Origin of the sequence: Pseudomonas sp. NPDC090208 (assembly GCF_044746785.1) — a bacterium.
Taxonomy (GTDB): domain Bacteria; phylum Pseudomonadota; class Gammaproteobacteria; order Pseudomonadales; family Pseudomonadaceae; genus Aquipseudomonas.
In genome coordinates this window covers 1-57,671 of sequence record NZ_JBIVCU010000020.1, presented here as the reverse complement: position 1 = coordinate 57,671, position 57,671 = coordinate 1, and the positions used below count along the sequence as shown (strand labels likewise).

Sequence of the window (57,671 nt, the reverse complement as noted above, 5' to 3'; positions counted from 1 at the left end):
TCCAGTGCGCTCAGGGTCGGGAAGGTCACGCAGACGTCGGTGACGACGCCGGCGATGATCAGTTGCTTGCGGCCGGTGGCCTTGATCGCCTTGACGAAGTCTTCGTTATCCCAGGCGTTGATCTGGCCAGGGCGAGCGATGTACGGCGCATCGGGGAACATCTCTTTCAGTTCCGGCACCAGCGGACCGTTCGGGCCCTGTTCGAAGCTGGTGGTCAGGATGGTGGGCAGACCGAAGAACTTGCCGCAATCGGCCAGGGCCAGCACGTTGTTCTTGAACTCGTTGGGCGAGAAATCCTGTACCAGCGAGATCAGGCCAGTCTGGTGGTCAACCAGCAGCAGTACGGCGTCGTTCTTGTCCAGGCGCTTGTAAGTAGTCATCGGTGCATTCCTTTTAACTGAGAGAGTAAGTGTTTGAAATCGGCGCCGGCCTTGGCGTTGTGCTCATTGGCTGCGGCATGAGGTGTACTTTAGGGAAGCATCGATTGGCCAACAATCCGGCAAAAAACGAACTCACTGATTCTGTTTTAGGGACAATGTCTGCAAGTGCGCAGGTGAGATCAAAGTGCCGTTAAACTCCGCCGTGCCGTTTCGTATTACCTGTATGACCCGAAAAGGATTCACGCCATGGACAGCACTGCCATCCCCACCTTCACCACCCGCCGTCTCACCCTCACGCCTTTGCAGCTCGAAGACGCATCGGCGATCCAGCAACTGTTTCCGCACTGGGACGTGGTGCGCTACCTCGACAGCCGCGTGCCGTGGCCGTATCCGGACGATGGCGCACTGGCCTATGTGCGCGACCACGCCCTGCCAGCCGTGGCCGAGGGCCGCGAATGGCACTGGATGATTCGTCTGAATGACGATGGTCGCGCCATCGGCAGCATCAGCCTCTACGACGAACCCGGCAACAACCGTGGTTTCTGGCTGGCGCCACAGTGGCAGGGCAACGGCTACATGCGCGAAGCCTGCGAGTTCATCAACGTTTACTGGTTCGAAACCCTGCAACGCCCGGTGATGCAAGTGCCCAAGGCCATCGACAACCTCGCATCACGGCGGGTTTCAGAGCGCGAAGGCATGCGCTTGATCGGCGTGCGGACGGGGCATTTCGTCAGCGGGGAACTGGACAAGGAAATCTGGGAATTGACGCGGGGGGAGTGGTTGGCGCGGCAGTATACGCACGTGGAATGATGGACCTGTGGGAGCGAATTCATTCGCGATTGTCATTTCGACCGACCCAGATCAGTGGCCTGAAATGCCGCATCGCGAATGAATTCGCTCCCACAAAAAGCGTCAGGGAGTCGTCCCGTTGACCCGATTCAAAGCGCAGGCCGTTCCATTTGCACCCACGCCTGCACCGAAGGACGTTGCCATTGGCGCTGGGTATAAGCCACCAGATCGGCAGGTACGTCATCGCCGTTCAGGATCAGGCGATTGAGCATCACCGCAAGGTCGACGTCGGCAATCGACCATTCGCCAAACAGGTATTCCCTGCCGTCGGCCAGCAGATGGTGTGCGGCGTCGATCAGCTTGCGGACAGCCTGTTGACCGGCGGCGGACAGAGGTCCTGCATGGCGGCCATAAAACACCACATGGGTGGAGCGCTCGTCACGGATCGGCAGCAGGTCACTGCGCAGCCAGGCCTGGACCTGCCGGGCTTTGGCGTGCAGGTGCAGATCCCGTGGGTAGACCGGGTTTTCCGGGAAGTTGTCTTCCAGATACTCGGTGATCGCTGACGATTCGGACAAAGCGAAGTCGTCGTCCTCGGCGAAGGTCGGCACCCGCTGGGTCAGGGAAAGGCTGGCGTAGTCGTCGCTCAGGTTTTCCGAGCGGTCCAGGTCCAGGGTCATCAGGTCGAACTCGATGCCTTTCTCGCGCAGCACCACAAAGACGGACATGGCGTAAGGGCTGCAGAATTGCGCATCGACGTACAGGCGTGGGCGGCGGGGTTTCACGGGATGATCTCCATATGCAAGGTCACTGCACGCTACGGGATTGACCGGCATAAATAAAAGTCGGGTTTGTCATGGGCATATTCCGCTGTGGAATACGGCGGGTGATTCAAACGGCAAGACCTGTCGCAGCGATCACGCTATCCACCGCGTGCTATATCCTGCGGCTATCACCGTATTTCCAGCTTTGATTAGACGGTTATCGGTAAGGCCCCGATAGTTGACCCACGACCGACGTTCTCGTTCGAGGCCGTCAACAATAAAAACAACAACACCGAGGTACGCACCCATGGCTCGCAGCAGCGCCGATGTGCCCCTGTCCGCGACAGGCGAAACCTTTGCCCCTTCCCCGACCCGCGCCGCTATCGCGGTCAAGGCCAGCAGTGTGCGCTGGCGCATCTTTGCAATCATTTTCGTGCTGACCATGGTCAACCTGATCGACCGGGTTTCGCTGTCCATCGCCATGCCCACCATCGCCAAGGAATTCACGCTGTCGCCGGCGATGCAGGGGCTGATTCTCAGCAGTTTCTTCTGGGCCTACGCGCTGTTGCAGATCCCCGGTGGCTGGATGATCGACCGCTTCGGACCGCGCCGCGTGATCACCTGGTCGACCGGTTTGTGGGGCACGTTTCAGGTGCTGGCCGGGTTTGCGACCGGTGGTGCTTCGCTGCTGTTTGCCCGGATGTTCCTCGGTGCCGCGGAGGCGCCGCTGTTTCCATCTGGCGGCAAGTTGATCTCGCTGTGGCTGGCGCCGAGCGAGCGCAGTCGCGGTGCGGTGATGATGGACAGCGGCAGCCCGCTGGGCGTGGCGCTGGGCGGCCTGATCATCGCGTACCTGATCGTCTCGCTGGACTCGTGGCGCATGGCGTTTGTCATCGCCGGTGTGGCAACGCTGCTGCTGGGCTGGGTGTCGTGGCGTTATCTGCGTGACGATCCGTCGGTGCATCCGCAAGTCAACGAGGCGGAGCTTGAGAAAATCAACGCTGGCCGTGAAACCCCGGCCGCCGAGGCAGCCCGCGGCAAGGTCAAAGGGCTGGGCATCGCCCTGCGCTCGCTGGTCGGCCTGATGATCGGTCGTTCGACCTGGGCCATGGTGTATTTCGGTCTGCTGACCTGGGGGCCGAGCTACCTGGCCCAGGCCCGTGGCTTCGACATCAAGGGCATCGGCTTTGCCACGTTCGTGATCTTCATCTGCGGTTCGCTCGGTTCGTTGACCGGTGGCTTTCTCTGTGATGGCCTGATCCGCAAAGGCGTGCGCCGTGGCGTGGCGGTCAAGGGTCTGTTGACGTTCTCCGGCGTGATCGCCCTCGGCGCTTTGCTGCTGTTGCCGCAACTGAGTGACCCGATTGCCGCTGTCGCGCTGCTGGCGATGACCGCGTTTTTCTTGATGTGGGGCAGCCTGTACTGGAGCTTCCCGGCGCTGCTGGCGGCACCGGCCCGTGTCGGCCTGGTCGGCGGGGTGATGAACCTGGCGGGCAGCATCGGCGGCATCTTCGTGCCGATTCTGGTCGGGGTGATCCTGCAATTCTTCGGCGGCTTCGGTGCGGTGCTGGGCTTCTTCGCCCTGTGCGCGGCGCTGTTCGTGCTGGCAACCTTGCTGATCGGTCTGGATGGCCAGCGTGAGGTGAGTCATGGCTGAACTGTATTCAGGCCCGATCATCGACGCCCACCACCATTTCTGGGACCCGCAGACCAATTACCACCCATGGCTGGCAGAAGGCGTGAACATTCCGTTTCGCTACGGTGACTACTCGGCGATCAAGCGGCGCTACTTGCCACCGGAGTACTTCGCCGATGCCGGCGAGCACAATGTGGTGCAGACCGTGTACGTGGAAACCGAGTGGGACCCGAGTGACCCGATTGGCGAAACCCGTTTCATCGAACAGATCGCCGCCCGTTACGGCGTGCCCAATGCCGTGGTCGCCCAGGCCTGGCTCGACCACCCGGACGCCATCGCCGTGCTTGCCGAACAGGCGCTGTTCGCCAGCGTGCGCAGTGTGCGGCACAAGCCGGGTGGCCCGGAGTCGCCTGAGCAAGTGGGCGACAAACGCACCTTGATGAGCGATGAACACTGGCGGCGCAGTTACGCCACCCTGCACGACCTGGGCCTGCGTTTCGACCTGCAGACGCCGTGGTGGAACCTGCCGGAAGCCGAGCGGCTGGCGCGGGATTTCCCCGACACCACGCTGATTCTCAACCATGCCGGCTTGCCGTCGGACCGCAGCGAACAAGGCCTGGCCGGCTGGCACCGGGCGATGGCGAAACTGGCCGAACAGCCCAACGTGATGGTGAAAATTTCCGGCCTCGGCCAGCGTGGCAAGCCTTGGCGCGCCGAGGACAACGCCTGGATCGTCAGCGAGATCATCGCCATGTTCGGCTGCGAGCGGGCGATGTTCGCCAGCAATTTTCCGGTCGACAGCCTGTGCGGCTCGTTCGACGACATTTACAGCGGTTTCAAACACATCGTTCGTGATCTGCCGCGTGCCGATCAGGAGCGTCTTTTCTACAGCAACGCGCAGCGCATCTACCGTTGCGAGCCGTGCGCCGTGGCCCGTCCACGGCGGGAACAGATGAGGAGTCAGGCATGAACAAAACCCGAATCGCGATGGTACTCGGTGACCCGGCGGGCATCGGCCCGGAACTGATCGCCCGTTTGCTCAGCGACGAGAAAGTGCGCAGTCAGGCCGAGGTGCTGCTGATCGCCGACGAGGCGGAAATGCGCCGGGGCATGGACATCGCCGGGCTGGCGTTTCCGTATCGGCCGATCAATTCGCTGGAACAGCTGGACTTCAGCGACGACACGCCGCTGTTCTACAACTTTCGCGGCGACGCCGTGGGCGAATTCCCGCGCAGCGAAGCCAGCGCCATCGGCGGTCGCTACAGCCTCGACACCCTGAAAATCGCTCTGCAACTAACTGCGGCGAAAACCACCAACGCCGTGTTGTTCGGGCCGCTGAACAAGACCTCGCTGCACATGGCCGGCATGGCCCACAACGACGAGCTGCACTGGTTCGCCGAGCTGCTTGGCTTCGACGGGCCGTTCTGCGAATTCAACGTGCTGGACAACCTGTGGACCTCTCGCGTGACTTCCCACGTGGCGCTGTCGGCGGTGCCGGGCATGCTCAGTCAGGAGCGAGTGATCGAGGCGATCCGCCTGATCGACACGGCGCTCAAGCGCAACGGCCTGAAATCGCCGCGCATCGGTGTGTGTGGGCTGAATCCGCACAACGGTGACAACGGCTCGTTCGGCCGCGAGGAACTGGACATCATCGGCCCGGCGGTGAAAGCCGCGCAGGCTCAGGGCATCAACGCCGACGGGCCGTACCCGGGTGACACGATTTTCCTGAAAGTGCAGGGCGATGCCAGCGCCTTCGACGCGGTGGTGACCATGTACCACGACCAGGGCCAGATCGCGATCAAGCTGATGGGCTTTTCCCGTGGCGTGACGGTGCAGGGCGGCCTGCCAATCCCGATCACCACCCCGGCCCACGGCACCGCGTTCGACATCGCCGGCCAGGGCAAGGCCAACGTCGGCGCCATCCGCCAGGCGTTCGAGATCGCCTGCCGCATGGGCCAGAGCAACGTCTGAGGGGGCACTCGCTGTACGGATTCAACTGAGGCTTTTTGTGGGAGCGAATTCATTCGCGATGCGGTAGTACATCCGGCACCTCTCTGTCGGCTGGGGCATTTTTCGTCGGAATGCCGCCCAGAATGAATTCGCTCCCACAGGGCACCCTCCAGCAGCACCTCCCACGCAGCACCCCTTGACCGCAAACCGCATTCACGCCCGGTTTGCGGTTTTTTTGGCCTCAATCGCCGTGACTCCATTGCAGACCGATCACGATTCCGGGGCCACCGCACAATCCTGTGGGAGGGAGCTCTGCTCGCGATGGCGGTGGTGCAGTCGACATCACATTGTCTGGACTGACGCTTTCGCGAGCAGAGCTCCCTCCCACAAGGGCAAATGCAAATTCAAGGGCCAGTCACTCCTATAACCACACGCGCAAGTCCTGCTTTCCACCGATCACCTGTAGCTATCACTGGATACGCATAAGTGATTAGCCGAGCCCTGTTCCCGCTGGCTAAATTCCTCCCAACGACGCGCTGCTCCAAGCCTCTGGTCTCGGGCCTGGCGGGTCGAAAAACAATTACAAAAAAGGCCGGCCCCGCGCCTGCGGGATCACTGGCATCGAGGAACACACAGATGACAGCTTCTGTTTCTGCTCAGGCCCTTGACCGGGCTATCGCCAAAAGCCGGCTACGCCTGCTGCCCTTCCTGATCCTGATGTACATCCTGGCCTTCATCGACCGCTCCAACGTCGGCTTTGCCAAGGCCGCGCTGGCCGCAGACACCGGCCTGGGCGATGCCGCGTTCGCCTTCGGTGCGAGCATCTTCTTCATCGGCTATGCCTTCTTCGAAGTGCCGAGCAACTACATGCTGCACAAGCTCGGCGCCAAGGTCTGGCTGTGCCGGATCATGGTCACCTGGGGGCTGGTCTCGGCGGCGATGATGTTCGCCCACAACGCCCAGACCTTTTACGTCCTGCGCTTCCTGCTGGGCGTGGCTGAAGCCGGTTTCTTCCCCGGCATCATCCTCTACCTCACCTACTGGTTCCCGTCGAAAAGCCGTGGTCAGGCGCTGGGCCTGTTCTACTTCGGCCTGCCGCTGGCGCTGGTGCTCGGTAGCCCGCTGTCGGGCTGGCTGCTGGATTTTCATGGCGTATTCGGCCTGACCAACTGGCAATGGCTGTTCGTGGTCGAAGGCCTGATGGCCTCGGCGGTAGGCATCGCCGCCTATTTCTATCTGGTCAACCGCCCGGCTCAGGCCCGCTGGTTGAGCGATGAAGAAAAGCAGGCGCTGGGTACGGCGCTGGCTGAAGAAGACGCCCGGAAAACCGCCAGCCCCCACGGCTTCCTCAGCGCGCTGCGCAACGGTCGTGTGCTGCGTTTCTGCGTGGCGTATTTCACGATTCAGATGAGTGTCTACGGCGTGGTGTTCTACCTGCCGACCCGGATCGCCGGGCTGCTCGACGGTCATGTCGGCCTCAACGTCGGCCTGATCACGGCGATCCCGTGGATCTGCGCGCTGATCGTCACTCGCCTGATCACCCGTTACGCCGACCGCACCGGCCAGCATCGCCGCCTCGCGGTGTGCATGTTGACCATGGCTGCGCTGGGCATCGCTGCCTCGGCACTGGGCACGAGCATGGTGCCGGTGGTGATCGCGTTCTGCTTCGCCGCAGCGGGTTTCGTCTCGGTGCAGCCGCTGTTCTGGACCATCCCCACCAACTACCTGAGCGGTGCTGCGGCTGCTGGCGGGATTGCCCTGATCAACTCCCTCGGCAACCTCGGCGGCTTCGTTGCGCCGAACCTGAAAACCATCATGGAAGCCGGTTTCGGCGACCCGCGTGCAGGCATGTTCGCCCTCGCGGCGGTCGGCATTCTCGGCGCCATCCTGATCGCCCGCTTGAAGCTGCATGACACCCCGACTTCTTCCACTGGGCTGACCTCCGTGCAGGCCGGCTGAACTCCCATCCCGAAGTAGATAGCAAGGAACCGTACTCATGAAAATCAAGGCAATCCGTACCCGCGTCTTCGAATGGAAAGGCAAGGTCGTTCCGCCACAGGCGCATTTCTGCACCAACGCCAGCGACATCCTCTTCGAGCGCGGCGATGCCATGGGCTCCTTCCGTTTCCACGGCTGGCTGGTGGTGGAAGTCGAGACCGACAACGGCATCGTCGGCATCGGCAACTGCGCCCTGGCGCCACGTGTCGCCAAGGAAATCATCGACACCTATCTGGCGCCGATCGCCATCGGTGAAGACCCGTTCGACAACGAATACATCTGGCAGAAAATGTACCGCCAGAGCCACGCCTGGGGCCGCAAGGGCATCGGCATGGCGGCGATCTCGGCCATCGACATCGCTATCTGGGACATCATGGGCAAGGCGGTGAACAAGCCGGTGTTCAAGCTGCTCGGCGGGCGCACCAAAGAGAAGATCTGGACCTACGCCTCGAAACTGTACGCCAACGACAACCTCGACCTGTTCCTCGAAGAAGCCCAGGGCTATCTGAGCCAGGGCTTCACCGCCATGAAGATGCGCTTCGGCTACGGCCCGAAAGACGGCCCGGCGGGCATGCGCCGCAACATCGAGCAGGTGCGCGCGCTGCGTGAGCTGGCCGGCCCTGACGTCGACATCATGCTGGAGTGCTACATGGGCTGGACCCTGGAATACGCCCGCCGCATGCTGCCGAAACTGGCCGAGTTCGAGCCGCGCTGGCTGGAGGAACCGGTGATCGCCGACGACCTGGAAGGCTACATCGAGCTGAAGAAGATGGGCATCATGCCGATCTCCGGCGGCGAGCACGAATTCACCTCCTACGGCTTCAAGGACATGCTCGAACGCCGCGCCGTCGACGTGATCCAGTACGACACCAACCGCGTTGGCGGCATCACCGCGGCGCGCAAGATCAACGCCATGGCCGAAGCCTGGTCGGTGCCGGTCATCCCCCACGCCGGGCAGATGCACAACTACCACCTGACCATGTCCACCACCGCCTCGCCGATGGCCGAGTTCTTCCCGGTGTTCGACGTCGAAGTCGGCAACGAGCTGTTCTACTACGTGTTCAAGGGCGAGCCGCAGCCGGTCAACGGCTACATCCAGCTGGACGACAACAAACCGGGCCTGGGCCTGGAAATCTCCGATGAATACCTGAGCGAGTTCAACATCATCGAGTGATGAAGGCAGGAGGGCGGTGCTGCCGGAACACGGTGGCGCACTCGACACTCATCCGTGGGAGGGAGCCCCGCTCCCACAGGTTCACCCACAGGTCAGTCCTATGTGTTTTGAAAGACCGGACTCTGGAGACAAACAATGCGCCTGATCCAATTCGAAAACAGCCACGGACAACGCCAGGTCGGCGTCGTCGATGGCGCGCAGGTCAGCGTCATCCGCAACACCACCAGCACCCGCGAACTGGCCCTCGCCGCCATCCGCAACCAGCGCAGCCTGCAGGCCGAAGCTGAGAGTCGGGGCAGCGACGCCGGCCCGGATTACGCAGCATTGCTGCAAAACGGCCAGGTCCTGCCACCCCTGGACCACGAAGACCCGGCCCACTGTCTGATCAGCGGCACCGGCCTGACCCACCTGGGCAGCGCCTCGGCGCGGGACAAGATGCACCAGCATGACGGCGCGGTCGAAGCCGGCATGACCGACACCATGAAGATCTTCAAATGGGGCATCGAAGGCGGCAAGCCAGCGGCAGGGCAGGTCGGTGCGCAGCCGGAATGGTTCTACAAGGGCGACGGCAGCATCGTCGTCCGGCCAGGCGCGGATTTCCCGGTGCCGCCGTTTGCCGAAGATGCCGGTGAAGAACCCGAGCTGACCGGTCTGTACGTGATCGGCGACGACGGCCAGCCGTATCGCTTGGGTTATGCCCTGGGCAACGAGTTTTCCGACCACGTCATGGAGCGGCGCAATTACCTGTACCTGGCCCATTCCAAGCTGCGTTTCTGCGCCTATGGCCCCGAGTTGCGCGTGGGCGAGCTACCGCGCCACCTGTCCGGCATGAGCCGCATCGTTCGCGATGGTGAAGTGATCTGGGAGAAGGAATTCCTCAGCGGCGAAGACAACATGTGCCACAGCCTCGCCAACCTTGAATATCACCACTTCAAGTACGCGCAGTTTTTGCGGCCGGGAGATGTACACATTCACTACTTCGGCACCGCGACCCTGTCGTTCGCCGACGGTGTGAAGACCCGCCCCGGCGACCGTTTCCGGATCAGCCTGGATGTGTTTGGAGCGCCGCTGGAGAACGGCATTGGCGAGGGAGAGCGGCCAGTCGGGATCGGGCAGGTGAAATCGTTGTAGCCGTGCTGCTACAGGTCAATGCACAGGACCTTGTAGGAGTGAGCTTGCTCGCGATGGCGGTGTGTCAGTCGCCACATCAGGCACAGAAATACCGCTATCGCGAGCAAGCTCACTCCTACAATCCGTGGTGTTCGAGAGGGCGGGGTTACACTTTCTCCGGCGAAGCCTCGGCAAAATGGTTCACCTGACGCAGGGCCTTGAAACCCACCATCCAGGTGCCCACCACGCCCAGCGTACACAGCCCACCGATCACCGCCGCCGGCACTGCACCAAACAGCGCGGCGCTGCTGCCAGCTCGGAATTCGCCCAGCTCGTTGGAGGAGCCGATGAACAGCATGTTCACCGCGTTGACCCGCCCGCGCATTTCGTCCGGGGTGGAGAACTGCACCAGCGTCGAACGGATATAGACACTGACCATGTCCGCCGCACCGGCAATCATCAGCGCCAGCAACGACAGCCAGAACAGCGTCGACAGGGCGAACACCAGATTCGCCAGACCAAAGATCGCCACGGCAATGAACATCACCAGACCGACATGCCGATCGAACGGGCGCGCCGCCAGATACAGGCCGGTACTGACCTCACCCAGGCTCATCGCACTGCGCAGCGCGCCCAGGCCTTGCGGACCCAGGTGCAGCACTTCGTGGGCGTAGATCGGCAGCAGCGCCACCACGCCGCCCAGCAGCACGGCGAACAGGTCCAGCGAGATGGTGCCGAGGATGATCGGCCGCGAGCGAATGAACGCGATACCCGCGGTGAAGCGCTTCCAGGCGGTAGATTCGAGAATCTGTTTTTTCCCGGCGTACAGCACCGGCACGCGGGTCAGCAGCAACACGCCGGCGATGAAGCTGGCCATGCACACCGTGTAGGTCAGGCCACCGCCGCCCAGTGCATACAGGCCGCCGCCGACCAGCGGGCCGGCGATGGTGGCGATGCGCATGATCATGCTGTTGGTGGCAATCGCCGAGGCCAGTTTTTCCCGTGGCACCACTTGCGGCAGCAGGCTTTGCAGCGCCGGGCCAGTGAAGGCGCGGGCGCAGCCGAACAGGGCCAGGGCGGCGTAGATCAGGCGGGTGTCCTGATGGTGGGTGATGGAAAACAGCATCAGCGCCAGGCTGCAGCTGCCTTGGACCAGCCAACTGATGGTCAGGATCAACTTGCGGTCGTAGCGGTCGATCAGATCGCCGGCTGGCATCAGCAGCAACAGCATCGGGATGAACTGGGCCAGGCCCACGTACGCCAGCGAGATCGGGTCGCGGGTCATGTCGTAGACCTGCCAGGCCACAACCACGGCCTGAATCTGCATGGCGAACACTGCGGCGAGGCGGGCAGTCAGAAAGGCGAAGAAACCGGGTTGCCGAATGATGCTTTCAGAGGCGGATTCGGACGATGACGCGGGCGATTCGGAACTCAAGGCAGGACATCCATCGAAGCGAAAGACGGCCGACTGTTATACACCGCCACGCAGGTATATGCCTGTTACTGTCAGAAATTTAATGATGGATGGTGCGAAAAAAGGGGAAGAGCGAGCCCGTAGCAGTACGGCTTGCCGGCGACAGCGATTCCAAAAACGCCACCGTTTGTAGGAGTGAGCTTGCTCGCGATGGCGTCATGTCAGTCGCCTCATCAGGCACAGACGGATTGTCATCGCGAGCAAGCTCACTCCTACAGGGATGTGGTGCTAGCTAGCGGCGAACCAGCAACACCCCGGATTCCATATGGTGCGTATACGGAAACTGATCGAACAGCGCGCAGCGCTCGACCCGATGGGTGTCGTGCAACTGGGCGATGTTGGCGGCCAGGGTTTCCGGGTTGCAGGAGATGTACAGAATGCGCTCGAAACGCCGGGTCAGCTCGCAGGTGTCCGGGTCCATGCCGGCGCGAGGCGGGTCGACGAAGACGCTGCCGAAGTCGTAGCTCTTCAGGTCGACGCCGGCCAGACGACGGAACGGACGCACGTCATTCAGCGCTTCGGTCAGCTCTTCAGCGGACAGGCGCACCAGCGTGACGTTATCCACAGCGTTGTCGGCCAGATTGCTCAGTGCGGCATTGACCGAGGTCTTGCTGATCTCGGTCGCCAGCACCTTGCGCACGCGGGTCGCCAGCGGCAGGGTGAAGTTGCCGTTGCCACAATACAGCTCCAGCAGATCGTCTTCACGTTCGCCCAGTGCTTCGAACGCCCAGCTCAGCATCTTTTGGTTCACCGTGCCGTTGGGCTGGGTGAACGCGCCTTCCGGCTGGCGATAGCTGAAGGTGCGGCCAGCGACTTCCAGCTCTTCGGTCACGTAATCGCGACCGACCACCAGACGCTGACCCTTGGAGCGACCGATCACGCTGACCTTGAGGTCCGCCGCCAGTTGCTCGGCTTCCTGTTGCCAGGCATCGTCCAGCGGGCGGTGATAGCACAGAGTGATCATGCCGTCGCCGGCCAGGGTGGTCAGAAAGTCCACCTGGAACAGCTTGTGGTTGAGCACCTGACTGGCCTGCCAGCGATCCCGCAGCAGCGGCATCAGCGTATTGATCTGCTGGCTGGCGATGGGGAAGTCGTTGATCAGGATCGGCGTGTACTTGTCGCCTGGCGCAAACATCGCGTAGTGACGCTGGCCGTCTTCGCGCCACAGGCGGAATTCGGCGCGCAGGCGATAGTGCTCGCGCGGCGAGTCGAACACCTGCGGTTCCGGGGCGTCGAACGGCGCCAGCAGTTCACGCAGGCGCGCGGTCTTGTCGGCGAGCTGCTGATCGTAGCTCGCAGGGTCGAACGTAGAACTCATGGGTAGAAGCCCAGCTTGATCACGAACAGGATCGACAACACCACCAGTGCCGAATTCAGCTCACGGCCACGGCCGGACAGCAGCTTGATCACGGTCCAGGAAATGAAGCCGAAGGCGATGCCGTTGGCGATGGAATAGGTGAACGGCATCGCCAGCGCGGTGATCACCACCGGAGCGGCTTCAGTGATGTCGTCCCAGTTGATTTCGGCCAGACCCGAGGTCATCAATACAGCCACGAACAGCAGGGCAGGGGCGGTGGCGAATGCCGGGACGCTGCCGGCCAGCGGTGCGAAGAACAGCGCCAGCAGGAACAGCACGGCGACCACGATGGCGGTCAGGCCGGTGCGGCCGCCGGCGCTGACACCCGCTGCCGATTCGATGTAACTGGTGGTGGTCGAGGTGCCCAGCAGCGAACCGGCCATGGCGGCGGTGCTGTCGGCGACCAGCGCACGGCCCATTTTCGGCATGTGGCCGTCCTTGCCCATCAGGCCAGCGCGCTTGGCGACGCCGATCAGGGTGCCGGAGTTGTCGAACAGGTCAACGAACAGGAAGGAGAAGATCACGCTGACCAGACCGATGTTCAGTGCGCCCGGAATGTCCAGTTGCAGGAAGGTCGGCGCCAGCGAAGGCGGCATCGACACCACGCCACCAAATGGCGAGAAGCCGAGCACGATGGAGACGATGGTCACCGCGAGGATGCCGATCAGCACCGCGCCGCGCACTTTCAGGGCCTCCAGGGCCACGATCAGGGCGAAACCGAGGGTCGCGAGAATCGGTGCCGGTTGTGCCAGATCGCCCAGGCCGACCATGGTCGCCGGGTTGCTGACCACGATGCCGGCGTTGTGCAGGGCGATCAGCGCCAGGAACAGGCCGATACCGGCGGCAATCGCCGAACGCAGCGGCAGCGGGATGCTATTGATGATCCATTCGCGGATGCGGAAGATCGACAGCAGGAAGAACATCACCGCCGAGATGAACACCGCACCCAGCGCGACTTGCCAGGTGTGGCCCATGTGCAGGACCACGGTGTAGGTGAAGAAGGCGTTCAGGCCCATGCCCGGAGCGAGGGCGATCGGGTAGTTGGCGATCAGGCCCATGACCGTCGAGCCGATGGCCGCAGCCAGGCAGGTGGCGACGAAAATGGCGCCCTTGTCCATGCCGGTCTCGCCGAGGATGCTCGGGTTGACGAACAGGATGTAGGCCATGGCCAGGAACGTCGTGACGCCGGCCAGGATTTCGGTGCGCACATTGGTGTTATGTGCCTTGAGTTGAAACAGCCGCTCCAGCATGTGTGGCTTCCTTGGGCGCCCGGCGCCGTGAGTTGAAATCGACTAATAGAGAAAAGCACAGCCTGTCGAAACAGCCTGCAAAAAGGCGTGCACAAATTCTGCCAGTCGAAAAAAGCCGCGCATCATACCAGCAGCGCCGGAGAATGGGGGCGGGTGCTGGTCGGTGGCTGAAATTTGTCTGGATTGCCCCTGCCGCCACCGCCAATCCCTTGTAGGAGCTGGCTTGCCCTGCGACCGGCGACGCAGTCGTCGTAAACCCTGACGACTATGCAGTTCTGACACACCACGTTTGCCGGATTTACGACTGCTGCGCAGCCGGTCGCAGGGCAAGCCAGCTCCTACAGGGAGGTTGTGCAGGGCATGATGTCAACAGGCTACTTTTACCAATGTCGCTCCAGTGCAAACACAGGTCGCGCTGGTGCGTTTTGTTCGCGAGGCTGCTGCGTAATTTGCATCAACGCGGCAGCAATGCATTGTCGTGGGTCTTCAAAGCCTTAAGAAACTGCCGAAAAGAGCTGACTAAAATAACGAGCCGACCCGAGGAGCACGTATGAACAGATTTATCCGTCATATCAGTTGCGGTGTGTTGATGCTGAGCAGTACCGCCTTGATGGCGGCCGAACCCGCCAAATGCCAGAGCGTGCGGATGGGTGTTGTGAACTGGACCGACGTGATCGCCACCAGCGCGGTCGCCGAAGTACTGCTGCAGAACATGGGTTACGACGTCAAACAGACCAGCGCCGCGCAGCAGATCGTCTTCGGCGGCCTGCGTGATGACCGCCTGGACGTGTTCCTCGGCTACTGGAAGCCGGCGATGGACAAGAACATCGCACCGTTTGTCGCGGCCAACCAGGTCAAGGTCTTCGATGCCCCGAGCATGAGCGACGCCCAGGCGACCCTGGCGGTGCCTGACTACGTGGCGGCCGGCGGCCTGAAAACCTTCGGCGACATCGCCAAATTCAAGGACAAGCTGGGCGGCAAGATCTACGGCATCGAGCCGGGCACCGGCGCCAACGCCAATATCAAGGGCATGATCGACAAGAATCAGTTCGGTCTGGGCGGTTTCCAGTTGGTGGAGTCGGGTGAGGCCGGCATGCTTGCCGCCGTACAGCGGGCGATCAAGCGCAAGGAATGGGTGGTCTTCGTCGGCTGGACCCCGCATCCGATGAACATCAACATGAAGATCGATTACCTGACCGGCAGCGAAGACGTGTTCGGCCCGGGCGAAGGCGCCGCGACCGTGTCCGTGGTCACCGCGCCGGATTACGCGACCCGTTGCCCGAACGTCAACAAGCTGATGAGCAACCTGAAGTTCACCGCGGCCCAGGAAAGCCAGATGATGGTGCCGATCATGGACCGCAAGGCGCCGAACGACGTCGCCAAACAGTGGCTCAAGGATCACCCGGAAGACATGAAGCGCTGGCTCGATGGCGTGACCACGTTTGACGGCAAGGATGCCGCGAGCGCCGTGCAGGTGGCGGTGAACAAGTAAAGCCTGACACCGTGGAATCTGTGGGAGGGAGCCCTGCTCGCGAACGCTTTCTGTCAGACACTGCATGAGTGCCTGGACTGACGCCTTCGCAAGCAGGGCTCCCTCCCACTGGACCGTGTTCCACAAAGGGTTGTTTGTCAGTCGCAGGAGCAGCGGCTGGATCACGCATGATGGAGCTCTGGTTTGTCCTACCCCCTGTCCCCCGAAATGGCGGCGTTCGTTGCCAACACCCTGAGTTTCTCTGTCGATTCGCTGGAGATCGACGCCCAGCGCCAATCCTACTCGCGCATGTGCGAAGCCTTTACCCCGGCGCGGCCTGCCGGGCTCGGCGCCAAGGATTTCACCCTCGCCGATGTGCCGGTGCGGCTCTACCGTCCGCATAACCTTTCCGTCGAAGAACCGGCACCGTGCGTGCTGTACCTGCATGGCGGCGGCTGGGTGGTGGGCGATCTGCATTCCCATGATTTCATCACGGCGGCCATGGCCAGCGACCTCAATGCGATGGTCATCGCCGTCGACTACCGGCTGGCACCGGAACACCCGTTCCCGGCCGGTTTCAACGATTGCCTGGCCGTGTGGCGGGCCTTGCAGGCGCAGGCCCTGCGCCTGGATATCGACCCGCGCCGGGTGGTGATCGCCGGTGACAGTGCCGGTGGCAATCTGGCTGCGGCAGTGTGTTTGGCCTTGCGCGATGGCCGCGAGCGCCAGCCGTTGGGTCAGGTGCTGCTGTATCCCGGCCTCGGCGGCGCCGACGATTTGCCATCGCGCAGCGAATGCGCCGACGCACCGTTGCTGAGCACCGCCGACCTCGGCTTTTATCGGCAGTTGTACCTGCCCGAAGGCGAGCGTTCTCCTTACGCCATGCCCCTCAACGCCAAGGATTTTCGCCATCTGGCCCCGGCGTTCATCGCGGTGGCCGAGTTCGATCCGCTGCGTGACGACGGGGTGTGTTACGAACGGGCCTTGCGCGAAGCCGGTGTACCGACCGAGTTCGATCCGGGCCTGGGGCTGGTCCATGGCTGCCTGCGCGGCAAAGGCCAGGTCCCGGAAGTGGATGCGCTGTATCAGCGGATGCTGAACGCGATTCAGGCATTTTTGCGAGTTCCTCTATAGGCGCCGGCACTCCTGCACCCCCCTGTAGGAGCTGGCTTGTCCTGCGACCGGCTGCGCAGCAGTCGTAAATCCGCTAAATGCGGTGTGACAGGCAAAACGCGAGCACCGGTTTTACGACTGCTTCGCAGCCGGTCGCAGGACAAGCCAGCTCCTACAGGCCTATCGCGTTCATCTGCTCCGTTCCCGCCGCAACTGCTCTGCATCAATGGGTGAGACAACTCGCCACGCGACAAACAACCACGCGGAGCATGTGCCGAAATGGGACTACTCTTTCAACGTCGGTTGACCTGCATCAACGCCATTCACGGCCTTGCCTGACCAGGCGACTTGACACAACGCCCGCGTCGCGAACCTGAGCGCGAAACCAAAAAGAACAATTGCACCCAGTCGTACTCAATACTCCGTGGAGGGGCAGACGCTGAAGGCCCCGGGTCTGAAGCCGCCGGTATCACCTGATAGAGGAAGACCTATGTTCGGTTTAGAGGCACTTGATCTCGCCCGAATCCAGTTTGCGTTCACCGTTTCATTCCACATCCTGTTCCCGGCCATCACCATCGGCCTGGCGAGCTTTCTTGCCGTGCTCGAAGGCCTGTGGCTGAAAACCCACGACAACACCTACCGTGACCTGTACCACTTCTGGTCGAAGATCTTTGCCGTGAACTTCGGCATGGGGGTGGTTTCCGGGTTGGTCATGGCCTACGAGTTCGGCACCAACTGGAGCCGTTTCTCCGACTTTGCCGGTGCGATCACCGGGCCTTTGCTGACGTACGAGGTGCTGACGGCATTCTTCCTCGAAGCAGGCTTCCTCGGCGTCATGCTGTTTGGCTGGAACCGTGTGGGCCGTGGCCTGCACTACTTCGCCACGGTCATGGTTGCGGTCGGCACCCTGATCTCGACGTTCTGGATTCTGGCCTCCAACAGCTGGATGCAGACGCCGCAAGGCTACGAAATCGTCGACGGGCGAGTGATTCCGGTGGACTGGCTGGCGGTGATCTTCAACCCGTCGTTCCCCTACCGCTTGATGCACATGGCGATTGCCGCGTTCATCGCCACGGCCTTCTTCGTCGGCGCGTCGGCGGCCTGGCATTTGCTGCGCGGTCGCGACAATCCGGCGATCCGCCGCATGCTGTCGATGGCCATGTGGATGGCGCTGATCGTCGCCCCGATCCAGGCCGTGGTGGGTGATGCCCACGGGTTGAACACTCTGGAGCATCAGCCGGCGAAAATCGCCGCCATCGAAGGGCACTGGGAAAACGTCGGCAACGAACCGACCCCGTTGATCCTGTTCGGCTGGCCGGACATGAAGGAAGAGAAGACCAAGTTTGCGATCGAGGTGCCTTACCTGGGCAGCCTGATCCTGACCCACAGCCTGGAAAAGCAGATCCCGGCGCTGAAGTCGTTCCCGCCTGAGGACCGTCCCAACTCCTCCATCGTGTTCTGGTCGTTCCGCGTCATGGCCGGCCTGGGCATGCTGATGATCGCCGTCGGCCTGTGGAGTGCCTGGCTGCGCTGGCGCGGCGGGCTGTACAGCAACCGCGCGTTCCTCTATCTGGTGATGTGCATGGGGCCGTCGGGCTTGATCGCCTTGCTGGCCGGCTGGTTCACCACTGAAATCGGCCGTCAGCCGTGGGTGGTCTACGGCCTGCTGCGCACTGCCGATGCGTCGTCCAACCACAGTGTCAGTCAGATGACCCTGACGCTGGTGCTGTTCGTGGTGGTGTACTTCTCGCTGTTCGGTGCCGGTTTCGGCTACATGATGCGCCTGGTGCGCAAAGGGCCGAAGACCCACGAAGGCGAGGACACGCCACATGGCGGCCCGGGGCAGAAACGCACACCGGCCCGTCCGCTCTCCGCTGCCGATGACGAGGCCAGCGAAGATAAAACCGAAACCAGCCTGCGTGGGGGTAACTGAGCATGGGCGTCGATCTTTCACTGATCTGGGCCGTGATCATTATCTTCGGCTTGATGATGTACGTGGTCATGGACGGTTTTGACCTCGGCATCGGCATTCTCTTTCCTTTCATCAAGGGCAAGACCGACCGCGATGTGATGATGAACACCGTGGCACCGGTCTGGGACGGCAACGAAACCTGGCTGGTGCTGGGGGGCGCCGCGCTGTTCGGGGCGTTCCCACTGGCTTACTCGGTGATTCTCGAAGCGTTGTACCTGCCGCTGATTTTCATGCTGATCGGCCTGATCTTCCGTGGCGTGGCTTTCGAGTTCCGCTTCAAGGCCACCGATGCCAAGCGGCACCTGTGGGACAAGGCGTTCATCGGCGGCTCGATCGTGGCGACGTTCTTTCAGGGCGTGGCGCTGGGGGCTTTCATCGACGGCATCCCGGTGGTCAACCGGGCCTACGCCGGTGGCGGGCTGGACTGGCTGACACCGTTCTCGCTGTTCTGCGGTGTGGCCTTGATCGCCGCCTATGCGCTGCTCGGCTGCACCTGGCTGATCATGAAAACCGAAGGTGGCCTGCAGAAGGCGATGCACGATCTGGCGCGGCCACTGGCACTCGCTACCCTGGCGGTGATGGCCGGGGTCAGCCTGTGGACGCCGCTGGCCCATCATGAAATCGCCGACCGCTGGTTCAGCATCCCCAACCTGTTCTGGTTCATGCCAGTGCCGGGGCTGGTGCTGGTGACCCTGTACTTCTTCTTCAAGGCCATCGAGCGCAACGCCAACTACACGCCGTTCCTGCTGACGCTGGTGCTGGTGTTCCTCGGCTACAGCGGGCTGGGCATCAGCCTGTGGCCGAACATCATCCCGCCGTCGATCTCGATCTGGGATGCGGCGTCGCCACCGCAGAGCCAGGGCTTCATTCTGGTGGGCACGCTGTTCATCATTCCGTTCATTCTCGGGTACACCTTCTGGAGCTACTACGTGTTCCGCGGCAAAGTCACCCACGAAGACGGTTATCACTAGTCGGCATCGGCCCCGAGTTCATATCGGGGCCGGCTTTCAGGAGGCGAGGATTCGATGATGTCCGGTAAAGACTCTTATCACGATGAAGACAGTGCGCAGAAAAAGCCGCTGTGGCAGCGCATCGGCTGGCTGGTGATCATCTGGGCCGGCAGCGTGTTTGCCCTGTTTATCGTCGCGAGCCTGCTGCGCATGTTCATGACGGCGGCGGGGATGAAGACCCACTGAGTGATGATTTTCAGGTGTGGTTCCTAACCCTGTAGGAGTGAGCTTGCTCGCGATTGCAATCTATCTGTACCGAAATTTTTTGCTGGTACACCGCAATCGCGAGCAAGCTCACTCCTACAGTTATTCAGGGTGCGGTGCCGTCAGGCTGATCTACTTGCGGGCTTTGAGAATCACGAACTTCGGCGTTGCCGCCACCTGCTCGACGCCACGGAACAGGCGCGCCAGTTTGGTGTGATAACCCAGGTGGCGGTTGCCGACGATGTACAGCGCGCCGCCGGTCACCAGTGCCGCACGGGCCTGCTGGAACATGCGCCAGGCCAGGAAGTCGCCAACCACCTGCTGCTGGTGGAAGGGCGGGTTGCACAGCACCACGTCCAGCGAATCCTCTTCCTGACCATCGAGGCCATCTGCCGCACGCAGAGTCACCGGGCGGTCACCCAGCGCCAGTTGCCAGTTTTCCCGAGCCGACTGCACCGCCATGTACGACTCGTCGACCAGGGTGTAGTGCGCGTCGGGGTTGTTCAGAGCGCTGGCAATGGCCAGTACACCGTTGCCGCAACCCAGATCGGCCACCCGCGCCGAGCCCAGATTCTTCGGCAGGTGCGGAAGAAATGCCCGGGTGCCGATGTCCAGCCCGTCGCGGCAGAATACGTTGGCGTGGTTGATCAACTCGATCTTCGGCTGGTCGAGGGTATAACGGGTCGGGAAAGGAGAGGGTTGGTAGTCTTTCGCTTCCGGTGTGCAGAACAGCAGCCGGGCTTTCTTGACCGCCAGCGACGCCTGCACCGGGCCGATGTAGTCTTCCATCAACTCGCCTGCCGAACGTGGCAGGTGCTTGATCATGCCTGCTGCCACCACCCGAGCGCCGGGCGCCAGTTGGTCCTGCAAACGAATCAGTTGCTCTTCCAGCAGTGCGAGGGTCTTGGGCACGCGGATCAGCACCCAGTCGAAGGGGCCTTGCAGCGGCTCGCTGGCGGGAATCACCGGTACGGCGTCGTAGGCCTGGCCGTTGCGTGTGAGGTTTTTCTGCAACGCCTGCACTGAAAGGAAAGAGTCAGTACTGCTGAACACTGCTGCGTGGGGCGCCAGGCTTGCCGCCAGCGCACCGAAGCTGTCGTTGAGCACCAGCACCCGGGTCTGCAGGGTCAGGCCGTGCTCGGCAACGTGGTTGAGCAGGTACTCGTCGGCGGCATCGAATGCCTGCAGGGTTTCGTCCGACTGCTCTGGCTGGCGAATCAGATCGAGCTGGGCGAAAGGCGTGGTGAGCAGGGGCATGAGCAGGCAACTTCCAATCGTAGACGGCGGGTATCGCACAAGTGGCCGAACGAACGGACACACGAAAGCGGCGATTTTACGTGTTTTTCCAGCAGATGCGTTTCGGAATTTTGCCGACGCCTGTCCTGCGTTCAATAACGTCAGAACACGCCTTGTCGCGCCGCCTGGACCACGGCGGAAATCTTGTTGGTCACACCGATCTTGCGGATGGCGCTGCCGATGTGGAAGTTCACGGTGCGCAGTTTCAGGTCGAGAATCATCGCCACTTCGGCGGCGGTCTTGCCCTCGGCGGACCATTTCAGCACTTCCACTTCCCGTACGGTCAGTCCTTTATAGGCGAGCGCATCCGCGCTCAGAGTGGGCAAACTGCCCAGGGTCGGAGTGTCCATTACCAGCCTCCATGGCTGTCGGGTTTTTACTGCGGTTTTGATTGAAGTCTAGGGAAAAATGCCTCGCTCAAACTGCACGAGCGCGGCGATGCTGACGAGCGGAAACAGGCGCAAAGCGCCTACTGTTTTGAAAGTCCGATGCTTATCAGACGCTTAGAAAAGGCCATAGACAGTGGCCTGTTTTGCCGCGACGGAGCCAATAGCAAAATGCTCTAAACGTGCTGAGAGGCCGAATCGGGCCTTGTTCCGGGATAACACTACAAATCCCCGGTGTTTATAACTGTCGGTTTGCGGGACACTGACGACCCCTCGATTCGTGCGACAGGAGCCAGGAGCGCCCCATGACCGCCAGTGCTGAAAAATTCACCCGCCAGACATTGCTGGAGGTTACGCCGCTGACCCCGAGCCTGTTCACCCTGCGTACCACCCGTGATGCGGGCTTTCGCTTCCGCGCCGGGCAGTTCGTCCGGCTGGGCGTGACCAAGGCCGATGGCAGCACGGTGTGGCGGGCGTACTCGGTGGTGTCGTCGCCTTACGACGAGTTTCTGGAGTTCTTCTCCATTGTCGTGCCAGGGGGGGAGTTCACCAGCGAGCTGAGCGGCCTGCGGGTCGGCGACACGCTGATGGTGGAAAAGCAGGCCACGGGGTATCTGACCCTGGACCGTTTCAACGATGGTCGCGATCTGTGGATGTTATCCACCGGCACGGGCGTGGCGCCGTTCCTGTCGATCCTGCAGGACTTTGAAGTCTGGGAAAAATTCGAGCGCATCATTCTGGTGTACAGCGTGCGCGAGGCCGCAGAACTGGCGTACCAGCAACTGATCGCTGAACTGACGCAGCGCGACTATCTGGCGGAATACGCGCACAAGTTCCAGTTCATCGCCACGGTCACCCGCGAGCAGCATCCGGGGGCACTGAGCGGGCGCATCACCACGTTGATCGAAAACGGCGAGCTGGAAAAAGCGGCCGGTGTCGAGCTGACGCCCGAGCATTCACGGGTGATGATCTGCGGCAACCCGCAGATGATCGAAGACACCCGGGCCCTGTTCAAGACCCGCGACATGCGCTTGGCCCTGACCCGCAAGCCGGGGCAGATAGCGGTGGAGAATTACTGGTAAAGCAGATACGCGGCGTCGTTGCGTTTGATTCTGGCCGAAGGTCGTGGGAGAGAGCCCTGCTCGCGAAAGCGTTGGGTCAGCCAAATCGATTTCGACTGACACGCAGCCTTCGCGAGCAGGGCTCCCTCCCACAGAGTCATCTGCCCGGATTGCTGGCAGAGGGATTCAAACCAGCCGATCAGGATTCACCGGCATCGGCGCGGCGGGTTTGTTGTTCTGCTCCTTGAGCAGGTCACGGATTTCGGTCAGCAGGGTTTCCTGCGGGGTCGGCACCGGTGGAACGGTTGGTGCCACGGCCTCTTCGCGTTTCAGCCTGTTGATCGCCTTGACGCCCATGAAGATGGCGAAGGCCACGATCAGGAAGTCGATGACGGTCTGAATGAACTTGCCATACGCCAGCACCACAGCCGGCGCCGTACCCTCTGCGGCTCTCAGGGTGACCGCCAGATCACTGAAGTCCACGCCGCCGATCAGCAGCCCCAGGGGCGGCATGATTACATCGCCGACGAACGACGAAACGATCTTGCCGAATGCCGCGCCAATGATGATACCGACGGCCATGTCGACCACATTTCCTTTGACGGCAAAGGCTTTGAACTCGCTTAGTACGCTCATGGTGTATTCCTTTGTTACAGATGAGGGTGTCCGATGCAGTGTAAGTCAGCTACACGCATCGCGCGCAATCCCTGAAATCGACCGGCCACGCGCCGGTTAGTTTTATCCGATCGGGCAAAAACGTTGCACAGGACGCCCGAGCGCACGGGCGTTTGAGCCTTGCGGTATGATTGCCGCTTTTTCCAGCGGGGGGATGTCATGGCCAAGGCCAAACGCATGTATGGCTGCACCGAGTGCGGCGCGACCTTTCCCAAGTGGGCCGGGCAGTGCGGCGAATGCGGCGCCTGGAACACCCTGACCGAAACCATGATCGAAAGCGGCGGCGCAGCGGCGCCCACCGGCCGTGGCGGCTGGGCCGGGCAGCAGGCGCAGATCAAGACGCTGGCCGAAGTCAGCATCGAAGAGATCCCGCGCTTTTCCACCCATTCCAACGAACTGGACCGCGTGCTCGGCGGTGGCCTGGTGGATGGCTCGGTGGTGCTGATCGGCGGCGATCCCGGCATCGGCAAATCGACGATTCTGCTGCAGACCTTGTGCGCCATCGCCAGCAGCATGTCGGCGCTGTACGTGACCGGCGAGGAATCGCAACAGCAGGTGGCCATGCGCGCCCGGCGTCTGGGCCTGCCCCAGGACAAGCTGCGGGTGATGACCGAAACCTGCATCGAAACCATCATTGCCACGGCGCGGGTCGAACAGCCCAAGGTCATGGTGATCGACTCGATCCAGACCATCTTCACCGAGAACCTGCAATCGGCACCGGGCGGCGTGTCGCAGGTCCGCGAGAGCGCGGCGCTGCTGGTGCGCTACGCCAAACAGAGCGGCACGGCGATCTTCCTGGTCGGCCACGTGACCAAGGAGGGCGCATTGGCCGGTCCGCGCGTACTCGAACACATGGTCGACACCGTGCTGTATTTCGAAGGCGAGTCCGACGGTCGTCTGCGCCTGCTGCGGGCGGTGAAAAACCGTTTCGGTGCGGTCAACGAACTGGGCGTGTTCGGCATGACCGACAAAGGCCTGAAAGAGGTCTCCAACCCGTCAGCGATCTTTCTGACCCGTGCGCAGGAAGAAGTCGCTGGCAGTGTGGTCATGGCGACGTGGGAAGGCACCCGGCCCATGCTGGTGGAAGTGCAGGCACTGGTCGACGATAGCCACTTGTCCAACCCGCGCCGGGTGACGCTGGGTCTGGACCAGAACCGCCTGGCGATGCTGCTGGCGGTGTTGCACCGCCATGGTGGCATTCCGACCCACGATCAGGACGTGTTCCTCAACGTGGTGGGTGGGGTCAAGGTGCTGGAAACCGCGTCCGACCTGGCGTTGATGGCGGCGGTCATGTCCAGCCTGCGCAACCGTGCGCTGCCGGGTGATCTGCTGGTGTTCGGGGAAGTGGGGCTGTCTGGCGAAGTGCGGCCGGTGCCGAGCGGTCAAGAGCGCCTGAAAGAAGCGGCCAAGCACGGCTTCAAACGCGCCATCGTGCCCAAAGGCAACGCACCGAAAGAGCCGCCGCCGGGCCTGACGGTGATCGCCGTGACCCGACTGGATCAGGCGCTGGATGCGTTGTTCGAGTGACCGCTGTCGAACACGAATGAATGACCTGTGGGAGCGAATTCATTCGCGATGCGGCGGTACATCCGGCAGAAATGCATCGGATGTACTGGCCTCTCGCGAATGAATTCGCTCCCACAGTGGTTTGAGTGCCGTCACTCACACCTCGATCAACGCCCCCAATTCCCGCTCCAGCTCCCTGGGATCGGCCAGGTTCAGCTCCATCACCCGGCGCAAATGGGTCACCGACTCCAGGCCGATGTGCTCGCAGACAAAGCCCAGATGATTGTGGTCATCGTGGGTCAGGCGCACTTCCATTCTGACTTCGATATCGACATTCAGATGAATGTCGACGGTGAAGGGCTGGTCAGGATCGCCCAGCCAGGGCTGCGGTTTTTCGATCAGCAGACCTTTGAGTGACAGGTCTATCAGATGAACGGGCCAGCTTTTCGGGCCCTGGGTCAGCTCGGTCTTGGCGTCGAAAGATATACGTTTGAAACGCCGACGCTCTTCATGGGAATCGGTCATGGGCAGCTTCTCCTTGGCTGCGTTGACTATAGGTCAATTCCCGCGCTAGACCATCGTTGGGGTGGCCTTTCGCTGTGCCGGCGCTAAACTCTGTGGGCTGTTTCAAACAAGTCCACTCTGCTGGAAACAAAAAAATGAAAAGCAATAATAGTCTGCTGCGCCACGTGCCCTGGCTGGTTGTGGCGATTCTCGGGGCCTTTTCCCTTGGCGTGGTTGCATTGCGTCGTGGTGAAGCCATCAACGCCCTCTGGATTGTCGTCGCCGCCGTCGCCATTTATCTGGTTGCCTACCGTTATTACAGCCTGTTCATTGCCAGTTCGGTCATGCAACTCGACCCGAACCGCGCCACCCCTGCGGTGCTGAACAACGACGGTCTGGATTACGTCCCCACCAACAAACACATTCTTTTCGGCCACCACTTCGCTGCCATCGCTGGCGCAGGCCCGCTGGTCGGCCCGGTATTGGCTGCGCAAATGGGCTATCTGCCCGGCACGCTATGGCTGATCGCCGGCGTGGTGCTGGCCGGTGCGGTGCAGGACTTCATGATCCTGTTCCTCTCCACCCGCCGAAACGGCCGTTCGCTGGGCGACATGGTTCGCGAAGAAATGGGCCGCATCCCCGGCACCATCGCGCTGTTCGGTTGCTTCCTGATCATGATCATCATCCTCGCGGTGCTGGCGCTGATCGTGGTCAAGGCCTTGGCCGAAAGCCCGTGGGGCATGTTCACCGTGATGGCGACGATCCCGATCGCGATGTTCATGGGCGTGTACATGCGCTTTATCCGCCCGGGTCGCATCGGTGAGATTTCCGTGATCGGTGTGGTCCTGTTGCTGCTGTCGATCTGGGTCGGCGGTCAGGTGGCGGCCAGCCCTGCATGGGCGCCGATGTTCACGTTCACCGGCGTGCAGATCACCTGGATGCTGGTCGGTTACGGTTTTGTCGCTGCCATGCTGCCGGTGTGGCTGGTGCTGGCACCGCGCGATTACCTGTCGACCTTCCTGAAGATCGGCACCATCGTCGCGCTGGCGATCGGCATCCTGATTCTTGCGCCCGAGCTGAAAATGCCGGCCCTGACCCAGTTCACCGATGGCTCCGGCCCGGTGTGGAAGGGCACCCTGTTCCCGTTCCTGTTCATCACCATCGCCTGTGGTGCGGTGTCCGGCTTCCATGCGCTGATTTCTTCGGGCACCACACCGAAGCTGCTGGATAACGAGGTCAACGCCCGTTACATCGGTTACGGCGGCATGCTGATGGAATCGTTCGTTGCCATCATGGCGATGGTCGCGGCTTCGGTCATCGAACCGGGTATCTATTTCGCCATGAACAGCCCGGCCGCCATCGTCGGCGGTGACGTCAACGCCGTGGCGCAAATGGTCAGCAGTTGGGGCTTCATGATCACGCCTGATCAGTTGACCGCCGTCGCCAAGGAAATTGGCGAGAACACCGTACTGGCCCGTGCCGGTGGCGCGCCGACCCTGGCGGTCGGTATTGCGCAGATCCTGCATCAGGCATTCCCTGGTCAGGACACCATGGCGTTCTGGTACCACTTCGCGATCTTGTTTGAAGCGCTGTTCATCCTGACTGCGGTTGACGCCGGTACCCGTGCCGGTCGTTTCATGCTGCAGGACCTGCTGGGCAGCTTTGTGCCATCTCTGAAACGCACTGAATCCTGGACCGCCAACGCCATCGGCACCGGTGGTTGCGTGGCGCTGTGGGGTTACCTGCTGTACCAAGGCGTGATCGACCCGTTGGGCGGCATCAACACCCTGTGGCCGCTGTTCGGCATCTCCAACCAGATGCTGGCCGGTATCGCGCTGATGCTGGCGACGGTCGTGCTGATCAAAATGAAACGCCAGCAGTACGCCTGGGTCACCATCCTGCCGGCGGCGTGGCTGCTGATCTGCACCGTGTCTGCCGGTTTCATCAAGCTGTTCGACCCGAGCCCGGCGGTTGGCTTCCTCGCGCTGGCGAAGAAATACAGCGCCGCAGCTGATGCCGGTCAGATCCTGGCCCCGGCCAAGACCGTCGATCAGATGCAGCACGTGATCTTCAACGCGTATACCAACGCGGCGTTGACCGCGCTGTTCCTGTTCGTGGTGCTGAGTATTCTGTTCTACGCGATCAAGGTCGGTCGCGCGGCCTGGACTAAGAAAGAACGCAGCGACAAGGAAGCGCCATTCCAGGCATTCCCGAAAACCAACTGAGTGTGCTGTGAGGCGAGGAGCCGTGTATGTTCAATGACCTGAGTCGACTGGGTAAATACCTCGGTCAGGCCGCGCGCCTGATGGTGGGCATGCCCGACTACGACAACTATGTCGAGCATATGCAGAGCAAACACCCGGACAAGCCGGTGATGTCCTACGAGGCGTTCTTCCGCGAACGCCAGGACGCACGTTACGGCGGCAAGGGTGGGCCGAAGTGTTGTTGATTCGATAGGCTTGCCATAATCCGGCAGGTCCCTTGTAGGAGTGAGCTTGCTCGCGATGTGTTGGATCAGTCACCAAAGGGGTGTCTGGTCTGGCGGATCGCGAGCAAGCTCACTCCTACAGTTCTTTTTGCGCATGGGAGATTTCTGTTTGCTCAATCCAATTCCCGTCACTGTGCTGAGCGGTTTCCTCGGCGCGGGCAAGACCACGTTGCTGCGTCACCTGCTCAAGGAAGAGCACGGCCTGAAAATCGCCGTGATCGAAAACGAATTCAGTGATGCCGGGGTCGACACCCAGTTGCTCGGCGACGAGCCGGTGCAGGTGATGACCCTGTCCAACGGTTGCGTGTGTTGTACCATCCACACCGACCTGACCCGCGCGCTGCTGCTCTTGCTGGAGCGCGTGGACAACGGCGAGATCGCCTTCGACCGGCTGGTGATCGAATGCACCGGTCTGGCCGACCCGGCACCGGTGGCACAGACCTTTTTCATCGATGAAGAGCTGCGCGACCGTTACATCCTCGACGGCATCATCACCCTGGTCGATGTCGCCCACGCTGATACCCACTTGCAACAGACCATCGCCCAGGCCCAGATCGGCTTCGCCGACCGCCTGCTGGTGAGCAAGACCGATCTGGTGGACGAAGCGACCTTCAACGCCTTGAGCGAGCGTCTGACCCGCATCAACCGCCGCGCGCCTGTGCGCGTGGTCGAGCACGGCAAGATCGACCTGGCCGAATTGCTCGATGTGCGCGGCTTCAACCTCAATGCCGAAGCGGGCGGCCTGAGCCTGCGCCCGGTCGCACCGGCTGGCCGTGGCATCGACCGGATCAGCAGTCTGGTGCTGCGCAGCGACAAGGCGCTGGATATCGACAAACTCAGCGAGTTCATGAATGAACTGCTGGAAGACCACGGCAAGCAACTGTTGCGCTACAAGGGCGTGCTGAACATCGCTGGCGAGGACCGCAAGCTGGTGTTTCAGGGCGTGCTGAAGCTGTACGGCTTCGATTTCGACGTGGAATGGGCTGAAGGCGAGCAGCGCGAGAGCGTGATCGTGTTCATCGCCGATGATCTGCCGGAGGAGAAGATTCGGGAAGGGTTTGCCAGGGTAGCGGCGGAGTAGGGCAGCCTGAACTGTAGGAGTGAGCTTGCTCGCGATGTGATCTATCAGTCACCGCAGTGGTGCCTGAACGAGTGCATCGCGAGCAAGCTCACTCCTACAGGACGGGACATCCTGTACAAAAAAGCCCGGCTCAAGAGCCGGGCTTTTTCACATCAGCACACTGCTATCAGGCGCCGTAAACCGGCAGCTTGGCGCAGATGGCCTTGACCTTCTCGCGAACGGCGTCGATCACCGCTTCGTTGTTCAGGTCGGCCAGGATGTCGCAGATCCAGCCAGCCAGTTCCTTGCACTCGGTTTCCTTGAAGCCACGAGTGGTCACGGCCGGAGTACCGAAGCGCAGGCCGGAAGTGACGAACGGCGAACGTGGGTCGTTCGGCACGGAGTTCTTGTTCACGGTGATGAAGGCGCGACCCAGAGCGGCGTCAGCGTCTTTACCGGAGATGTCCTGCTTGATCAGCGACAGCAGGAACAGGTGGTTCTCGGTGCCGCCGGAGACCACGTCGAAACCACGCTCGATGAACACGGCGGCCATGGCCTTGGCATTCTTCACTACTTGCTGTTGGTATTCCTTGAACTCAGGCTGCAGCGCTTCCTTGAAGCAGATCGCCTTGGCGGCAATGATGTGCTCCAGCGGGCCGCCCTGGCCGCCCGGGAATACGGCGGAGTTCAGCTTCTTCTCGATGTCGGCGTTGGCACGGGCCAGGATCAGGCCGCCACGTGGACCGCGCAGGGTCTTGTGGGTAGTGGTGGTGACGACGTCGGCGAACGGGATCGGGTTCGGGTAGACACCGGCAGCAACCAGACCGGCAACGTGGGCCATGTCGACGAACAGGTAGGCACCGACCTTGTCAGCGATGGCGCGGAAGCGTGGGAAGTCCAGCACCTGCGAGTAGGCCGAGAAACCGGCAACGATCATTTTTGGCTTGTGCTCGACCGCCAGACGCTCGACTTCGTCGTAGTCGATCAGGCCGTTGCCGTCGATGCCGTACTGAACGGCGTTGTACAGCTTGCCGGACGAGGAAACGCTGGCGCCGTGGGTCAGGTGACCGCCGTGGGCCAGGCTCATGCCCAGAATGGTGTCACCGGCGTTCAGCAGGGCCAGGTAGACGGCGCTGTTGGCCTGAGAACCGGCGTGCGGCTGGACGTTGGCGTAGTCGGCGCCGAACAGTTGCTTGGCGCGGTCGATGGCCAGTTGCTCGACGATGTCGACGTATTCGCAGCCGCCGTAGTAACGCTTGCCCGGATAACCTTCGGCGTACTTGTTGGTCAGAACCGAGCCCTGGGCTTCCATGACGGCCGGGCTGGTGTAGTTTTCCGAGGCGATCAGCTCGATGTGCTCTTCCTGGCGCTTGGCTTCTTGTTTCATAGCGGCAAACAGGTCGGAGTCGTACTTGGCGATAGTCAAATTACGGCTGAACATGGCGGTCCTCGGGGATCGGGCAGTTGAAAAGGGGGGCATTCTACCCCATCGGCTTTTATCTGGCATATGAAAGCGGATCATGTCGCTGATGAGCGGGCTGCAGCTTCCGCGAACCTGTAGGCGCTGGCGTGTCCTGCGAGCGCATGTAGGAGCTGGCTTGCCCTGCGACCGGCGACGCAGTCGTCGTAGAACCTGCGCACGCGGTGTGTCAGTTACGGCCAGTGAGAATGGATTTACGACTGCTTCGCAGCCGGTCGCAGGACAAGCCAGCTCCTACACGCGGTCGCAGGACGAGCCAGCTCCTACATGCGGTCGCAGGGCAAGCGCGCTCCTACACGGGGCATTCAATCAATCATGAACAGGGCGTCATTGCTGAACTGCGCTTCAAAGCGCTGCGCCGGCATCGGCCGCCCGAACAGGTAACCCTGCACCTCGTCGCAGCCGTGTTCACGCAGGAACTCCAGTTGCTCGTGGGTTTCCACGCCCTCGGCGATCACCGCCAGGTTGAGGCTGTGGGCCATCGCGATGATGGCGCGGGCGATCTGTGCGTCCTGTTCGCCCGACGGCAGGCCGTCGACGAAGGTGCGGTCGATCTTCAGCACATCGATGGGGAATTGCTTCAGGTAGTTGAGCGACGAATAACCGGTGCCGAAGTCGTCGACCGCAATGCTCAGGCCCAGGCGCTTGAGGCTGTCGAGGATCTGCATGGCCTCGCTGACTTCGCGCATCAGGATACTTTCGGTCAGTTCCAGCTCCAGGCACGCCGGCGGCAGGCCGGTTTCCTTGAGGATATTGGCGATGCGCATGCCCAACTGACCATCGGAGAACTGCCGCGCCGAGATGTTGACCGAGACTTTCGGCACGCGAACCTTGGCCAGGTGCCATTCGCGTAACTGACGGCAGGCTTCCTTGAGCACCCACTCGCCGACCTCGACCACCAGCCCCAGTTCTTCGAGCACCGGAATGAAGTCGCCCGGCGGCACCAGGCCACGGCGTGGATGGCGCCAGCGCAGCAGCGCTTCGGTGCCGGTCAGGCGCTTGCCGTCGCCGCTGAACTGCGGCTGGTAATACAGGGTGAACTCCTCCTGCTCCAGGGCGTGGCGCAGGTCGCTTTCCAGCTCCAGGCGCTCCAGGGCGCTGGCGTTCATGTCCGCCTGATAGAACTGGAAGTTGTTCTTGCCACGCTCCTTGGCGTGGTACATCGCCGTGTCGGCGTTCTTCATCAGCTGGCTCAGCTCGTGGCCGTCCTGCGGGCTGAGGGCGATGCCGATACTGGCGGTGACGAAAAACTCGCGACCTTCCAGCACAAACGGCTTCACCAGGCTGGCGAGAATCTGCTCGGCGACATGGATCGCCCGGGTCAGCGCCGCCTGTTGCGTGGCGCCCGGCTGCAACAGCAGGGTGAATTCGTCGCCGCCCATGCGCGCCACGGTGTCGTCTTCGGCCACGCATTCGAGCAGGCGCAGGGCCATTTCCTTGAGCATGCGGTCGCCGGCGGCGTGGCCCAAGGAGTCGTTGATCGGCTTGAAGCGGTCCAGGTCGAGGAACATCAGCACCACCCAGGCATTCTGCCGTTCTGCATGCTGCAGGGCGGTGTGCAGGCGATCCTGGAACAGTGTGCGGTTGGGCAGGTGGGTCAGGGCGTCGTAGTAGGCCAGACGGTGAATGCGCTGTTCGCTGGCCTTGCGCTCACTGATGTCGCTGAAGAAACAGACATAACTGGCGAGGTCGCCTTCGTCGTCGAACACGGCGGTAATACCGACCCAGGCAGGGTAATGTTCGCCGTCCCGGCGTTTCAGCCACAACTCGCCTTCCCAGCTGCCGCGCTGGTGCAATTGCTTGAGGATGTAGCCCAGCTGCGCTTCCTGCTGGTCTTCGACGGTCAGCATCATCGGCAGTTGATCGAGGACCTGCGCGACCTCATAACCGCTGACCCGGCTGAAGGCGTCGTTGGCCTGGACGATATAACCAGCCGGGTCGGTGATCAGGATCGCCGAGGTGGAGTGCTCGAACACCGTGGCCGCCATGCGCAGGTCTTTTTCCGCGCGGCGTTGCTGGCTGATGTCGCGGCCGACGCCGAGGATGCCTTCGAAGTTACCGGCATCGTCCCACACCAGCACCAGGCGCAGCTCTACCGGAATCTTGCGCCCGTCGGCACGCAGGCAGTCGAACAGAAACAGTTCGGTGGTCACCTCGCTGCGCAGCGTCGCCATGGCCTCCGGTTTGCCCAGTGCCTTGCCGACCCGGTTGAGCAGGGCATGCAACGAGGCCAGTTGCAGCGGGTTGGCGATGATGGTGTTCCAGCCGTTCTGCAGAATCCACTCGGCGCTGTAGCCGAGCACGCTGTTGACCGAAGGGCTGACATAGTTGGGCGTGAGCCGGTTGTCGGTGGAGAAGATCACGTCGCTGATGCTTTCGGCCAGCATGCGGTAGCGCTGCTCGCTGTCGCGCAGGGACTGGCTGGCCTCGATCTGTTCGGTGATGTCTTTGGCCACGCCGATGATGCGGGTGATCCGGCCGGTCTTGTCCTGGGCCAGCGCCTGTTCGCGGATATCGAAGCGCCGCCAGCGCTGCTGGCAATCACGGAAGCGTAGCTGGGTTTCGATCAGCTCGCTGCGACTGTCTTCGCTGCGGGTCTGACGCAGTTGTTCATAGGCCGGGGCATCGTCGGGGTGCAGCAGGACTTCCCAGAAGCGCTCGCCCATCTCCTGCAATTCGTCCTTGCCGTAGCCCAGCGTCTGGCCTAGGTGATGGTTGCTGTAGATCATGCGTCGGCTGATGACATCCTGCACATACAGGTGGTCCGGCACGGTGCGCACCACGTCCGACCAGAAGCGCTCGCGTTCCAGCAGCGCCAGCTCGGTCTGTTTGCGGTTGGTGATGTCGTTGATGTTGAGGATCACCGAATTGAAGTCCCGCGGCTGCTCGGGCAGGCGAACCACCAGCCACAGGTGCTGATCATTGCCTTCGGCATCGGGCAGGAGGATTTCCAGTTCCAGCTGGCGCTGATCGTCGAGCACGGCACAGATCAACTGCACGCCGATACCCTGTTTCGAACGTGGGCAACCCCGGATCAGTTGCTCCCAGACCTGTTCGGCCGACTCTGCGCGCAGCAACTGCGCGGCCACCTGATTGACTTCGCTGATGCGCAACTGATGCAGCAGGCCCTTGAGCTGATCCGGGTGCTGGCTCAGGCGCTGACGCAGTTCGTCGCTGCTGTGCAGTTGCAGGTGCTTGAGATAGTCGGGCAGGCCGGACAGGTCGAGCACGCACAGGGCCACGCCGGTGCCCTCGAAGATGTCCTTGTAACGGCGGCGGCTTTCGCGCAACTGCAACTGCCGGCGACGCAGGCTGCGTAGCGCCAGCAGCGGCACGATGGAGCAGAGCAGGGCGACCAGTGATTTGCAGATCAGCGGCGTGATCAGCACCTGACGAGCCTTGTTGGCGTCGAATTGCCCGCGCAGTTGCCAGTCGCTGTTGGTCAGAGGCTCCAGCAGGACGGTCTGCAGATTGCTTTCGCCCGGTGTGGCACCGTCGGTCTCGCCGCGGTAGATCACCCGATGGTTGCTACGGTTTTCCAGTTGCCAGACCGGCTGATAATCCTGATCGCTGCTTTGCCGGGTCAGCGCCTTGAGTGCCTGCGGGCCCTGGCGGATGACCCAGTAACGGTCACTGTCACCGCCCGGCTGGCGGACGAACAGGTAAAACAGCGAACCGTCGGGCGCGTCGGCGTAATAGTAGGTGCGGCCCTGAATGGTCGGGTGCAGCTGAGTCAAAAAGTCGGCGTCCTTGCTGTCCGCCGCGCTGTCTGCGGTGATATCTCCGTCGCTGTCGAGCCAGGCCACGCTGCGCAGCCCTGGCATCGACTGACGCAGGCTTTCGAGCAGCGAGGCTTTCTGGGCAATGGTGCGGTTGCCTTTGTTGTCGTCCAGCTGATTGAGCGCGACCTGGGCGTTGAGCGCCATATTCAGGCTGAGACGATCCGCCAGCTGAATGCTGTAATCGACGCTGCGCTGGTGCTGGCGCTCCTGCGTCTGCTGAAACTGTTCGACCAGTTGCCACAGCAGCAACATGAGCATCAGCAACACCAGTACCGCCAGCGCGCCTTTCAGCGAGCCCCGAAACGGCAGAGTGGCCGAGCGCTTCGATGTGCGCAGGGGAGTAACGGGTGTTGGTGTGGACAAACTTTGATCCTGACTGCTGGACTGAATCAGCCTGTGCAAGTTGCACTACTACGCTCGACGCCCCGAGGGGCGGCTAGCATGCCCTGACTTGTGGCTAAGTGCCAGCCCCATTGGCCCGCACCGTTTGCCCTGTCGACTGCATTCGGGTAGTTTTGCGCCACGCGCGAGGTGCCCGATTTCTGCAAGCCTGATACGGCCTTGCAAACATTGCTCCAGCTTGATGACCGGTACTCGGAAGTTTATCGACGCTGTTGCAGCCGCGTTTCATCAATTCAAGGCGCGGAACTGCCCGACGGCAAGTTGCGAAGATAAATAAAAGCTATTTTTGCGACGGAGCACTAAGCTCGCGTTCTTCACATTTATTATCCAGACCCCAGGTTTCACTCCATGGCTCAATACGTCTTCACCATGCATCGGCTGAGCAAAGTTGTTCCGCCGAAGCGGGAAATCCTGAAAAACATCTCCCTGTCGTTCTTCCCGGGCGCCAAGATCGGTGTGCTGGGCCTCAACGGCTCGGGTAAATCCACACTGCTGAAAATCATGGCCGGCGTCGACACCGAGTTCGACGGTGAAGCGCGTCCGATGCCAGAGCTGAATGTCGGCTACCTGCCGCAGGAACCACAGCTGGACCCGAGCAAGACGGTCCGTGAAGTGGTCGAGGAAGCCGTCAGCGTGATCAAGGACGCCCAGGCGCGTCTGGACGAGGTCTACGCCGCTTACGCCGAGCCGGATGCAGACTTCGACAAGCTGGCTGCCGAGCAGGCCAAGCTGGAAGCGATCCTGCAGGCCAGCGACGGTCACAACCTGGAGCGCCAACTGGAAGTCGCCGCCGATGCCCTGCGCCTGCCAGCGTGGGACGCCAAGGTCGAGCACCTGTCCGGTGGTGAAAAACGCCGCGTGGCCCTGTGCCGTCTGCTGCTGTCCGCGCCGGACATGCTGCTGCTCGACGAACCGACCAACCACCTGGACGCCGATTCCGTCGCCTGGCTGGAGCACTTCCTGCACGACTTCCCGGGCACCGTGGTTGCGATCACGCACGACCGTTACTTCCTCGACAACGTCGCCGGCTGGATTCTGGAACTCGACCGCGGCGCGGGCATTCCGTACGAAGGCAACTACTCTGGCTGGCTGGAAGCCAAATCCGACCGTCTGGCCCAGGAATCCAAGCAGCAGTCGGCCCATGAAAAGGCCATGAAGGAAGAACTGGAGTGGGTGCGCAAAGGCGCCAAGGCTCGCCAGTCTAAATCCAAGGCCCGTCTGCAACGCTTCGAAGAAATGCAGTCGCAGGAATTCCAGAAGCGCAGCGAGACCAACGAGATCTACATCCCGGCCGGTCCGCGCCTGGGCGACAAGGTCATCGAGTTCAAGAACGTTACCAAGGGTTACGGCGATCGCGTGCTGATCGACAACCTGTCGTTCTCCATGCCGAAAGGCGCCATCGTCGGCGTGATCGGCGGTAACGGTGCCGGTAAGTCGACCCTGTTCCGCATGCTGATGGGCAAGGAACAGCCGGATTCGGGCAGCATCGAGGTCGGTGAAACCGTGCAACTGGCGTGCGTCGACCAGAGCCGCGAAGACCTGGATGGCAGCAAGACCGTGTTCGCACAGATTTCCGACGGTTCCGACCTGATCAAGATCGGCAATTACGAAATCCCGTCGCGCACTTACGTCGGCCGCTTCAACTTCAAGGGCGGCGACCAGCAGAAGTTCGTCAAGGACCTGTCCGGTGGTGAACGCGGTCGTCTGCACCTGGCTCTGACCCTGAAAGAGGGCGGCAACGTCCTGCTGCTCGACGAACCGTCCAACGACCTCGACGTCGAAACCCTGCGTTCCCTGGAAGAAGCCCTGCTGGACTTCCCGGGCGCCGCCATCGTGATTTCCCACGATCGCTGGTTCCTGGACCGCGTGGCGACCCACATCCTGGCCTACGAAGACGATTCGCAGGCGGTGTTCTTCGAAGGCAACTACACCGAGTACGAAGCCGACCGCAAGAAACGCCTGGGCGAAGCCGCTGCCCAGCCGCACCGCGTGCGTCACAAGAAACTGGCCTGATTCGGGCGAGTGTCGAAAAAACGGAGCCTTCGGGCTCCGTTTTTTGTTTGGATGGGTGTGTGTCGTATCGGATGTGTCTGACACCTCCCACAAAAACGTACCCCCGTGGGAGCGTGGCTTGCCCGCGAATGCTTCCGCTCAGACGCTGCAAGGTTGCCTGACCCAACACCTTCGCGGGCAACCCAGCTCCTACGGGGGCGCCCCCAACATGTCGATCACCACGAACTTTGTGGGAGGAAGCCCTGCTCGCGAAGGCGTCAGCCCAGCCACAACAGGATCGACTGACACGACGCTATCGCCGGCAAGCCGGACTGCTACGGGGTATGTGTTGCGCCGAATGCATCGGGCACCACAAATCCTGTGGGAGGGAGCTCTGCTCGCGATGGCGTCAGGTCCGATACCTCGGCATTGGCGGAGATGTCGCTATCGCGGGCAAGCGCGCTCCTACGGGGATGCGGCATTCAGGCATCTGCCTCGATCAACACCACTTCGATCACCTGATCCCCCGCCGGGCGCTGCCAGGTCACTTCATCGCCGACCGTTGCACCGAGCAGAGCACGGCCCAGCGGTGAGGCCCAGTTGATCAGGCCGCTGGCGGCATCGGCCTGATCTTCGCCGACCAGTTGCACGCGCTGCTGGGTGTTCTCGGCATCAGCAAAGGTCACCCAACTGCCGATCTGCACTTTTTCAGTGGAGATCGCCGGTGTCACCACCTGGGCGCTGAGCAGCCGTTGATTGAAGTAGCGCAGGTCGCGGTCGATGTCGGCCAGGCGCTGCTTGTCGGCCGCCTCGCCACGGACGGCCTGTTCACTGTGCTGCGCCTGCAACGTCGCGACCTGAGCCTGCAACTGCGCAAGGCCGCTGGCGGTGACGTAATTGGGCTGGGCGCTGATCTGCCGTTCCACCGGCTGGCTGGCCTGGGCGGCGGCGTGGTCCTCGTTGACGAAGGCCCGGCTCATGGCGTGCTCCCTGTTGATGGCTCATGAAGGTCGAGCCATGTTGGCACGCCGTCTGGCGTCGCAGATGTCCACAGGCGACCTGTCGGATCAGTGAGAACGATAGGCCTTGGCGGCATCCTGGGTTTTCTGTTGCTCCCAGGCGCGATCGCGGTCATTCCAGATGCTGTCGCGGCCCTGATCCTGCACATTGCGGTTTTCCAGCTGCGCCTGGCACTGTCGGAAGCCATCGCTCCAGCCCTGCGCGTAAATCGTGTCGCGCAGATAACGCGGCACATCCTTCTTGTATTGCCCTTTCATCGCGTCCACGGACTGCCGCCCGCTACCGCAACCATCCTGAAAACCATCGGCAAATGCCGGCGGATATCCTTCGGCCAATAACTGGTCATGGGTAGACTGACATCCGGCGACAACCACAAGACACCACAGCACAACCCAACGCGTGTTCATTTCCGTTTCCTCGACACTTATAGCCAAAGTCTAGAAGCGGATTGGTGAGGGATTTGTAAAAGCGCCGTGAGAAAACCATTAGCCGATGCCCGGTGCTGCGCGAAAAGTTCCCGCCGTCCGCCCGGCGGACAGGGAATTCTGAAAAAACTTTCAATCATTTTTCTGTGGACGGTCTGAGAAGATTCAGGGTTGTTAAACTGTGTCGTTGCGCGAACCCCCGTTTAGGAAGATTGATGAACCTCAGAACGATCCTGATTCTTGGCGCGCTCAGCGCCTTCGGCCCTTTGGCCATCGACTTTTATCTGCCGGGCTTTCCGGCCATTGCCCAGGCTTTCGGCACTGACGAAAAACATGTTCAGTTGACCCTGGCGTCTTATTTCCTCGGCCTGAGTCTCGGCCAACTTCTGTACGGGCCGATTGCCGACCGTTTCGGCCGTCGCCTTCCACTGCTGTTCGGTGTCGGGTTGTTCACCCTCGCATCGCTGGCCTGCGCGCTGGCGCCGAATCTGGAATGGCTGATCGCCGCGCGCTTCGTTCAGGCGCTTGGGGGCTGTGCCGGTATGGTGCTGTCGCGGGCAATCGTCAGCGACAAGTGCTCGCCGGTGGAATCGGCCAAGGTGTTCTCGCAACTGATGCTGGTCATGGGGCTGGCGCCGATTCTCGCGCCGATGCTCGGTGGCTTGCTGGTGAATGTCTCCGGCTGGCAGAGCATCTTCCTCTGCCTGACGCTGTTCAGCGCACTCACTGCTGCTGCCGTGGCCTGGGGATTGCCGGAAAGCATGCCGGCCGGACATCCGCGTCCGCCATTATCCGGTGCGCTGAGCGCCTATCGCGGGCTGTTGAGTGACCGCATTTACTTGGGCCATGCGCTGACCGGCGGCATCGCCATCGCCGGGATGTTCTCCTACATCGCCGGTTCGCCGTTCGTGTTCATCAAACTCTACGGGGTACCGGCCGAGCATTACGGCTGGCTGTTCGGCACCAACGCTGCGGGCTTCATTCTGGTGGGGCAGGTCAATGCGCGTCTGGTCGGGCGTTTCGGTCCGGGCTGGATGCTGTCGCGTGCGGTGTGGGTCTATGTGAGTGCGGCGCTGATCCTGCTCGGCATCGCTTCGTTGCACACCGAGAAACTGTGGCCGTTGCTGATTCCGCTGTTTGTGTACATCGCCAGCTTGGGTTGCATCATTCCCAACGCTTCGGCCTGTGCCATGACCGGGCAGGGCAAGCGCGCCGGCAGTGCCTCGGCAATGCTCGGTTTCCTGCAGTTCAGTGTCGCGGCCGGTGCGGCTGCATTGGTGGGTGTGTTGCACGATGGCACGGCGGTGCCGATGGCAACGGTGATCACCCTGTGTGGCGTGCTGGCGGTCAGCCTCGCGCTGATCACGCGTCAGGCGCAGAAGAAGCGCGACGCGCAGGTGCCGCATCAGGATGTGCGTATCTGAATCTGACGGCGTCCGTCTCCGGACGACGCCGGCAGAACTGTTTATCCAGTAGAAAACAAGGCCGACTGTGCGGTTTCTTGCTACTGGGTCAACAGATGTTCCTTACATACGGACTGCGCTCGATACGTGGATGGATCTGTAACATTTATCTCGTCGGGCAAAAGTTCGCCGTTCTACGCGCTTTTTTTCATGAAGGTTTTTGGAATTCGGCGCGTAGGAACATTCTTCGTATTCCTCACGCAAGTTTTGTAGATAACGCTAAAAGGCTTGTTTTTGAGCGTTTTCTTATGGTCATCGAACGTGCTTGGGGTGTCGGCGCTTGCTGGACTCTCGGGCACTTTTTGCTTTCCGTTCCTACAAGTCTCGACAGTTGCGCCGGAGAGCGTGATTTTTTGACGAAGGGCAGGGCTTATACTAGACGCCCTAAAAATGGATCCAATTATTCCACATCGCGTGTCGACGCTTGTATCCGCTGACCGGGAGCGTCGCTTTGTCAGCGGGCGGATTTCTCCGTGGGCTGCGACACCACGCCGGGCGATTGCGAAAGACATATGTTCAACAGGGAGTGAAGACATGGAACATGCACCTTGCATCAGTCAGATCGCTGCGTTGCTGGCCGATCCCAAACGCAGTGCGATGATGTGGGCGTTGCTGGATGGTACTTCGCGAGCGGCCGACGAATTGGGGCTCCAGGTGGGTCTGTCGACCTCATCGGCGGGCGCACATCTGGCGCGGCTGGCTTCCGGGGGCTTGCTGCGACAGGAAGTGCGCGGGCGCAAACGCTTCTTCCGCATGGCGGCGCCGGAAGTCGGTGCGGCAGTGCAGGCGCTGGCCAGCGCGTCGATGATCAGTGCCGAAGTGGTCAGCCGCAGCATGGCGCAGCCGCTGCCGCCTCTGCCTTTGCGCCGGGCGCGGGTGTGTGCCGATCACTTGGGCGGTGAAATGGCCACCGAGTTGTATCAGCGCATGCTGGGTGCGGGTTGGATCGAACAGTTCGAGCAGCGTCTGGAAGTCACCAGCGTCGGCATTTCCCGGTTCGCCGAGCGCGGCATTTTCATTCCGGCGCTGGCCCATCGGCAGCGGGAAACCGTCTGTGCCTGTGCCGGTGAGTGCAGCCCGCATCTGGGCGGCGCACTGGGGGCGGGGTTGCTGCAATTGTTCATGCAACTGGGCTGGCTGCGTGCCACCGAAGAGGCCTGCACGTTGCAAGTGTCGTCCAACGGTCAGCGTGAAATCGAAAAGATTGCCGCCGCGGCGTAAACGAGTCCGGCAAACAGTGTGGGAGCGAATTCATTCGCGAGAGGCCAGTCCGGTCGACACCGATGTGTCGCCTGGGCCACCGTCTCGCGAATGAATTCGCTCCCACAGTTTTTTGTGCCTTGTGCGAGGCCGCTACCGCGAGCAGAGCTCCTTCCCGCGGGAACGACGCGTCAGCGACTCCGCTTTACGGCTTCACCAACCGCGCATCCAGGCTGTTCTGCGCCAGGCGCTTTGCCTGATCCTGGGTCATGCCCAGATGGGTATGCAGCGCATGGAAGTTCTCCGTGACATAACCGCCGAAATACGCTGGGTCATCGGAGTTCACCGTAACCTTCACGCCACGTTCGAGCATGTCGAGGATGTTGTGCTGGCTCATGTGATCGAACACGCACAGCTTGGTGTTGGACAGCGGGCAGACCGTCAGCGGGATCTGCTCGTCGATGATGCGCTGCATCAGCCGTTCGTCTTCAATGGCGCGCACGCCGTGGTCGATCCGCTGGATCTTCAGCAGGTCCAGTGCTTCCCAGATGTACTCCGGCGGGCCTTCTTCACCAGCGTGGGCGACGGTCAGGAAGCCTTCGCCACGGGCACGGTCGAACACGCGCTTGAACTTGCTCGGCGGGTGGCCCATTTCCGAGCTGTCCAGGCCGACGGCAACAAAGGCGTCGCGGAACGGCAGCGCCATGTCCAGGGTCTTTTCCGCTTCCTCTTCGCTGAGGTGGCGCAGGAAGCTGAGGATCAGGCCACTGCTGACACCCAGTTGCTCCTTGCCGTCCTTCAGCGCGCGGGTGATGCCATCCAGCACCACCTCGAACGGAACACCACGGTCGGTGTGGGTCTGCGGGTCGAAGAACGGTTCAGTGTGAATCACGTTCTGCGCCTTGCAGCGTTGCAGGTAAGCCCAGGTCAGGTCGTAGAAGTCCTGCTCGTGACGCAGCACGTCCGCGCCTTGGTAATAGAGGTCGAGAAACTCCTGCAGGTTGTTGAAGGCGTAGGCCTTGCGCAGGGTTTCGACGTCGGCCCAGGGCAGGGCGATCTTGTTGCGCTCAGCCAGAGCGAACAGCAGTTCCGGCTCCAGCGAGCCCTCCAGGTGCAGGTGCAATTCTGCCTTGGGCAGGGCGTTCAACCAGTCGTACATGGGCTTTTCTCATCAGGTGCAATGGGCGGCATTCTACAGAGTCATGATGGCGAACTGGGTAAAAACCTGACCGGACGGTTCAGACACTGCCTTCCAGTTCCCTTCTGTAGGCGTAAGTATCGGCAAAACGCGACAGCAGAAACTCGGCGCAGGTGGTCGGTGGATACAGCGGTGGATGGGTTTCATCCTGGCAGCCGGGCAAGCATTCGACCGGTGTGTCCGGATGCGGCTCGGCAAAGAATGGCATCGAGTAGCGATCCACGCCCAGCGGGCTGATCACCCGGTGCGGCGTCGAGACGTAACGGTCGTTGCTCCAGCGCGCCATCATGTCGCCAAGGTTGACCACGAAGGTGTCGGCAATCGGCGGTGCATCGACCCATTGTCCACGCACGTCACGGACTTGCAGACCACCCGCCGCATCCTGATACAGCAGCGTCACGCAGCCGTAGTCGGTGTGGGCGCCAGCGCCTTGCTGCTGTTCACTGGTGGCGGTGTGGCGCGGCGGATAGTGGATCACCCGCAGCACGCTGACCGGCTGCTCGAAGCGCCGGTCGAAAAAGTCCAGCGCCACGCCCAGCGCCGGGGTCATCGCCCGCAACAGCGTCAACGCCAGTTTCTGCATGTCGCGGTAGTGCTGCTCCATCAGGCTTTCCCAGCCGGGCTGATCGGGATGGCGATTGGGCCCGCGCAGAGGCTTGCCGGCCAGCACCTCAGGATGGTCCGCCGGTAAATGCAGGCCCATGTCGAAGGTTTCCTTGAGGTCGCTGGGCAGGGCCGGGTCGAGCTGTTCGGTGGCAATGGCGCCATAGCCGCGGTGATGCTGGCTTTGGGTGATGTCGATCTTGAGTTTTTCCGCCAGAGGCCGGGCGAAAAACTCCCGGGCCTGGCCGATCACCTGCTCGATGCGTTCGGCGCTGATCGGGTGGCCCTTGATATAGAAGAAACCCCACTCGCGGCATGCACTGTCGATCTGCCGGGCGACGTCGTGCCAGGCCTGAGTGTCGTCGGCGTAGAGCGGGGAGATGTCGATGACGGGAAGCGGGTTCATGAAGACTCCATGTGATTAAACGTCTACAGACATCTTCCGGACACCTCGTTGGTGAACCGGGCAGATGACCTGTGGGAGGGAGCTCTGCTCGCGATGGCGGTCGTGCAGTCCACAACGTATTGACCGGTCTGACACCATCGCGAGCAGAGCTCCCTCCCACGGGGATTGTGTTGTTCGAGGGGTCCGGGGTGAGCCGGGCCCGAGGCGTTTACTTCGGCAATTCCGCCTTCACGCCTTCAACGTAATAGTTCATCGACGCCAGTTCGGCATTGCTGGCAATGCTGCCAGCCGGGATTTTCACCGCGCCGGTCTGGTCCTTGATCGGGCCGGTGAACGGGTGGAAGGCGCCGCTTTCGATGTCGGCGATGATCGTCTGCGCTTCTCCCTTCACATCTGCCGGCACCAGATCGCTGATCGGCAGCTCGACTGTGCCTTCTTTCAGGCCGCCCCAGTAATCCTGCGATTTCCAGGTGCCGTCGATGACCGCCTGGGTGGTCTGGATGTAATGCGGGCCCCAGTTGTTGACGATGGAGGTCAGCACCGCCTTGGGACCAAAATGCGCCATGTCCGAGGCGTAGCCGACGGCATACACACCGCGCCGCTCGGCGGCCTGGATCGGCGCCGGGCTGTCGGTGTGCTGGAAGATCACGTCGGCGCCCTGATCGATCAGCGCGTTGGCGGCATCAGCTTCCTTGCCTGGATCGAACCAGGAGTTGACCCACACCACCTTGATTTCGGTGCCGGGGTTGTATTTGTTCAGGGCCAACTGGATCGCGTTGATGTCGCGCAGCACTTCCGGAATCGGGAACGAGGCGACATACCCGACTTTTTTCGTCTTGGTCATCTTCGCCGCGAGGAAACCACCGACATAGCGGCCTTCATAAGTGCGGGCCAGATAGGTGCCCATGTTCTTGTCCTGCTTGTAGCCGGTCGCGTGCTCGAAGGTCACCTTGGGGAATTGCTTGGCGACTTTCAGCGTCGGGTTCATGTAGCCGAACGAGGTGCTGAACACCAGATCGTAGCCGCCCTTGGCCATGTTGCGGATCACCCGCTCGGCATCCGCGCCTTCGGGCACGTTCTCGACGAAGCTGGTGGTGACCTTGTCGCCCAGCGCCTTTTCCATGGCCTGACGCCCTTGCTCATGCTGGTAGGTCCAGCCGTGGTCGCCGATCGGGCCGATGTAGACGAAGCCGACTTTCAGCGGATCCGCCGCCGCGATCAGACTCGAACCCAGACCGACAACGGCGGCCATGGCGCACAGCAGTTTTTTCAACGGGCGACGCGAATGAAGAGGGGAAAGCATGCAGGTCGAGCTCCTTTGGTGTTATGGGCCGGGCCATCGGGGCGGGGCGTCGGGCTCGATGCAAAAAATTGACCAACTGGACAGGTAAGCGGTTTTTCCACAGCGGCGAAGACCGATCGTGATTGGCCGTGTTCTCCCACGGTGCGTGATGGCGCCAAAACGCAGTGAAGCGGTGCATGCGTGGCTCCCACTGGAGGTGTGTGGGGGTCTGTCTTGAAACCTTTATTTACAACCCGCACTCTCAAGCACTCGGACGTTGACGGAACAGCCGCCATGGGCAGGATTCTCGGGCAAGAAAAGTTTCTGTTGCTGGCGGTGATCGCGGCCTGCGTCGCCTATCCGCTGGAGCACGTGCTGCTGGGCCACGGCCACAGCGTCGCGCTGCTGGCCGGGATTGCCCTGGTGGTGTTCATCATCTGCGCCTCGATGCGCGTGGCCCACCATGCCGAATTGCTTGCGGAAAAGGTCGGCGACCCCTACGGCACCATGATCCTGACCCTGTCGGCGGTGCTGGTGGAAGTGGTCATCCTCGCCATCATGATGAGCAACGAACCCTCGCCGACGCTGGTGCGCGACACCATCTATTCCGCAGTGATGCTCGACATCAACGGCATCCTCGGCCTGGCGGCGCTGATGGGCGGGCTCAAACATGGCGAGCAGTCCTACAACGATGATTCGGCGCGCTCCTACAGCGTGATGATCCTCACGGCCATGGCGGTGTCGATGGTGGTGCCCGAGTTCATCCCCGAATCGAAATGGAAGGTGTATTCGGCGTTCACCATCGGCGCGATGATTCTGTTGTACGGGCTGTTCCTGCGCATGCAGGTCGGGCCGCACAGCTACTTCTTCAGTTACAGCTACCCGGACAAGAAGCGCCGCAAGGAACAGCCGGAAGAAACCAGCGAACCGGTCAACCTGCCGCTGTCCATCGGCACGCTGATTTTTGGCGTGATCGTGATCGGTGCGCTGGCCGAGGTGATGTCCAAGGCCGTGGATCTGGGGCTGGAAGGCAGCGGCGCGCCGCCGGTGATGACGGCGATTCTGGTGGCGGCCATTTCCGCTGCACCGGAAATTCTCACCGCCTTGCGTGCGGCGTTGGCCAATCGCATGCAGTCGGTGGTCAACGTGGCCTTGGGCGCCTCGCTGTCGACGGTGATCCTGACCGTGCCGGTGATGGAAGCCATGGCGCTCTACACAGGCCAGCCATTCCAGATGGCGATGACCCCGGTGCAGACGGTGATGATCTTCGTCACTTTGCTGGTGAGCGCGATCAATCTCAACGACGGCGAAACCAACGCCATCGAAGGCATGACCCACTTCGTGCTGTTCGCGACCTTTGTGATGTTGTCCCTACTGGGGTTGTAGCGACACGCCATGATTGATTGGTCCGGACCCTTGTAGGAGCGCGCTTGCCCGCGATTGCGTTCGTCCGGTTACCAAAAATGGTGTCTGACCGATTGCCATCGCGTGCAAGCGCGCTCCTACAGGGGCCTTATCCGCGAATCAACGCCGCAGCCGCCTGCCGGTGATCGGCAATCAACCCGCGCACATCCAGCCCTTCCACCTGCCCGTCGATCACCCGCCAATGACCGCCGATCATCACCCGGTCAGCGCGGTCGGCACCGCACAGCAACAATGCCGACAACGGATCATGGCTACCGGAGAAGCGCAGCTCGTCCAGCTTGAACAACGCCAGGTCGGCCTGCTTGCCCACGGCCAGCTCACCGATATCGTTGCGCCCCAACAGTTTCGCCGAGCCCTGCGTCGCCCAACCCAGTGCCAGTTCCGGGGTGATCTTCTCGGCGCCATAGCGCAGCCGCTGCAGATACAGCGCCTGCTTCGCTTCCAGAATCATGTTCGAGGCATCGTTGGACGCCGAACCATCGACGCCCAGCCCGACCGGCGCGCCGGCGGCGGTCAGCTCCAGGGTCGGACAGATGCCGGAGGCCAGGCGCATGTTTGAACTCGGGCAGTGACAAACGCCGGTGCCGGCCTGGCCGAGGCGGGCGATTTCCTCTTCGTTGAAATGAATGCCGTGGGCCAGCCAGGTACGCGGGCCGAGCCAGCCGACGCTGTCCAGATAATCCACGGTGCGCAGGCCGAAACGTTGCAGGCAGAAATCCTCTTCATCGAGGGTCTCGGCCAGATGCGTGTGCAGGCGTACGTCGAGTTTTTCCGCCAGCGCCGCGCTCTCAGCCATGATTTCCGTGGTCACCGAGAATGGCGAGCAGGGCGCCAGGGCGATCTGGATCTGCGCGCCGTCGCCGCGCTGGTGATAGCTATCGATCAGGCGCTGGCTGTCTTCCAGAATCACTTGGCCCTGCTGCACGGTCTGTTGCGGCGGCAGGCCACCGTCGGCCTCGCCGAGGCTCATCGAGCCTCGGGTGAGCATGGCGCGCATGCCCAGTTCGCGAACGCTTTCGACCTGCACGTCGATGGCCTGTTCCAGACCGTCCGGGAACAGGTAGTGATGGTCCGCCGCCGTGGTGCAACCGGACAGCAGCAGTTCGGCCAGCGCGACCTTGCTGGCCAGCGCCAGTTTTTCCGGGGTCAGCCTGGCCCAGACCGGGTACAGGGTTTTCAGCCAGGGAAACAGCGGCTGGTTGACCACCGGCGCCCAGGCGCGAGTGAGGGTCTGATAGAAGTGATGGTGAGTGTTGATCAGCCCCGGCAACAGCACATGCTCGCGGGCATCGAACACTTGATCGCAGGGTTGCGCAGGCGACTGCCCGGCGGCGAGCAGTTCGACGATCACGCCGTTCTCGATCACCAGACCACCCCGGGCATCGAGGTCGTTGGCGGTAAACACGGCAAGGGGATTTTTCAACCAGATACGGATCGCGGGCATGTGCCGGCTCCTCTGAAAAATGGGTTCAGGTCGCCAGCTCAGTGTTGCCCTGTCTGCTGATCCAGGGTCGCTGCGGCAGTGAGTGTGCCGCGAAGCGAGGGGGGCGAGTTTAGAAGGATGTCGCCGGGTTGATCAAGTTTCGCGATGCTTCAGGGGGCGCCTCACCTGTAAGTGAGTGTGCAGTGTTGCGCTGGCTGTGGCCTTCTGGCTTTGGCTCTTGCTTGCTTCTGGCCGAAGGCCGTGGGAGGGAGCCCTGCTCGCGAAGGCGTCAAGTCAGACAACATAGCGCTGACTGACACGACGCCTTCGCGAGCAGGGCTCCCTCCCACAGATGTTTCATCTATTACAGGTAGTGGTTCACCACGGAATCGTCTCACCCTTGTAGTTGACGAAGTGATGCCCGCCCTGACCGGCAAAACGCTCCAGCTGCTCGACCATGCCGCGCACGCTGGTGTCCACGTCGATGTCGGCGCCTTCGCCGCCCATGGCCGTGCGCACCCAGCCTGGGTGCATCGACAGCACCGTGGGTTTGTTGTCGCCCAACTGAGTGACGAAGGTGTTGGTCATCGAGTTCAGCGCTGCCTTGCTGGCCTTGTACAGCGCCATCTCCGGCGCGTCGGGCATGGTCACGCTGCCCAGCACCGAGCTCATGAAGGCGATGACGCCGGTCTCCGGACGGATCTGTTGCACGAAGCGTTTGGCCAGACGGATCGGCGCCACCGCGTTGGTCAGGAACAACTGGCCCAACTCACCAGCAGTGGCGTCGGTCGGGTTCGGATGCAGCGGGCCCATGACCCCGGCGTTGACGAACAACAGGTCGAAAATCTGCCCCTTGAGGTTGTGGGTCAGCACTTCGAGCGACGATTGATCGTCCATCTCCAGCGTCTGGAGATGCACGCCGGGTACTGCCTTCAGATCGTCGGCATGCAACGGGTCGCGCACCGTGGCCGTGACCTCCCAGCCTTTTGCAGTCAGCTGTTTGACCAGCCCGAGGCCCAGACCCCGGGAGGCGCCGATGATCAGCGCGGTTTTTTGAGTAGGCATAGAAATGGCTCCTGAAAACTGAACGGGTGCAGCCTCTGCAAGATGGACCCCGGCGGGCGGCAATCATTTGCTTTTTTCCGCCAGCCGGACAGACTGCCAAGGTTAAACCCTAAAGCGTTTCAATGCCCGGATTGCCACGGTTGCCCCAGCGACACCGGCGCGTACAGGCGTGTGCGCAGCGCATCGCGGGACAACAGCACCAGCACCACGATGGTGGCAACGTAGGGCAACATTGCCAGCAGGTTCGACGGAATCGCCAGCCCCACGCCTTGGGCTACCAGATACAGAATGCTGGCGAAGCCGAACAGATACGCCCCCAGCAGCAGTCGCCACACCCGCCAACTGGCGAACACCACCAGCGCGAGGGCGATCCAGCCGCGACCGGCGCTCATGTTTTCCGCCCACATCGGCGTATAGGCCAGCGACAGATAGGCGCCAGCCAACCCGGCCATGGCGCCACCGAACAACACCGCCAGGGTACGCACCCGCAGCACCGGCAAGCCCATGGCGCTGGCCGCGTTGGGGTTTTCGCCCACGGCCTGGATGATCAAACCGACACGGCTTTTTAACAGTGCCCAGGCCACCACCGCGAACAGCACGAAGGACAGGTAAACCAGAATGTCCTGGGCGAAGAGCATGCGGCCGATCAGCGGGATCTCGCTCAGATACGGAATCACCAGTGGCTCGAAACCCGACAGCGGCTTGCCGACCCAGGCGGCACCGACGAAGGTCGACAGGCCGACACCGAAAATCGTCAAAGCCAGCCCGGTCGCCACCTGGTTGGCGTTGAACACCAGCGCCACCAACGCGAACAGCGCCGACAGCAGCATTCCGGCGAGCATCGCCAGCAGTACGCCGAGCCACAGATTGCCGGTGCTGAAGGCGACGATGAAACCGATCACCGCGCCGAACAGCATCATCCCTTCCTGACCCAGATTGAGCACGCCGCTCTTCTCGCAGACCAGCTCACCCAGTGCCACCAGCAACAAAGGCGTGCCGCAGCGCACCGTGGCAAAAAAAATGTTACTCAACAGATCGATATCCATCACACGGCTCCCGGCACAGCGGCCATCTGGCGGCGGGCCCAGCGCACCGACAGGCGCGGGCGGTAGAGAATCAGCACATCGCAGGCGAGCAGGAAGAACAGCATCATGCCTTGAAACAATTGCGTGATGGCTTGCGGCAGGTTGAGGGTCATCTGCGCGCTTTCGCCGCCCAGATACAGCAGCGCCATCAACAGGCTGGAAAACAGAATGCCGAGGGGATTCAGACGACCGAGAAACGCCACAGTGATGGCTGCATAGCCGTAACCGGGCGACACCTGCGGCACCAACTGGCCGATCGGGCCGGTCACCTCACAGACCCCGGCCAGCCCGGCCAGTCCGCCGCTGATCAGCAATGCCAGCCAGACCAGACGCTTTTCACGAAAGCCGACAAAACCGGCGGCGCGCTTGTCCAGGCCCAGCACCTTGATCTGAAAGCCGACAAAGCTTCGCTGCAACAGCACCCACACCGCGGCCAGTGCCAGCAGGGCGAAATACACCCCGGCATGCACGCGGCCATCCTCCATCAGCAGCGGCAGGCGACTGGCATCGCCGAACATCGCCGACTCGGGGAAATTCATCCCGGCCGGATCCTTCAGCGGGCCGTGCACGAAATACAGCAGCAGGTTCAGCGCAATGTAATTGAGCATGATGCTGGTGAGGATTTCGTTGGCGTTGAAATGCGTGCGCAGCCAGGCGGTCAGTCCGGCCCAGGCTGCGCCGGCCATTACGCCGACCAGCAGAATCAGCGCCAGCGCCCAGCGGCTTTCCACGTCGATGACATTCACCGCCACGGCACTGCCGGCCAGCGCGCCGATCAGCAACTGGCCTTCGGCGCCGATATTCCAGATGCGTGCCTGATAGACCACCGCCAGACCCAGCGCACAGAGCAGGATCGGCAGGGTTTTCACCAGCAATTCCGAAACCCCGTACAGATCGCTGACCGGGGCGATCAGCAGGGTGTGCAAGGTCAGCAGCGGGTCAAGGCCCAGCGCAATAAAGAGCAACGAGCCCGCCAGCAGCGTCAGTACCGCCGCCAGCAACGGAGAACACCACAACATGGTGCGCGACTGTTGGCCGCGCGGTTCGAGGGAAAGCAACATCGGAATCTCCGTCAGGCGCGCGGCGCGGTGTCGGGTTGAAAGGAGGAGGCGGGGACTGGCGGAAATTGCCCGGCCATCCAGCCGCCGATCTCGACCTGGCTGGTTTGCGCGGTCGCCACTGGTGTCGACAGGCGACCGGCACACAGCGCGGCCAGTCGGTCACTGATCTGGAACAGCTCGTCGAGGTCTTCGGAGATCACCAGAATCGCCGCGCCAGCATCGCGCAAGGCAATCAGGGCGCGGTGAATGGCCGCCGCCGCACCGACATCGACACCCCAGGTCGGGTGCGCGGCAATCAACAGCTTCGGGTTTTGCAGAATTTCCCGGCCCAGAATGAATTTCTGCAGGTTGCCGCCCGACAGGCTACGGGCAGCGGTCTGCGCGTCAGGCGTCTTCACCGCAAAGCGCTCGATGATGCGCTGTGCCAGAGCCTGAACCTTGCTGCGGCGAATCAACCCTTTATCCACAAGCCCGTGCTGGAAGGCGGTGAGCAGGGCGTTGTCGGCCAGGCTCATGTCCGGCACGGCGCCATGACCCAGGCGTTCGGCAGGGACGAAGGCCAGACCGCGCTGGCGCCGTGCATCCGGGCGCAGGTGGGCGACAGATTCACCGGAGAAACGGATGCGTTCGGCGTCCGCTTTGCTCAGGATTTGTTCGCCGCTGAGCAGGGCCAGCAATTCGTCCTGACCGTTGCCGGCCACGCCGGCGATGCCGAAGATTTCACCGCTGCGCACCTGCAACGCGACATCGGCCAGCGAACAGCCAAACGGGTCGGGGTTGTGCCAACTGAGGGAGTCGATTTGCAGAAACGGCGTGCTGCCTGCGGCCTTCGGGTAGTGCGCGACCAGGCCTTCGGCGTCGCCGACCATCAGCCGCGCCAGTTCCAGGTCGCTGCACCGGGCTGGCACGCAATGGCCGGAGACCCGGCCACCGCGCAACACCGTGGCGCTGTGGCAGAGCGCGCGTACTTCGCCGAGCTTGTGGCTGATGAACAGAATGCTGCAACCCTCGGCAGCCAGGCGGCGCAGGGTGACGAACAGGTCATCGGCTTCCTGCGGCGTCAGCACCGAGGTCGGCTCATCGAGGATCAGCAAGCGAATGTCCTGCATCAGACAGCGAATGATCTCGACTTTCTGCCGCTCGCCAATCGACAGGCTATGGACCAGTCGCTGCGGTTCCACCGCCATGCCGTAACGCTGCGACACTTCGCGGATCTTCGGCTCCAGTTGCTTTGGGGTACCGGCGCTGGCGCCCATGGCCAGGGCAATGTTTTGCGCCACGGTCAGGGTCTCGAACAGCGAAAAGTGCTGGAACACCATGCCGATCCCCAACTCGCGGGCCTGGGCCGGGTTGCGCATGGTCAGCGGTTGCCCCTGCCAGACGATCTGCCCGGCGTCGGGTTGCACCACGCCGTAGATGATCTTCATCAGGGTACTTTTGCCCGCGCCGTTCTCGCCGAGCAACGCATGAATTTCCCCCGGCTGGATGCTCAGGTCGATGGCATCGTTGGCCAGACACCCCGGGTATCGTTTGCTGATATGGCGCAATTGCAGGCGCGCATGAGTGGTCGGATTGGACATGACAGGCTCGGTGGCAAAGTGATCGCTACAGCCATTAGCAATTTCTTGGCCATGTGGTCAGGTTTTGTCATGAACAAGTCGAAGTGATGATCTGTAGGAGCGCGGCTTGTCCCGCGACCGGCGACGAAGTCGTCGTAAAACCTGTGAATGCGGTGTGTCAGGAATGCATAGTCGTCGGCGTTTGCTGCCGGCTTCCGGCAGGTCGCGGGACAAGCCGCGCTCCTACAAGGTGTGTTCTGGGCACCACATCAGGGCGACTCATTCATGCACCGCGTCAATCTGGGTCAATAAACCTGTACAAAAAATAACCAAATCGACGCAGGCCAGTTATCCCCGGCGCTGCGGGCAGGCTTGCACGTGTTATCCACAGGTTGTTCCACAGTTAATGTGCGCAAGCGAAAATCACCGGAATAAGCGTTGACGGGGTAAAAGCGACTCGCGATAAGGCCTGCTAACTTGCTGATTTTCGGTAGTTTTCTACCCTGTGCAAACGGATTGATCAAAAAATGCTCATCGGTCTGGATGCCATGAGAATCAAGGCCTGCGGCGGTATGTGCTCAGCTTGTCCACAGGCAGATGCACAGTAGATGTGGGCAAAACGCAGCTTTGGCGAGTTGCCCAAAACAGGGCGGTTCAGTCGTGGTCGGGGCGTTGCAGGACGATGCGTCCGCGACTGATATCGGAGAGTTGGCGTTGCAGTGTTTCGATCTGCTCGGGGCCCAGCGCGATGCCGAGTTCGACGCCATTGGCGGTGAAGTTTTCCTGCTCGATCAAACCGTTCAGCTCGGCCACGCGCAGTTTCACCAGGGCCAGTTCGCTGAAGGTGCAATCGAAGTGCAGAGGCACCCGTTTGATCAGCGGCAAACGTTCGGCCTGTTGCAGGCATTTGTTGGCGCCACCCCCGTAGGCGCGGGCCAGGCCGCCAGTGCCCAACTGAATGCCGCCGTACCAGCGGATGACGAGCACCACGACCTGGTCGAAATCCTGCGCCTCGATGGCCGCCAGAATCGGCCGGCCCGCCGTGCCTCCCGGTTCGCCATCGTCGTTGCTGCGGTACTGCGCGCCCAGTTTCCACGCCCAGCAATTGTGGGTAGCATCCAGATCGCTGTACTGCTCGATGAACGCCTGGGCATCGGCCGGGCTGTGGATGGGCGCGGCGAAGGTGATGAAGCGGCTCTTGCGAATTTCTTCGCGAAACTCGCAGAAGCCGGTGAGGGTAGAAGGCATGGTGAATTCCGGTGCAGCGCTGACAGGTTCAGAGCGCTGGCGTCAGCCCGCAGCCCTTGAGGATGATTCGGATCAAATTGTCGCCGGCCGCTTCCATATCCTGTTTGGTCAGGCGTGTGCGCCCGGTGACCTGGCAGATCTGTGTGGCGAAGTCGGCGTAATGCTGCGTGCTGCCCCACAGCAGGAAAATCAGATGCACCGGGTCGACGGGGTCCATCTTGCCGGCATCGATCCAGGCCTGAAACACCGAGGCACGACCCTGGAACCACAGGCGGTAGTCCTGGCTGAAATATTCGTTCAGGCATTCGCCGCCGCTGATGATCTCCATGGCAAAGATCCGCGAAGCCTGCGGTTGGCGCCGGGAGAACTCCATCTTGGCGCGGATGTAACGAGTCAGTGCTTCGGCCGGATCGTCCTCGACCTTTAGGTTGTTGAAGGTGCTGTCCCACAGCTCGATGATGTTGCTCAACACCGCGACGTACAGACCCAGCTTGTTGGTGAAGTAGTAATGCAGGTTGGCTTTCGGCAGCCCGGCATTCTGCGCGATGGTGTTCATGCTGGTGCCTTTGAAGCCGTGACGGGCGAACTCGTCCTCGGCTGCTTTCATGATCGCTTCTTCGTTCTTCTGGCGAATACGGCTCGCCGGTTTGGTGGCGCTGGCGCTGTGAGCAGGGACTTCAAGGGTCATGTGCGGTTCCAGACGGATCATTGGGTGCGACGGGGTGAACAGATAACGCACCCGTGACGATCCGACAAGCATTGGCTGCGCAAATGGGTTCATCGTGTCGCCGCCAGACTCTCCAGAAAGCTCTCCAGCACCAGATGCGGGCGTCGGCCTTTGCGGGTCACGGTCACCAGGCTCAGATCGTAGAAGCGGGTCTGCGGCTTCAGTGCACGCAGCCGACCCTGCTGGACCCAGAACGTGGCGTAGTGATCGGGCAGATAGCCGATGTAGCGCCCGGTCAGAATCAGAAACGCCATGCCTTCGCGGTCCGATGCGCTGGCGGTGCAACGCAGGGATTGATAGTGCGCCTGAATCTCTGCGGGCAGGCGGAAGGTCGGAGCGATGGCTTCCTGATCGGCCAGGCGTCTGTCGTCCAGTTGCAGGTCGTCAACGTAAAACAGCGGATGCCCGACCGCGCAGTACAGCAGTGAACGCTCATCGTAGAGCGGCTGGTATTCCAGCCCTGACAAGGCGCTGGCCTGCGGCACCACACCCACATGCAGGCTGCCGTCGAGCACGCCCTGTTCGACTTCGGTGGGGGCGATCATGCGGATATTGATATGCACGTCCGGGCCGCGCTCCTTCAATTGCGAAAGCGCGTGAGTAATCCGCATGTGCGGCAGCGTGACCAGGTTGTCGGTCAGACCGATATTCAGCTCGCCACGCAGATGGCGGTGCAACCCGTTCACTTCCGTACGAAAACTCTCCAGCGCACTTAAAAGCTGCAGCGACGACTGATAGACCTCGCGGCCTTCCTCCGTCAGAGAAAAACCGGCGCGGCCCCGTTGGCACAGCCGCAAACCCAAGCGTTGCTCCAGATCACTCATCTGCTGGCTGATGGCCGAACGGCCAATGCCCAGCGCGCTTTCGGCGGCCGAAAAGCCGCCCGACTCGACTACGCTTCGGAAGATTCGCAGCAGACGGATATCAAAGTCGCTGACTTGCGCCAACGGATCGGAACGGCGAGTGCTCATAGTTTAGTGCTGGCCTAACTGAAGATCATAAAAGCAGGATTTTCCCGACTTTATGCCCGTGGCAATTTAGCTGCAACCCGGTCCTGCTTCGTGACCCTCATTGCGGGCGAGTGAAGACAGGCCACCCACACCCTTGTGAGGTTAATTCCAATGAATATGCCCGAGTCGTCCGATATGTCCCTGGCCAGCCAGCTCAAGCTGGACGCGCACTGGATGCCGTACACCGCCAACCGCAACTTTCAGCGCGATCCACGGTTGATCGTTGCCGCGGAGGGGAGCTATCTGACCGACGACAAGGGGCGCAAGATCTATGACGGCCTGTCGGGTCTGTGGACCTGCGGCGCCGGTCATACCCGCAAGGAAATTCAGGAAGCGGTGGCTAAACAGCTGGGCACCCTCGACTACTCGCCGGCTTTCCAGTTTGGTCATCCGCTGTCGTTCCAACTGGCGGAAAAAATCACCGAGCTGACGCCGGGCAATCTGAATCACGTCTTCTATACCGACTCCGGCTCCGAGTGCGCCGACACCGCCGTGAAGATGGTCCGTGCCTACTGGCGCCTGAAAGGCCAGGCCACCAAGACCAAACTGATTGGCCGTGCCCGTGGCTACCACGGCGTGAACATCGCCGGCACCAGCCTGGGTGGCGTCAACGGCAACCGCAAAATGTTCGGTCAACTGATGGATGTCGACCATCTGCCACACACCCTGCTGGCCAGCAACGCCTACTCCCGTGGCATGCCGGAGCAGGGCGGCATCGCCCTGGCCGATGAAATGCTCAAGCTGATCGAGTTGCACGATGCCTCGAACATCGCTGCCGTCATCGTTGAACCCATGGCCGGTTCCGCCGGCGTGATCGTGCCACCGCAGGGATACCTGAAACGTCTGCGCGAGATCTGCGATCAGCACAACATTCTGCTGATCTTCGACGAAGTGATCACCGGTTTCGGTCGTACCGGCTCGATGTTCGGCGCTGACAGCTTCGGTGTCACCCCGGACCTGATGTGCATCGCCAAGCAGGTCACCAACGGCGCGATTCCGATGGGCGCAGTGATCGCCAGCAGCGAGATCTACCAGACATTCATGAATCAGCCGACGCCTGAATATGCCGTGGAATTCCCCCACGGTTATACCTACTCGGCCCACCCGGTTGCTTGTGCGGCGGGTCTGGCTGCACTGGATATCCTCAAGCGGGAAAACCTGGTGCAACAAGTGGCGGAAACCGCGCCGCATTTCGAAAACTCCCTGCATGGCCTCAAGGGCAGCAAGAACGTCATCGACATCCGCAACTACGGCCTGGCCGGCGCGATCCAGATCGCTGCCCGTGATGGTGACGCGATCGTGCGTCCGTTCGAGGCGGCCATGAAGCTGTGGCAAGCCGGCTTCTATGTGCGCTTCGGCGGCGACACCCTGCAGTTCGGGCCAACCTTCAACAGTAAGCCGCAGGACCTTGACCGCATGTTCGACGCGGTAGGCGAAGCGCTGAACCAGATCGACTGATCCCTGTTTTCCTGACAACAGGCGCAACTGCGGTTGCGCCTGCGGACACCCTTTTTTTGGAGTTACCCCATGAGCATCATTCAGCACCTGATTCACGGCGAACTGGTCGACGGCAACGGCCGCACTGCCGATGTCTTCAACCCCTCCACCGGTCAGGCCACCCGCAAGGTTGCGCTGGCCAGCCGTGAAACCGTGCAACAGGCCATCGATTCCGCCAAGGCTGCATTCCCGGCCTGGCGCAATACGCCACCGGCCAAACGCGCCCAGGTCATGTTCCGCTTCAAGCAATTGCTTGAGCAAAACGAGGCGCGTATCGCACAACTGATCAGCGAAGAACACGGCAAGACTCTGGAGGATGCGGCCGGTGAACTGAAGCGCGGTATCGAGAACGTCGAATACGCCAGCGCGGCTCCGGAAATCCTCAAGGGCGAATACAGCCGTAACGTCGGTCCGAACATCGATGCATGGTCTGACTTCCAGCCGCTGGGTGTCGTGGCCGGTATCACCCCGTTCAACTTCCCGGCCATGGTGCCGCTGTGGATGTATCCGCTGGCGATCGCTTGCGGCAACTGCTTCATCCTCAAACCGTCCGAGCGCGACCCGAGCTCGACGCTGTTCATCGCGCAACTGCTGCATGAAGCCGGTTTGCCGAAAGGCGTTCTCAACGTCGTGCATGGCGACAAGGCTGCGGTAGATGCCTTGATCGAAGCGCCGGAAGTCAAGGCGCTGAGCTTTGTCGGCTCCACGCCGATTGCCGAGTACATCTATAAGGAGGCCACGGCACGCGGCAAGCGCGTCCAGGCATTGGGCGGTGCCAAGAACCATGCGGTGTTGATGCCGGATGCCGATCTGGATAACGCAGTCAGCGCACTGATGGGCGCGGCGTATGGTTCCTGTGGCGAGCGCTGCATGGCAATCTCGGTCGCCGTGTGTGTCGGTGATCAGGTTGCGGATGCCCTGGTGGCCAAACTGATACCACAGATCAAGGCGCTGAAAATCGGTGCAGGCACCTCGTGCGGTCTGGACATGGGGCCGCTGGTGACCGGTCAACATCGTGACAAGGTCAGTGGCTATATAGAAGACGGTGTGTCTTCCGGCGCAAAGCTGGTGGTCGATGGCCGCGGCCTGACCGTGGCAGGCCATGAAGACGGTTTCTTCCTGGGTGGCTGCCTGTTCGATCAGGTGACCCCGGAGATGCGTATCTATAAAGAAGAGATCTTTGGCCCGGTGCTGTGCATCGTCCGCGTGAACAGCCTTGAGCAGGCCATGCAATTGATCAACGATCACGAATACGGCAACGGCACCTGCATCTTCACCCGTGATGGTGAAGCGGCGCGGTTGTTCTGCGACGAGATCGAAGTCGGTATGGTTGGCGTCAACGTGCCGTTGCCGGTGCCAGTGGCGTACCACAGCTTCGGCGGCTGGAAGCGTTCGCTGTTCGGCGACCTGCATGCCTATGGCCCGGACGGTGTGCGTTTCTACACCCGCCGCAAGGCCATCACCCAGCGCTGGCCGCAGCGTGCCAGCCATGAGGCGTCGCAGTTCGCGTTCCCTAGCCTGTAAGACGTAATAGAGAAGGGCGCCCCATGAGGGGCGCCTTTTTCGTTGTTTCTGACCGATATGACAAATTTATGAAATAAGTGCTTGACGCGCCAGCGGATGTCTCTATAATTCGCCCCACTTCCGGCGCAGACGGAACGGAAAACTCCTTGAGTATCAACGAGTTAGA

Annotated in this window: 47 protein-coding genes (1 of these 47 running past the window's edge); 23 read left to right on the top strand and 24 right to left on the bottom strand. The window is 61.7% G+C overall.

Annotated features, from left to right (window positions below; genetic code table 11):
- Positions 1-380, bottom strand: the 5' portion of a protein-coding gene (gene ycaC, locus ACIPL0_RS26260) for an isochorismate family cysteine hydrolase YcaC (protein WP_400596135.1). Its footprint begins 244 nt before the window's first position; 380 of the gene's 624 nt are visible here — the first part of the coding sequence; the start codon lies at positions 378-380; its stop codon lies beyond the left edge, outside the window.
- Positions 381-626: 246 nt separating this feature from the next.
- Between ycaC and ACIPL0_RS26255 the strand changes: the two genes are divergently transcribed.
- Entirely contained in the window at positions 627-1,190 is a 564-nt protein-coding gene (locus tag ACIPL0_RS26255; protein ID WP_400596133.1) for a GNAT family N-acetyltransferase, read from the top strand.
- 128 nt (positions 1,191-1,318) lie between these two features.
- On the opposite strand, the gene yfcF is transcribed toward ACIPL0_RS26255, so the two are convergent.
- Entirely contained in the window at positions 1,319-1,954 is a 636-nt protein-coding gene (gene yfcF / locus ACIPL0_RS26250) for a glutathione transferase (protein WP_400596131.1), read from the bottom strand.
- A gap of 286 nt (positions 1,955-2,240) precedes the next feature.
- Between yfcF and ACIPL0_RS26245 the strand changes: the two genes are divergently transcribed.
- From ACIPL0_RS26245 to araD1, 6 genes are all read left to right on the top strand, one after another.
- Positions 2,241-3,590, top strand: coding sequence for an MFS transporter (locus ACIPL0_RS26245; RefSeq protein WP_400596129.1), 1,350 nt, complete (start codon positions 2,241-2,243; stop codon positions 3,588-3,590).
- Positions 3,583-4,539 (top strand): amidohydrolase family protein, encoded by a 957-nt coding sequence (locus tag ACIPL0_RS26240; protein WP_400596127.1) that lies wholly within the window; start codon positions 3,583-3,585, stop codon positions 4,537-4,539. The genes ACIPL0_RS26245 and ACIPL0_RS26240 overlap by 8 nt, the downstream gene beginning before the upstream one ends.
- Complete coding sequence (locus ACIPL0_RS26235) at positions 4,536-5,540, top strand: 4-hydroxythreonine-4-phosphate dehydrogenase PdxA (protein WP_400596125.1); 1,005 nt, start codon at positions 4,536-4,538, stop codon at positions 5,538-5,540. Before ACIPL0_RS26240 ends, ACIPL0_RS26235 begins: the two co-directional genes overlap by 4 nt.
- Before the next feature lie 615 nt (positions 5,541-6,155).
- Positions 6,156-7,478 carry an MFS transporter gene (locus tag ACIPL0_RS26230; protein WP_400596123.1) on the top strand — a complete coding sequence of 441 codons (1,323 nt, stop codon included), beginning with the start codon at positions 6,156-6,158 and terminating at the stop codon, positions 7,476-7,478.
- A 37-nt stretch (positions 7,479-7,515) separates the two neighbouring features.
- The gene (locus tag ACIPL0_RS26225) at positions 7,516-8,691 is read left to right on the top strand and encodes an L-rhamnonate dehydratase (RefSeq protein WP_400596121.1); all 1,176 of its coding nucleotides are present in this window, start codon (positions 7,516-7,518) and stop codon (positions 8,689-8,691) included.
- 135 nt (positions 8,692-8,826) lie between these two features.
- Complete coding sequence (gene araD1, locus ACIPL0_RS26220; RefSeq protein ID WP_400596119.1) at positions 8,827-9,822, top strand: AraD1 family protein; 996 nt, start codon at positions 8,827-8,829, stop codon at positions 9,820-9,822.
- 145 nt (positions 9,823-9,967) lie between these two features.
- Here the strand turns inward: araD1 and ACIPL0_RS26215 are convergent, their stop codons facing one another.
- The 3 genes from ACIPL0_RS26215 to ACIPL0_RS26205 form a co-directional block, all read right to left on the bottom strand.
- On the bottom strand, positions 9,968-11,128 hold the full coding sequence (locus ACIPL0_RS26215; protein WP_400596541.1) for an MFS transporter: 1,161 nt from the start codon (positions 11,126-11,128) through the stop codon (positions 9,968-9,970).
- Between the two features lie 379 nt (positions 11,129-11,507).
- Positions 11,508-12,593 (bottom strand): tRNA (uridine(54)-C5)-methyltransferase TrmA, encoded by a 1,086-nt coding sequence (trmA, locus tag ACIPL0_RS26210; protein WP_400596117.1) that lies wholly within the window; start codon positions 12,591-12,593, stop codon positions 11,508-11,510.
- Entirely contained in the window at positions 12,590-13,882 is a 1,293-nt protein-coding gene (locus ACIPL0_RS26205; protein WP_400596115.1) for an NCS2 family permease, read from the bottom strand. The genes trmA and ACIPL0_RS26205 overlap by 4 nt, the downstream gene beginning before the upstream one ends.
- Before the next feature lie 550 nt (positions 13,883-14,432).
- On the opposite strand from ACIPL0_RS26205, the gene choX reads away from it, so the two are divergent.
- From choX to ACIPL0_RS26180, 5 genes are all read left to right on the top strand, one after another.
- The gene (gene choX, locus ACIPL0_RS26200) at positions 14,433-15,374 is read left to right on the top strand and encodes a choline ABC transporter substrate-binding protein (RefSeq protein WP_400596113.1); all 942 of its coding nucleotides are present in this window, start codon (positions 14,433-14,435) and stop codon (positions 15,372-15,374) included.
- A 207-nt stretch (positions 15,375-15,581) separates the two neighbouring features.
- The gene (locus ACIPL0_RS26195) at positions 15,582-16,487 is read left to right on the top strand and encodes an alpha/beta hydrolase (RefSeq protein WP_400596540.1); all 906 of its coding nucleotides are present in this window, start codon (positions 15,582-15,584) and stop codon (positions 16,485-16,487) included.
- 469 nt (positions 16,488-16,956) lie between these two features.
- Positions 16,957-18,399 carry a cytochrome ubiquinol oxidase subunit I gene (locus ACIPL0_RS26190; protein WP_400596111.1) on the top strand — a complete coding sequence of 481 codons (1,443 nt, stop codon included), beginning with the start codon at positions 16,957-16,959 and terminating at the stop codon, positions 18,397-18,399.
- Between the two features lie 2 nt (positions 18,400-18,401).
- Positions 18,402-19,409, top strand: coding sequence for a cytochrome d ubiquinol oxidase subunit II (gene cydB / locus ACIPL0_RS26185; RefSeq protein WP_400596109.1), 1,008 nt, complete (start codon positions 18,402-18,404; stop codon positions 19,407-19,409).
- Positions 19,410-19,466: 57 nt separating this feature from the next.
- Positions 19,467-19,634 (top strand): DUF2474 domain-containing protein, encoded by a 168-nt coding sequence (locus ACIPL0_RS26180; protein WP_400596107.1) that lies wholly within the window; start codon positions 19,467-19,469, stop codon positions 19,632-19,634.
- A 150-nt stretch (positions 19,635-19,784) separates the two neighbouring features.
- Here the strand turns inward: ACIPL0_RS26180 and ACIPL0_RS26175 are convergent, their stop codons facing one another.
- Both ACIPL0_RS26175 and ACIPL0_RS26170 read right to left on the bottom strand, forming a co-directional pair.
- The gene (locus ACIPL0_RS26175; RefSeq protein ID WP_400596105.1) at positions 19,785-20,909 is read right to left on the bottom strand and encodes a methyltransferase; all 1,125 of its coding nucleotides are present in this window, start codon (positions 20,907-20,909) and stop codon (positions 19,785-19,787) included.
- A 140-nt stretch (positions 20,910-21,049) separates the two neighbouring features.
- Complete coding sequence (locus tag ACIPL0_RS26170; RefSeq protein ID WP_400596103.1) at positions 21,050-21,298, bottom strand: helix-turn-helix transcriptional regulator; 249 nt, start codon at positions 21,296-21,298, stop codon at positions 21,050-21,052.
- Between the two features lie 341 nt (positions 21,299-21,639).
- On the opposite strand from ACIPL0_RS26170, the gene ACIPL0_RS26165 reads away from it, so the two are divergent.
- Positions 21,640-22,416 (top strand): ferredoxin--NADP reductase, encoded by a 777-nt coding sequence (locus ACIPL0_RS26165; RefSeq protein WP_400596101.1) that lies wholly within the window; start codon positions 21,640-21,642, stop codon positions 22,414-22,416.
- A 165-nt stretch (positions 22,417-22,581) separates the two neighbouring features.
- Here ACIPL0_RS26165 and mscL read toward each other — a convergent pair whose 3' ends face one another.
- The gene (mscL, locus tag ACIPL0_RS26160) at positions 22,582-23,031 is read right to left on the bottom strand and encodes a large-conductance mechanosensitive channel protein MscL (RefSeq protein WP_400596099.1); all 450 of its coding nucleotides are present in this window, start codon (positions 23,029-23,031) and stop codon (positions 22,582-22,584) included.
- 198 nt (positions 23,032-23,229) lie between these two features.
- Between mscL and radA the strand changes: the two genes are divergently transcribed.
- Positions 23,230-24,597, top strand: a complete 1,368-nt coding sequence (gene radA, locus ACIPL0_RS26155) for a DNA repair protein RadA (protein ID WP_400596097.1) — start codon at positions 23,230-23,232, stop codon at positions 24,595-24,597.
- 135 nt (positions 24,598-24,732) lie between these two features.
- Here radA and ACIPL0_RS26150 read toward each other — a convergent pair whose 3' ends face one another.
- Positions 24,733-25,101: a PilZ domain-containing protein gene (locus ACIPL0_RS26150; RefSeq protein WP_400596095.1), complete on the bottom strand. Its 369-nt coding sequence runs from the start codon at positions 25,099-25,101 to the stop codon at positions 24,733-24,735.
- A 134-nt stretch (positions 25,102-25,235) separates the two neighbouring features.
- Between ACIPL0_RS26150 and ACIPL0_RS26145 the strand changes: the two genes are divergently transcribed.
- The 3 genes from ACIPL0_RS26145 to yjiA all read left to right on the top strand — a co-directional run bounded on the left by ACIPL0_RS26145 (position 25,236) and on the right by yjiA (position 28,649).
- Positions 25,236-27,305: a carbon starvation CstA family protein gene (locus ACIPL0_RS26145; RefSeq protein WP_400596093.1), complete on the top strand. Its 2,070-nt coding sequence runs from the start codon at positions 25,236-25,238 to the stop codon at positions 27,303-27,305.
- Positions 27,306-27,331: 26 nt separating this feature from the next.
- Entirely contained in the window at positions 27,332-27,529 is a 198-nt protein-coding gene (locus ACIPL0_RS26140; RefSeq protein ID WP_400596091.1) for a YbdD/YjiX family protein, read from the top strand.
- 148 nt (positions 27,530-27,677) lie between these two features.
- The gene (gene yjiA, locus ACIPL0_RS26135) at positions 27,678-28,649 is read left to right on the top strand and encodes a GTPase (protein ID WP_400596089.1); all 972 of its coding nucleotides are present in this window, start codon (positions 27,678-27,680) and stop codon (positions 28,647-28,649) included.
- Between the two features lie 166 nt (positions 28,650-28,815).
- On the opposite strand, the gene glyA is transcribed toward yjiA, so the two are convergent.
- Together glyA and ACIPL0_RS26125 are read right to left on the bottom strand one after the other, a co-directional pair.
- Positions 28,816-30,069 (bottom strand): serine hydroxymethyltransferase, encoded by a 1,254-nt coding sequence (glyA, locus tag ACIPL0_RS26130; RefSeq protein ID WP_400596087.1) that lies wholly within the window; start codon positions 30,067-30,069, stop codon positions 28,816-28,818.
- A 344-nt stretch (positions 30,070-30,413) separates the two neighbouring features.
- Positions 30,414-34,253 (bottom strand): EAL domain-containing protein, encoded by a 3,840-nt coding sequence (locus tag ACIPL0_RS26125; protein WP_400596085.1) that lies wholly within the window; start codon positions 34,251-34,253, stop codon positions 30,414-30,416.
- Between the two features lie 387 nt (positions 34,254-34,640).
- On the opposite strand from ACIPL0_RS26125, the gene ettA reads away from it, so the two are divergent.
- Positions 34,641-36,305 (top strand): energy-dependent translational throttle protein EttA, encoded by a 1,665-nt coding sequence (gene ettA / locus ACIPL0_RS26120; RefSeq protein WP_400596083.1) that lies wholly within the window; start codon positions 34,641-34,643, stop codon positions 36,303-36,305.
- A 461-nt stretch (positions 36,306-36,766) separates the two neighbouring features.
- On the opposite strand, the gene ACIPL0_RS26115 is transcribed toward ettA, so the two are convergent.
- Positions 36,767-37,264, bottom strand: coding sequence for a GreA/GreB family elongation factor (locus ACIPL0_RS26115; RefSeq protein WP_400596081.1), 498 nt, complete (start codon positions 37,262-37,264; stop codon positions 36,767-36,769).
- Positions 37,265-37,351: 87 nt separating this feature from the next.
- Complete coding sequence (locus ACIPL0_RS26110) at positions 37,352-37,711, bottom strand: hypothetical protein (RefSeq protein ID WP_400596079.1); 360 nt, start codon at positions 37,709-37,711, stop codon at positions 37,352-37,354.
- A 233-nt stretch (positions 37,712-37,944) separates the two neighbouring features.
- Here ACIPL0_RS26110 and ACIPL0_RS26105 point away from each other — a divergent pair, with 233 nt between their 5' ends.
- Positions 37,945-39,153 carry a multidrug effflux MFS transporter gene (locus ACIPL0_RS26105; RefSeq protein ID WP_400596077.1) on the top strand — a complete coding sequence of 403 codons (1,209 nt, stop codon included), beginning with the start codon at positions 37,945-37,947 and terminating at the stop codon, positions 39,151-39,153.
- Between the two features lie 573 nt (positions 39,154-39,726).
- Positions 39,727-40,413, top strand: coding sequence for an ArsR/SmtB family transcription factor (locus tag ACIPL0_RS26100; RefSeq protein ID WP_400596075.1), 687 nt, complete (start codon positions 39,727-39,729; stop codon positions 40,411-40,413).
- A gap of 184 nt (positions 40,414-40,597) precedes the next feature.
- Here ACIPL0_RS26100 and ACIPL0_RS26095 read toward each other — a convergent pair whose 3' ends face one another.
- The 3 genes from ACIPL0_RS26095 to ACIPL0_RS26085 all read right to left on the bottom strand — a co-directional run bounded on the left by ACIPL0_RS26095 (position 40,598) and on the right by ACIPL0_RS26085 (position 43,902).
- Positions 40,598-41,551 (bottom strand): adenosine deaminase, encoded by a 954-nt coding sequence (locus ACIPL0_RS26095; protein ID WP_400596073.1) that lies wholly within the window; start codon positions 41,549-41,551, stop codon positions 40,598-40,600.
- Positions 41,552-41,630: 79 nt separating this feature from the next.
- Positions 41,631-42,599: a 2-oxoglutarate and iron-dependent oxygenase domain-containing protein gene (locus ACIPL0_RS26090; protein WP_400596071.1), complete on the bottom strand. Its 969-nt coding sequence runs from the start codon at positions 42,597-42,599 to the stop codon at positions 41,631-41,633.
- 208 nt (positions 42,600-42,807) lie between these two features.
- Entirely contained in the window at positions 42,808-43,902 is a 1,095-nt protein-coding gene (locus tag ACIPL0_RS26085) for a BMP family ABC transporter substrate-binding protein (RefSeq protein ID WP_400596069.1), read from the bottom strand.
- 273 nt (positions 43,903-44,175) lie between these two features.
- On the opposite strand from ACIPL0_RS26085, the gene ACIPL0_RS26080 reads away from it, so the two are divergent.
- On the top strand, positions 44,176-45,267 hold the full coding sequence (locus ACIPL0_RS26080; RefSeq protein WP_400596067.1) for a calcium:proton antiporter: 1,092 nt from the start codon (positions 44,176-44,178) through the stop codon (positions 45,265-45,267).
- A gap of 127 nt (positions 45,268-45,394) precedes the next feature.
- Here the strand turns inward: ACIPL0_RS26080 and ACIPL0_RS26075 are convergent, their stop codons facing one another.
- From ACIPL0_RS26075 to ACIPL0_RS26040, 8 genes are all read right to left on the bottom strand, one after another.
- A complete protein-coding gene (locus ACIPL0_RS26075) occupies positions 45,395-46,750 on the bottom strand; it encodes an 8-oxoguanine deaminase (protein WP_400596065.1) in 1,356 nt (451 codons plus the stop codon).
- 357 nt (positions 46,751-47,107) lie between these two features.
- The gene (locus ACIPL0_RS26070) at positions 47,108-47,794 is read right to left on the bottom strand and encodes an SDR family oxidoreductase (RefSeq protein WP_400596063.1); all 687 of its coding nucleotides are present in this window, start codon (positions 47,792-47,794) and stop codon (positions 47,108-47,110) included.
- Between the two features lie 119 nt (positions 47,795-47,913).
- Positions 47,914-48,840 (bottom strand): ABC transporter permease, encoded by a 927-nt coding sequence (locus tag ACIPL0_RS26065; protein ID WP_400596061.1) that lies wholly within the window; start codon positions 48,838-48,840, stop codon positions 47,914-47,916.
- Entirely contained in the window at positions 48,840-49,940 is a 1,101-nt protein-coding gene (locus tag ACIPL0_RS26060) for an ABC transporter permease (RefSeq protein ID WP_400596059.1), read from the bottom strand. The genes ACIPL0_RS26065 and ACIPL0_RS26060 overlap by 1 nt, the downstream gene beginning before the upstream one ends.
- Before the next feature lie 11 nt (positions 49,941-49,951).
- Positions 49,952-51,520: an ABC transporter ATP-binding protein gene (locus ACIPL0_RS26055; RefSeq protein ID WP_400731623.1), complete on the bottom strand. Its 1,569-nt coding sequence runs from the start codon at positions 51,518-51,520 to the stop codon at positions 49,952-49,954.
- A gap of 633 nt (positions 51,521-52,153) precedes the next feature.
- Entirely contained in the window at positions 52,154-52,747 is a 594-nt protein-coding gene (locus tag ACIPL0_RS26050; RefSeq protein ID WP_400596055.1) for an IMPACT family protein, read from the bottom strand.
- Between the two features lie 28 nt (positions 52,748-52,775).
- Positions 52,776-53,435, bottom strand: coding sequence for a TetR/AcrR family transcriptional regulator (locus tag ACIPL0_RS26045; protein WP_400596053.1), 660 nt, complete (start codon positions 53,433-53,435; stop codon positions 52,776-52,778).
- An 89-nt stretch (positions 53,436-53,524) separates the two neighbouring features.
- The gene (locus tag ACIPL0_RS26040) at positions 53,525-54,445 is read right to left on the bottom strand and encodes a LysR family transcriptional regulator (protein WP_400596051.1); all 921 of its coding nucleotides are present in this window, start codon (positions 54,443-54,445) and stop codon (positions 53,525-53,527) included.
- Between the two features lie 150 nt (positions 54,446-54,595).
- On the opposite strand from ACIPL0_RS26040, the gene ACIPL0_RS26035 reads away from it, so the two are divergent.
- Together ACIPL0_RS26035 and ACIPL0_RS26030 are read left to right on the top strand one after the other, a co-directional pair.
- A complete protein-coding gene (locus tag ACIPL0_RS26035) occupies positions 54,596-55,942 on the top strand; it encodes an aspartate aminotransferase family protein (RefSeq protein WP_400596049.1) in 1,347 nt (448 codons plus the stop codon).
- A gap of 69 nt (positions 55,943-56,011) precedes the next feature.
- Positions 56,012-57,505: a CoA-acylating methylmalonate-semialdehyde dehydrogenase gene (locus tag ACIPL0_RS26030; RefSeq protein WP_400596047.1), complete on the top strand. Its 1,494-nt coding sequence runs from the start codon at positions 56,012-56,014 to the stop codon at positions 57,503-57,505.
- Positions 57,506-57,671 lie beyond the last annotated feature (166 nt).

Bases quoted from the DNA above. Each gene is read 5' to 3' on its own strand.
- ACIPL0_RS26190 (WP_400596111.1), top strand. From the start codon at position 16,957: ATGTTCGGTTTAGAGGCACTTGATCTCGCCCGAATCCAGTTTGCGTTC.
- ACIPL0_RS26180 (WP_400596107.1), top strand. From the start codon at position 19,467: ATGTCCGGTAAAGACTCTTATCACGATGAAGACAGTGCGCAGAAAAAG.
- ACIPL0_RS26105 (WP_400596077.1), top strand. From the start codon at position 37,945: ATGAACCTCAGAACGATCCTGATTCTTGGCGCGCTCAGCGCCTTCGGC.
- glyA (WP_400596087.1), bottom strand. From the start codon at position 30,069: ATGTTCAGCCGTAATTTGACTATCGCCAAGTACGACTCCGACCTGTTT.
- ACIPL0_RS26055 (WP_400731623.1), bottom strand. From the start codon at position 51,520: ATGTCCAATCCGACCACTCATGCGCGCCTGCAATTGCGCCATATCAGC.
- ACIPL0_RS26070 (WP_400596063.1), bottom strand. From the start codon at position 47,794: ATGCCTACTCAAAAAACCGCGCTGATCATCGGCGCCTCCCGGGGTCTG.
- ACIPL0_RS26140 (WP_400596091.1), top strand. From the start codon at position 27,332: ATGTTCAATGACCTGAGTCGACTGGGTAAATACCTCGGTCAGGCCGCG.
- ACIPL0_RS26090 (WP_400596071.1), bottom strand. From the start codon at position 42,599: ATGAACCCGCTTCCCGTCATCGACATCTCCCCGCTCTACGCCGACGAC.
- ACIPL0_RS26165 (WP_400596101.1), top strand. From the start codon at position 21,640: ATGACCGCCAGTGCTGAAAAATTCACCCGCCAGACATTGCTGGAGGTT.
- ACIPL0_RS26110 (WP_400596079.1), bottom strand. From the start codon at position 37,711: ATGAACACGCGTTGGGTTGTGCTGTGGTGTCTTGTGGTTGTCGCCGGA.
- ACIPL0_RS26230 (WP_400596123.1), top strand. From the start codon at position 6,156: ATGACAGCTTCTGTTTCTGCTCAGGCCCTTGACCGGGCTATCGCCAAA.
- ACIPL0_RS26045 (WP_400596053.1), bottom strand. From the start codon at position 53,435: ATGACCCTTGAAGTCCCTGCTCACAGCGCCAGCGCCACCAAACCGGCG.
- ACIPL0_RS26065 (WP_400596061.1), bottom strand. From the start codon at position 48,840: ATGGATATCGATCTGTTGAGTAACATTTTTTTTGCCACGGTGCGCTGC.
- ACIPL0_RS26145 (WP_400596093.1), top strand. From the start codon at position 25,236: ATGAAAAGCAATAATAGTCTGCTGCGCCACGTGCCCTGGCTGGTTGTG.
- choX (WP_400596113.1), top strand. From the start codon at position 14,433: ATGAACAGATTTATCCGTCATATCAGTTGCGGTGTGTTGATGCTGAGC.
- araD1 (WP_400596119.1), top strand. From the start codon at position 8,827: ATGCGCCTGATCCAATTCGAAAACAGCCACGGACAACGCCAGGTCGGC.
- ACIPL0_RS26035 (WP_400596049.1), top strand. From the start codon at position 54,596: ATGAATATGCCCGAGTCGTCCGATATGTCCCTGGCCAGCCAGCTCAAG.
- radA (WP_400596097.1), top strand. From the start codon at position 23,230: ATGGCCAAGGCCAAACGCATGTATGGCTGCACCGAGTGCGGCGCGACC.
- ACIPL0_RS26040 (WP_400596051.1), bottom strand. From the start codon at position 54,445: ATGAGCACTCGCCGTTCCGATCCGTTGGCGCAAGTCAGCGACTTTGAT.
- ACIPL0_RS26170 (WP_400596103.1), bottom strand. From the start codon at position 21,298: ATGGACACTCCGACCCTGGGCAGTTTGCCCACTCTGAGCGCGGATGCG.
- ACIPL0_RS26075 (WP_400596065.1), bottom strand. From the start codon at position 46,750: ATGCCCGCGATCCGTATCTGGTTGAAAAATCCCCTTGCCGTGTTTACC.
- ACIPL0_RS26245 (WP_400596129.1), top strand. From the start codon at position 2,241: ATGGCTCGCAGCAGCGCCGATGTGCCCCTGTCCGCGACAGGCGAAACC.
- ACIPL0_RS26215 (WP_400596541.1), bottom strand. From the start codon at position 11,128: ATGCAGATTCAGGCCGTGGTTGTGGCCTGGCAGGTCTACGACATGACC.
- ACIPL0_RS26150 (WP_400596095.1), bottom strand. From the start codon at position 25,101: ATGACCGATTCCCATGAAGAGCGTCGGCGTTTCAAACGTATATCTTTC.
- ACIPL0_RS26050 (WP_400596055.1), bottom strand. From the start codon at position 52,747: ATGCCTTCTACCCTCACCGGCTTCTGCGAGTTTCGCGAAGAAATTCGC.
- ACIPL0_RS26225 (WP_400596121.1), top strand. From the start codon at position 7,516: ATGAAAATCAAGGCAATCCGTACCCGCGTCTTCGAATGGAAAGGCAAG.
- ACIPL0_RS26080 (WP_400596067.1), top strand. From the start codon at position 44,176: ATGGGCAGGATTCTCGGGCAAGAAAAGTTTCTGTTGCTGGCGGTGATC.
- ACIPL0_RS26095 (WP_400596073.1), bottom strand. From the start codon at position 41,551: ATGTACGACTGGTTGAACGCCCTGCCCAAGGCAGAATTGCACCTGCAC.
- ACIPL0_RS26195 (WP_400596540.1), top strand. From the start codon at position 15,582: ATGGCGGCGTTCGTTGCCAACACCCTGAGTTTCTCTGTCGATTCGCTG.
- ACIPL0_RS26175 (WP_400596105.1), bottom strand. From the start codon at position 20,909: ATGCCCCTGCTCACCACGCCTTTCGCCCAGCTCGATCTGATTCGCCAG.
- ACIPL0_RS26085 (WP_400596069.1), bottom strand. From the start codon at position 43,902: ATGCTTTCCCCTCTTCATTCGCGTCGCCCGTTGAAAAAACTGCTGTGC.
- ACIPL0_RS26235 (WP_400596125.1), top strand. From the start codon at position 4,536: ATGAACAAAACCCGAATCGCGATGGTACTCGGTGACCCGGCGGGCATC.
- ACIPL0_RS26060 (WP_400596059.1), bottom strand. From the start codon at position 49,940: ATGTTGCTTTCCCTCGAACCGCGCGGCCAACAGTCGCGCACCATGTTG.
- ACIPL0_RS26205 (WP_400596115.1), bottom strand. From the start codon at position 13,882: ATGCTGGAGCGGCTGTTTCAACTCAAGGCACATAACACCAATGTGCGC.
- cydB (WP_400596109.1), top strand. From the start codon at position 18,402: ATGGGCGTCGATCTTTCACTGATCTGGGCCGTGATCATTATCTTCGGC.
- trmA (WP_400596117.1), bottom strand. From the start codon at position 12,593: ATGAGTTCTACGTTCGACCCTGCGAGCTACGATCAGCAGCTCGCCGAC.
- mscL (WP_400596099.1), bottom strand. From the start codon at position 23,031: ATGAGCGTACTAAGCGAGTTCAAAGCCTTTGCCGTCAAAGGAAATGTG.
- ettA (WP_400596083.1), top strand. From the start codon at position 34,641: ATGGCTCAATACGTCTTCACCATGCATCGGCTGAGCAAAGTTGTTCCG.
- ACIPL0_RS26030 (WP_400596047.1), top strand. From the start codon at position 56,012: ATGAGCATCATTCAGCACCTGATTCACGGCGAACTGGTCGACGGCAAC.
- ACIPL0_RS26100 (WP_400596075.1), top strand. From the start codon at position 39,727: ATGGAACATGCACCTTGCATCAGTCAGATCGCTGCGTTGCTGGCCGAT.
- ACIPL0_RS26255 (WP_400596133.1), top strand. From the start codon at position 627: ATGGACAGCACTGCCATCCCCACCTTCACCACCCGCCGTCTCACCCTC.
- ACIPL0_RS26115 (WP_400596081.1), bottom strand. From the start codon at position 37,264: ATGAGCCGGGCCTTCGTCAACGAGGACCACGCCGCCGCCCAGGCCAGC.
- ACIPL0_RS26240 (WP_400596127.1), top strand. From the start codon at position 3,583: ATGGCTGAACTGTATTCAGGCCCGATCATCGACGCCCACCACCATTTC.